This is a genomic window from Methylobacterium trifolii (assembly GCF_022179685.1).
GTDB classification, from domain to species: domain Bacteria; phylum Pseudomonadota; class Alphaproteobacteria; order Rhizobiales; family Beijerinckiaceae; genus Methylobacterium; species Methylobacterium trifolii.
Window position 1 is genome coordinate 1 of sequence record NZ_BPRB01000114.1, and the last position, 46,585, is coordinate 46,585.

44 protein-coding genes and 1 tRNA gene are annotated in these 46,585 nt (G+C 68.7%); 16 read left to right on the plus strand and 29 right to left on the minus strand.

What is annotated here, in order from left to right:
• The 4 genes from COGEMETH_RS10810 to COGEMETH_RS10825 all read right to left on the minus strand — a co-directional run.
• A partial coding sequence (locus COGEMETH_RS10810; RefSeq protein WP_238182570.1) for an SdrD B-like domain-containing protein occupies nt 1-1,906 on the minus strand: 1,906 nt, incomplete at its 3' end.
• Between the two features lie 737 nt (nt 1,907-2,643).
• Nucleotides 2,644-3,180 (minus strand): recombinase family protein, encoded by a 537-nt coding sequence (locus tag COGEMETH_RS10815; protein ID WP_238182571.1) that lies wholly within the window; start codon nt 3,178-3,180, stop codon nt 2,644-2,646.
• A 453-nt stretch (nt 3,181-3,633) separates the two neighbouring features.
• The gene (locus tag COGEMETH_RS10820) at nt 3,634-4,275 is read right to left on the minus strand and encodes a tetratricopeptide repeat protein (protein WP_238182572.1); all 642 of its coding nucleotides are present in this window, start codon (nt 4,273-4,275) and stop codon (nt 3,634-3,636) included.
• Between the two features lie 75 nt (nt 4,276-4,350).
• Nucleotides 4,351-4,905: a hypothetical protein gene (locus COGEMETH_RS10825; protein WP_238182573.1), complete on the minus strand. Its 555-nt coding sequence runs from the start codon at nt 4,903-4,905 to the stop codon at nt 4,351-4,353.
• 593 nt (nt 4,906-5,498) lie between these two features.
• On the opposite strand from COGEMETH_RS10825, the gene COGEMETH_RS10830 reads away from it, so the two are divergent.
• On the plus strand, nt 5,499-6,341 hold the full coding sequence (locus COGEMETH_RS10830) for a class I SAM-dependent methyltransferase (protein ID WP_238182574.1): 843 nt from the start codon (nt 5,499-5,501) through the stop codon (nt 6,339-6,341).
• A gap of 536 nt (nt 6,342-6,877) precedes the next feature.
• Nucleotides 6,878-7,789 carry a ferritin-like domain-containing protein gene (locus COGEMETH_RS10835; protein WP_238182575.1) on the plus strand — a complete coding sequence of 304 codons (912 nt, stop codon included), beginning with the start codon at nt 6,878-6,880 and terminating at the stop codon, nt 7,787-7,789.
• 125 nt (nt 7,790-7,914) lie between these two features.
• On the opposite strand, the gene COGEMETH_RS10840 is transcribed toward COGEMETH_RS10835, so the two are convergent.
• From COGEMETH_RS10840 to COGEMETH_RS10895, 12 genes are all read right to left on the minus strand, one after another.
• Nucleotides 7,915-9,408, minus strand: coding sequence for a TadE/TadG family type IV pilus assembly protein (locus COGEMETH_RS10840; protein WP_238182576.1), 1,494 nt, complete (start codon nt 9,406-9,408; stop codon nt 7,915-7,917).
• Nucleotides 9,405-10,046, minus strand: coding sequence for a TadE/TadG family type IV pilus assembly protein (locus tag COGEMETH_RS10845; RefSeq protein ID WP_238182577.1), 642 nt, complete (start codon nt 10,044-10,046; stop codon nt 9,405-9,407). Before COGEMETH_RS10845 ends, COGEMETH_RS10840 begins: the two co-directional genes overlap by 4 nt.
• Entirely contained in the window at nt 10,036-10,491 is a 456-nt protein-coding gene (locus COGEMETH_RS10850) for a TadE/TadG family type IV pilus assembly protein (protein WP_238182578.1), read from the minus strand. The genes COGEMETH_RS10845 and COGEMETH_RS10850 overlap by 11 nt, the downstream gene beginning before the upstream one ends.
• Entirely contained in the window at nt 10,488-11,402 is a 915-nt protein-coding gene (locus COGEMETH_RS10855; RefSeq protein WP_238182579.1) for a type II secretion system F family protein, read from the minus strand. The genes COGEMETH_RS10850 and COGEMETH_RS10855 overlap by 4 nt, the downstream gene beginning before the upstream one ends.
• Nucleotides 11,403-11,405: 3 nt before the next feature.
• Complete coding sequence (locus COGEMETH_RS10860) at nt 11,406-12,341, minus strand: type II secretion system F family protein (RefSeq protein ID WP_238182580.1); 936 nt, start codon at nt 12,339-12,341, stop codon at nt 11,406-11,408.
• Between the two features lie 39 nt (nt 12,342-12,380).
• Nucleotides 12,381-13,694, minus strand: a complete 1,314-nt coding sequence (locus COGEMETH_RS10865; protein ID WP_238182611.1) for a TadA family conjugal transfer-associated ATPase — start codon at nt 13,692-13,694, stop codon at nt 12,381-12,383.
• Nucleotides 13,695-13,762: 68 nt separating this feature from the next.
• Entirely contained in the window at nt 13,763-14,947 is a 1,185-nt protein-coding gene (locus COGEMETH_RS10870; protein ID WP_238182581.1) for a CpaE/TadZ family protein, read from the minus strand.
• Between the two features lie 115 nt (nt 14,948-15,062).
• On the minus strand, nt 15,063-16,043 hold the full coding sequence (gene cpaB, locus COGEMETH_RS10875) for a Flp pilus assembly protein CpaB (RefSeq protein WP_238182582.1): 981 nt from the start codon (nt 16,041-16,043) through the stop codon (nt 15,063-15,065).
• Nucleotides 16,040-16,225 (minus strand): Flp family type IVb pilin, encoded by a 186-nt coding sequence (locus COGEMETH_RS10880; RefSeq protein WP_238182583.1) that lies wholly within the window; start codon nt 16,223-16,225, stop codon nt 16,040-16,042. The genes cpaB and COGEMETH_RS10880 overlap by 4 nt, the downstream gene beginning before the upstream one ends.
• Nucleotides 16,226-16,429: 204 nt before the next feature.
• Nucleotides 16,430-16,867, minus strand: coding sequence for a prepilin peptidase (locus tag COGEMETH_RS10885; RefSeq protein ID WP_238182584.1), 438 nt, complete (start codon nt 16,865-16,867; stop codon nt 16,430-16,432).
• Between the two features lie 106 nt (nt 16,868-16,973).
• Nucleotides 16,974-17,288, minus strand: coding sequence for a hypothetical protein (locus COGEMETH_RS10890; protein WP_238182585.1), 315 nt, complete (start codon nt 17,286-17,288; stop codon nt 16,974-16,976).
• Nucleotides 17,289-17,296: 8 nt separating this feature from the next.
• A complete protein-coding gene (locus tag COGEMETH_RS10895) occupies nt 17,297-18,820 on the minus strand; it encodes a type II and III secretion system protein family protein (RefSeq protein WP_238182586.1) in 1,524 nt (507 codons plus the stop codon).
• 249 nt (nt 18,821-19,069) lie between these two features.
• On the opposite strand from COGEMETH_RS10895, the gene COGEMETH_RS10900 reads away from it, so the two are divergent.
• Nucleotides 19,070-22,312: a glycosyltransferase gene (locus COGEMETH_RS10900; RefSeq protein ID WP_238182587.1), complete on the plus strand. Its 3,243-nt coding sequence runs from the start codon at nt 19,070-19,072 to the stop codon at nt 22,310-22,312.
• 37 nt (nt 22,313-22,349) lie between these two features.
• Here the strand turns inward: COGEMETH_RS10900 and COGEMETH_RS10905 are convergent, their stop codons facing one another.
• The 11 genes from COGEMETH_RS10905 to pedA1 form a co-directional block, all read right to left on the minus strand.
• Complete coding sequence (locus tag COGEMETH_RS10905) at nt 22,350-23,393, minus strand: glycosyltransferase family 61 protein (protein ID WP_238182588.1); 1,044 nt, start codon at nt 23,391-23,393, stop codon at nt 22,350-22,352.
• Between the two features lie 475 nt (nt 23,394-23,868).
• Nucleotides 23,869-23,944 (minus strand) — tRNA-Lys (locus COGEMETH_RS10910).
• Nucleotides 23,945-24,097: 153 nt separating this feature from the next.
• Nucleotides 24,098-24,799, minus strand: a complete 702-nt coding sequence (locus tag COGEMETH_RS10915) for an orotate phosphoribosyltransferase (RefSeq protein WP_238182589.1) — start codon at nt 24,797-24,799, stop codon at nt 24,098-24,100.
• A gap of 200 nt (nt 24,800-24,999) precedes the next feature.
• On the minus strand, nt 25,000-27,537 hold the full coding sequence (locus tag COGEMETH_RS10920) for a TonB-dependent receptor domain-containing protein (RefSeq protein WP_373875344.1): 2,538 nt from the start codon (nt 27,535-27,537) through the stop codon (nt 25,000-25,002).
• Between the two features lie 352 nt (nt 27,538-27,889).
• Nucleotides 27,890-28,513, minus strand: coding sequence for a hypothetical protein (locus COGEMETH_RS10925; RefSeq protein ID WP_238182591.1), 624 nt, complete (start codon nt 28,511-28,513; stop codon nt 27,890-27,892).
• Nucleotides 28,510-29,400, minus strand: a complete 891-nt coding sequence (gene pedC / locus COGEMETH_RS10930) for a lanthanide ABC transporter permease protein PedC (RefSeq protein ID WP_238182592.1) — start codon at nt 29,398-29,400, stop codon at nt 28,510-28,512. Before pedC ends, COGEMETH_RS10925 begins: the two co-directional genes overlap by 4 nt.
• A gap of 316 nt (nt 29,401-29,716) precedes the next feature.
• Nucleotides 29,717-30,478: a lanthanide ABC transporter ATP-binding protein PedB/LutE gene (gene pedB, locus COGEMETH_RS10935; protein ID WP_238182593.1), complete on the minus strand. Its 762-nt coding sequence runs from the start codon at nt 30,476-30,478 to the stop codon at nt 29,717-29,719.
• Nucleotides 30,475-30,717 (minus strand): hypothetical protein, encoded by a 243-nt coding sequence (locus tag COGEMETH_RS10940; RefSeq protein WP_238182594.1) that lies wholly within the window; start codon nt 30,715-30,717, stop codon nt 30,475-30,477. Before COGEMETH_RS10940 ends, pedB begins: the two co-directional genes overlap by 4 nt.
• Nucleotides 30,718-30,728: 11 nt before the next feature.
• Nucleotides 30,729-31,178 carry a cupredoxin domain-containing protein gene (locus tag COGEMETH_RS10945; protein WP_238182595.1) on the minus strand — a complete coding sequence of 150 codons (450 nt, stop codon included), beginning with the start codon at nt 31,176-31,178 and terminating at the stop codon, nt 30,729-30,731.
• Between the two features lie 56 nt (nt 31,179-31,234).
• Complete coding sequence (locus tag COGEMETH_RS10950; RefSeq protein WP_238182596.1) at nt 31,235-32,218, minus strand: YVTN family beta-propeller repeat protein; 984 nt, start codon at nt 32,216-32,218, stop codon at nt 31,235-31,237.
• Nucleotides 32,219-32,339: 121 nt separating this feature from the next.
• The gene (gene pedA1 / locus COGEMETH_RS10955) at nt 32,340-33,581 is read right to left on the minus strand and encodes a lanthanide ABC transporter ABC transporter substrate-binding protein PedA1 (protein ID WP_238182597.1); all 1,242 of its coding nucleotides are present in this window, start codon (nt 33,579-33,581) and stop codon (nt 32,340-32,342) included.
• A 253-nt stretch (nt 33,582-33,834) separates the two neighbouring features.
• Here pedA1 and COGEMETH_RS10960 point away from each other — a divergent pair, with 253 nt between their 5' ends.
• The 10 genes from COGEMETH_RS10960 to COGEMETH_RS11005 all read left to right on the plus strand — a co-directional run bounded on the left by COGEMETH_RS10960 (nt 33,835) and on the right by COGEMETH_RS11005 (nt 42,492).
• A complete protein-coding gene (locus tag COGEMETH_RS10960; RefSeq protein WP_238182598.1) occupies nt 33,835-34,089 on the plus strand; it encodes a type II toxin-antitoxin system Phd/YefM family antitoxin in 255 nt (84 codons plus the stop codon).
• The gene (locus COGEMETH_RS10965; protein WP_238182612.1) at nt 34,083-34,499 is read left to right on the plus strand and encodes a type II toxin-antitoxin system VapC family toxin; all 417 of its coding nucleotides are present in this window, start codon (nt 34,083-34,085) and stop codon (nt 34,497-34,499) included. Before COGEMETH_RS10960 ends, COGEMETH_RS10965 begins: the two co-directional genes overlap by 7 nt.
• 307 nt (nt 34,500-34,806) lie before the next feature.
• Nucleotides 34,807-35,331 (plus strand): DUF3280 domain-containing protein, encoded by a 525-nt coding sequence (locus tag COGEMETH_RS10970; RefSeq protein ID WP_238182599.1) that lies wholly within the window; start codon nt 34,807-34,809, stop codon nt 35,329-35,331.
• A gap of 90 nt (nt 35,332-35,421) precedes the next feature.
• A complete protein-coding gene (locus COGEMETH_RS10975; protein ID WP_238182600.1) occupies nt 35,422-36,150 on the plus strand; it encodes a (5-formylfuran-3-yl)methyl phosphate synthase in 729 nt (242 codons plus the stop codon).
• Nucleotides 36,147-36,824, plus strand: a complete 678-nt coding sequence (locus COGEMETH_RS10980) for an amino acid kinase family protein (protein ID WP_238182601.1) — start codon at nt 36,147-36,149, stop codon at nt 36,822-36,824. Before COGEMETH_RS10975 ends, COGEMETH_RS10980 begins: the two co-directional genes overlap by 4 nt.
• Complete coding sequence (locus COGEMETH_RS10985) at nt 36,821-38,389, plus strand: DUF6513 domain-containing protein (protein WP_238182602.1); 1,569 nt, start codon at nt 36,821-36,823, stop codon at nt 38,387-38,389. Before COGEMETH_RS10980 ends, COGEMETH_RS10985 begins: the two co-directional genes overlap by 4 nt.
• 4 nt (nt 38,390-38,393) lie before the next feature.
• Nucleotides 38,394-39,002, plus strand: a complete 609-nt coding sequence (locus COGEMETH_RS10990; protein ID WP_238182603.1) for a DUF447 domain-containing protein — start codon at nt 38,394-38,396, stop codon at nt 39,000-39,002.
• Nucleotides 39,003-39,029: 27 nt separating this feature from the next.
• Nucleotides 39,030-39,560, plus strand: a complete 531-nt coding sequence (locus tag COGEMETH_RS10995) for an SRPBCC family protein (RefSeq protein ID WP_238182604.1) — start codon at nt 39,030-39,032, stop codon at nt 39,558-39,560.
• Nucleotides 39,557-40,516 carry a beta-propeller fold lactonase family protein gene (locus tag COGEMETH_RS11000; RefSeq protein WP_373875345.1) on the plus strand — a complete coding sequence of 320 codons (960 nt, stop codon included), beginning with the start codon at nt 39,557-39,559 and terminating at the stop codon, nt 40,514-40,516. The genes COGEMETH_RS10995 and COGEMETH_RS11000 overlap by 4 nt, the downstream gene beginning before the upstream one ends.
• A gap of 326 nt (nt 40,517-40,842) precedes the next feature.
• A complete protein-coding gene (locus COGEMETH_RS11005; protein ID WP_238182605.1) occupies nt 40,843-42,492 on the plus strand; it encodes an EF-hand domain-containing protein in 1,650 nt (549 codons plus the stop codon).
• A gap of 327 nt (nt 42,493-42,819) precedes the next feature.
• On the opposite strand, the gene COGEMETH_RS11010 is transcribed toward COGEMETH_RS11005, so the two are convergent.
• On the minus strand, nt 42,820-43,020 hold the full coding sequence (locus COGEMETH_RS11010) for a hypothetical protein (RefSeq protein ID WP_238182606.1): 201 nt from the start codon (nt 43,018-43,020) through the stop codon (nt 42,820-42,822).
• On the minus strand, nt 43,017-44,057 hold the full coding sequence (locus COGEMETH_RS11015; RefSeq protein WP_238182607.1) for a hydantoinase/oxoprolinase family protein: 1,041 nt from the start codon (nt 44,055-44,057) through the stop codon (nt 43,017-43,019). The genes COGEMETH_RS11010 and COGEMETH_RS11015 overlap by 4 nt, the downstream gene beginning before the upstream one ends.
• Nucleotides 44,058-44,096: 39 nt before the next feature.
• Here COGEMETH_RS11015 and COGEMETH_RS11020 point away from each other — a divergent pair, with 39 nt between their 5' ends.
• The 3 genes from COGEMETH_RS11020 to COGEMETH_RS11030 all read left to right on the plus strand — a co-directional run.
• Complete coding sequence (locus COGEMETH_RS11020; RefSeq protein ID WP_238182608.1) at nt 44,097-44,777, plus strand: HisA/HisF-related TIM barrel protein; 681 nt, start codon at nt 44,097-44,099, stop codon at nt 44,775-44,777.
• Between the two features lie 72 nt (nt 44,778-44,849).
• Complete coding sequence (gene leuD / locus COGEMETH_RS11025; RefSeq protein WP_238182609.1) at nt 44,850-45,452, plus strand: 3-isopropylmalate dehydratase small subunit; 603 nt, start codon at nt 44,850-44,852, stop codon at nt 45,450-45,452.
• Between the two features lie 97 nt (nt 45,453-45,549).
• Nucleotides 45,550-46,585 (plus strand): lytic murein transglycosylase (locus COGEMETH_RS11030; protein ID WP_373875346.1); only part of this gene is annotated, 1,036 nt, incomplete at its 3' end.

Genomic DNA, 46,585 nt, shown 5'->3' on the forward strand with positions numbered 1-46,585 from the left:
TGGTGATCGTGCCGACCCCCTGATCGGCCGCGATCGTGGCGTTGGTGGGATCTGTTAGGTTGACGAAGAAGGTCTCCTCGGGCTCGAAGACGGTTTCGCCGCTGACAATTACGGTTACGGTCTGAGAAGTCTGGTTGGGAAGAAATGTCAGCGTGCCGGAAGCGGCGTTGTAGTCTGACCCGGCAGTAGCAGTGTCATCGTTTGTTTCGTAATTGACTGTAACCGTATCTGGACTGGCACTGGAGAGCTCGACTACGAAGTTGTAGCTAGTCGTGCCGGCGTTGCCTTCGTTCTTTGAGATGTCCCCGATCGAGATCCGAGGCAAGATGTCGGCATCTATGGTCACGCTGCTGCTGTTGTTCGCTGCGTTTGCATCGCCCTGATCAACTGCGATGATCGTGGCCGTGTTTGTCAGAGGAGCGTCGGTGGTGACCGTCGTGGTGAGGGTAAGCCTGAGAGGATTGGCGGTCGTAACGGTGCCGACCGTCCACACGCCTGTCACCGGATCGTAGGTGCCTTGCGACGGCGCTGCGCTCACGAATGTCAGACCTGGCGGAAGGAGGTCCCGGACCACCACCCCCGTCCCCGTGCCCGGCCCGTTGTTGGTGAGCAAGAGGGTGAAAATCACATCGTCACCAAGGGGCGGCGTCTGGTCTGAGACTGATGCGACGATGCTCAGGTCAGTTCCACCCACCGCGTAGCCGAAGTTATTGACTTGGCTGAACCTCCCCTCGCCCAGCGTAACGCTCGCTTGGTTCGCGGTTCCCAAACCGTCGGCATCATAGGTCTGTGTTGTACCAAACAGCGGTCCGCCGGCATCGAAATTTGAGGCGGCCAGGCGAACAGTATAAGTTCCGGCAGCGAGATCATTAAAAAGGTAGATACCGTTTGCGTCTGTGTTGGTCGTTCCCACCACAGCACTATTTAGCACCGCTTCGACTCGGACGCCGGCGAGTCCAGTCTCGGAAGGATCCAGTACGCCATTTCTGTTCTGATCCAGCCAGATGGAGCCTCCAAGTCCTCCACGGCGGATGATGAAGTCGCTGGCCGTCAGAGTCGATGAGGTGACGCCGAACAGCGTGATCGTATCTCCATTGCCAAGGTTGACGACAGCATGTCCGTTCCCGTTGTTCGTGGTTGCGGCGAGCGCCTGTGCAGCCGTCAGTCCGTAGGCACTGGAGATCTGTATGTGGTCGAGCCCGTGCTGGAAAAAGTTCGGGAAGAAACTGCCTGATGAAGGGGCGGCGCCGATCGTATCCTGCCCACTGCCCGGCCCATCGAAGCGGAAGGTGTTGCGCCCACGCGTGCCGGTGAAATCGGAACCAAACGTCTGGCCGTCCCCAAACAGGAGATCGTTGCCCGTTCCTCCGTCGATCGTATCATCACCCAGGACGACGGCTTTGCCGACGCTGCGCCCGTCACCGAAAATTGTATCGTTGCCGCCACCGCCATGAAGGTTGTCGGCGCCGCCTTGTCCTGCGGTAAAAACGTTGTATTCGCCGACGATGATCTCGCCAGAACTACCGCCCCAAATCGTATCGTTGCCGAGGCCGCCCTGTAAATTCGTGGCGCCACTATAGCTCGTGCTACCATTGGGGCCGGAAGTCAGGTTCAGAACATCGTTCCCCCCGCCCATGAAGAATTGCTCCATGGACATAAAATTCTGGGCATTGATATCATTGACCGAACCGTAGACGACTCCGTCTCCTGTTCCGGTCCCTCCAAACGTGTCGGTGCCACCCAGGCCGTTGTAGTTGTCGAAGGACCGGTTTCTTCCGGACAGCGAGACCAACTCGCCGGTATACGCGTTAACTGTGACGGCGCCGGCCCACGTTGAATCAGTCTCCATGATATAGTTGTTGTTGCTGGCCGTCCCCGTAAAAAAATCCTTGGTCCCGATGGTCATTGAAACGGCCTCCCAACGTCAGTGTTCGTGCGCTCCGACCACGGGATCGGGGACTTCAGATCCTGGTTGCGAGCTATCTGCCTCATCAGTCACGATAGCCGCCGAACAGGATTGGTCGTTAGGACCATGTTGGCGTCCCTCGGGTCAAGCCAGTGCTGGTTTTACATTTTACGTTATTAGATAACGTTCAGATGGTCTGCCCCTTGGTCGACGCCCCGCCACTATGTCGAAGACCGCGACACCGGCCGCCGAGATGACGCTGCCCCGCCAGGAACAGAGTAACGGCCAAGGGGGCGGCATCGGGGGCCGTCGTCTCGGGCGCATCGGCATCGCGGTACTGATTGTTCCTAAGCAGCTACCACCCAAAAGAGACAGCCGTCCCATTGACATACGTGTCGGCAATCCGATCGATTTTCCGACGTCGCTGCGACACCGTTTGCGCGCCGACACCGGATGGTTCGCTTTTGTCAAGAAAGCGTGTCGATTTTTGAAGTGTCGACAAAACAGTCGTAAGCCGATATCAGCAGCGCTTATCTCGCATCTTCTGCTTCGGTTGGTGCGAGACTGAGAAGAGAACCGGCTGCTTCGGTCAGACACGGTCGCTCGGGGCCAACTAGACTGCCATGACGATGATCTTCCCAATGCCCCAGAGCGGTCGTCAAGCAGTCCTCGGTGTTGGACCGGCCGGACCGGCTGCTTGTCAGATCGCGGCTGGTTGAAGCCCGCTAGATGTTCTCCTACAAGATTCGGTAGACGTGCATCCGCGAACAGCCGAGGGTGGCGGCGATGACGGAAGGCCCATGACCGGCGGCATGTAGGGCCCGGAGCCGTTCACGATCGAGCCGACGCTGCCCGCCGGTGTAGACGCCGACGCCTTTGGCCCGCGCGATGCCCTCACGCTGCCGCTCCTTGATGAAGCGCCGCTCCATCTGCGCCACCATGCCGAGCACGGTGAGTACCACGTGGCCCATCTCACCACGCGTCGAGACATGCGGGTCGAGCACGGTAACCGAGGCTCCCAACTGTTCAGCCTCGTGCACGACGTTGAGGACGTCGCGGGTTTCGCGACCAAGGCGGTCGAGACGGGTGACGACTAGTTCGTCGCCGGGCCGCAGGAACGGGAGGACGGTCGCCAACTCGGCTCGGCCATCCCGGCTGGCGCCGGAGATCTTCTCCGATCGAACGATGGCGCAACCCTCGGCCTTTAGCCGGACAAGCTGGACGTCTAGGTCTTGGTCGATGGTACTGACGCGGGCGTAACCGATGCGTGGCATGTGTCACCTCAGGCTTTACGCCCGAGGCTACCGTGTCACAAATAGTCGATGTCAACCTCGATGTTACGGTTCTGAGTCCGCTTTAAGTTACGTCACGTCAAGGTATACCCTACTGTGACGACATGCTTGTCTCGAGTGTGCGCCCAAAGAGCTTGGCCGTACACCCGGAGGCGGACATTCGTCTTTCGACCCGGCCCGGTCGCTCCTGTGCAACGTCGCAGCTTCTGTAAGCTGACATAGGCATGGCCAAGCAGGCGGCAGGTCGTACCAAATAGACACCACACCACCGCAGCCTGAGCGCGCGATGTGGCATCGGCGGGCGCGGATCGCGTTATTCTCGGGGCTTTAAACGGTCGCATGCACGGAGCAATGTCACTCGCGGGCGACAGTATACACCTACCCGCTCAACCGTACGATCGTCTCAATACCCCTCATGATCATGCCTACTCCGCATCAGAGCGGGACCGCCTTGTTGCCGCGCTCACCCGTGCGCAGCAGCAGCACGTTGTTGCGGATGACCGGATTGGTCGGGTCCAGGGCCAGGGCCCGATCGAACTGGACCAGGGCCCGCCGCTTGTCTCCTCGTAACAGCAGAGAATAGCCGCGGTTGTTCAGGATCGACAACGTCTCGCCCTGGATGCGAATGGCCTGACCGTAGGCCCTGTCGGCGAGTTCGAAGCGGCCGAGATTGTCGTAGGCCGCAGCAAGACCGATCCACGAGGGACCATCGTCCTGGTTGTGTTCCACCGCATCGCGAAAATGTCGCTCGGCCATGCCGTAGTTCCCGGCCGCGAGTTGTTGCCGGCCGAGCCTGTTGGCCTCGTTCGAGGTGAGGATGCCGGTCTCAAAGGCCGGCGGATCGGCGACCTGCACAGGGTCAGTGTTGCCGCCCGTCTGGCAGCCGGACATCATCAGGGCCGCGAGCCCTGCTGAGACGAGGCCGAGCCAGGAGCGACGGATCGTGTGTTTGGCGTGCAGCGCCGTGACTGCGATTTCGTCCCGGGTCCAACCCGCCCGCGGCTTCCGCGCTGCGCCGGAGCACGGATGGGCATCATGCCTCCCCTCGCTGATCGTCGGCGGCGTTCCGTCTGACACGACTTTACCCTTGCCGCGCCCTGAGCCGGCACGTCTCTTCGTCCGGCCGTCGATTCGCAAAATCCCGCCGTTTCATCATTGTCGAAGCGAAGCGCGCGTGCAGGCAGCCAAGAATGCCTGAAACGCAAGCGTGTCGCGCGGCGTCCAGGATAGGGACACCTGAAGCGGCGTCAATGATCCGAAGGCCACAGGCCGGGGGACATCGCGCGACAGGAGGTCGAGGCGCTGCGGACGGTCGAGCAGGAGGCGCGCGAAGGCCAGCACCGGCTCTTCGCCCTGTCCCACCTCGTTGGCCGCGGAGAAGGTGCCAGCCTGACTCGGCTGGACGTGCGCGATTACAAACGGGTCAGCAGGACTGCGCGGAAAAGCACGGATCAGAAGCGACCCGGATGCGGTACCCGCGGCTTGTGGTCGGGCGAAACGGGGCAACCCGATCGTCAGCCGTCGCCGGCGTCCTGCACAGGACAGCACCACGTTTCCGGCCTCACCGCTCGTCTCGCGCGAGAGGGTAGCGCGCAGGATCGTTACGTCGGGCCCGAAATACTCGAGTGTCCAGCCGGTGGAACCGAGGACGAGCGTCGGGTCCGCCGCAGGCTTGGGTGCGGCGCCGATGGCAATGACGGCAGCCAACGTTGCCGCGGCCAGGGGTCTTGCACGCCCACGGTTGACTTCTGTGCGGCGTCCAAGGCCGCCTCCGTGCTGGTGGTCAGGTCCCGCCATCCCCGTCCCGGCCCGGACGTCGCCAGACGCGCCTCTGATACCGTATCTCATAGGCGAAGACCCATGAGATTCGGCGGACGAACGCCGCTCGCGCTCGCTGGCCGACGCGCGGATCACTTGCTTCGGCGACATCGAGGGCATCCATAACCCACAGCGCCTGCATCCGGCGCTCGCCTACCGTCTACGAGCAGGAGACCCGGTCCGGTCCGTTACCCGCCCCCATAATCACCCAGGTCCTCTGACCGTCCACACAACGGGGCAATCCCACGATCTAGCGCCTGTGCAAGCGGATCACCGTTGGCGGATCTATCATCCCCAAATGCCGGCCCCGAACAGCCCCTCGGTTGACTGCCTCGATCCCTCATCGTCGATCGCATCGCGGCCGGCGAAGCGGTGGAGCGCCCGGCCTCGGCCTTCAAGGACATGGTCGCGTCTGCGCTCGATGCCGGCCTCCGCGCAAATACGTGTCACGGAAAGTCCAATCCAATCAACGCCCGACCACCATGTCGAGCAGCATCGCGCTCGTCGCCGATGTCGCCCGAAACCAGACCAACACTGCGCGGCACAGGCGTGGGCCAACATGCCGGACGGCGCCCGCCTCCAGCCCATTGTCATCGGCGCTTCGCGCGTCACCTCACCACGCAACACACGCATCGGGATCAGGACGCATGCTCAGGTCGGACGTGATCAACCAGTTTCTCAAGCTCTACGACGATCCCGATTATCTGGAAGTCGGCGTGGACGAGGGCACCACCTTCTTCGCCGTCGACGCGCCGCGGAAGGTGGCGGTCGATCCGGAGTTCAAGTTCGCCCTGCCGCCCGATCCGGAACGCGCGAAGGGCTGCACGTTCCATCCCGTGCCCAGCGACAGCTACTTCGCCCAGGACCCGGGTCGCCGCTACGATCTGATCTTTCTGGACGGCCTGCACACCTTCGAGCAGATCCTGAAGGATTTCACCAACGCGCTGGCCTGCATCAAGGACGACGGCATCATCATCGTCGACGACGTCATCCCGTCGAGCTATCACGCCTCCTTGCCCGATCTGGCCTTGAGCTTCGAACTGCGCCGCCGCATCGGCCAGCAGGACGGCGACTGGATGGGGGACGTCTACAAGATCGTCTTCCTCATCGAGTCGTACTTCCAGAGCCACTCGTTCGCGACGGTGGCCGAGAACCACGGACAGCTCATCGTGTGGAAGGAACGGCGTCCGGCCGAGAGCCTGCCCGCACGATCGGTCGAGCAGATCGGCCGGCTCGGCTTCTGCGATGCACGGCTCTCGGATGCGTTCAACCTGATGCCGTGCAGCGACATCCTCGCGCGCTGCCGCCGCGCGTACGGGCTGTAGGGCGTCCCCGATACCGTGTCCGCTCGATCGAGGCCGAAATCCGCATCGCGAAACAATCGACCGGATGTCCCATGCGACGCCCTCGCTCCGCCTCGGGACGTCGCGTCTCGCGCGGGCGGACGGGTCCGAGGGCCGTTGCGGGACAAACGTCCTTGCCGATCAAGGGCTTGTTGCGGGTTCGGGACGACACGCGGGATCGTCCGGCATGCCCATGGCAGCCGGACGATCCGCCGCGAATCGGTTCGTCCCCTGGAGAACGTTGGATCGCAGCCCCGATCACAAATATGTGATCGGGGCTGCCGAAACTTTATGCTTGGCCGCAGCGTAGACGTTTTGCAACAGTGTTTCCAAAGCACAGCCGTCAGTTTTACGAATATATTTTCCTATTTAATGGCCTTAGATCAAGGACTCTATCCCTTTTTATCAAGTCGGGACAGTAGACTCTGCCGATAAAGTTAAAATCACTTGTCAGTATGCTGAAAGGCTGTACGGTGCCGCTCGTATGATCGAGTAAGAAGATCACAGAGAGGAACGCTATGACCATCGATCTCGTGCATTTGCCCGATCCGGAGACCGGTAAGACCGTTACGCGCAAGCTCAATCTCGAAGCCGGGCGTCGCGCCTTCCTGCGCAACGTGGGCCTGGGCGTCGCAGGCGCGGCCATCTTCGGGACGGGCGCGGTCCAGGAGGCCGCTGCACAGACCGTGACCGACACCGACATCCTGAACTTCGCCCTCAACCTCGAATATCTCGAAGCCGAGTTCTACCTGCGCGCTGCCACAGGCGCGGGCCTCTCCAATTCCGAGATCGGTGGCGGAACCGGCACACTGGGTCCGGTCGCGGGCGGCCGCCAGGTGACCTTCGCCACCGACGCGATCCGCAACTACGCCTTCGAGATCGCGGCGGAAGAGCGTGCGCACGTGCAGCTCCTGCGCAGCGCCCTCGGCAGCGCCCGCGTCAACCGCCCGGCGATCGACATCAGCAACGCCTTCAACATCGCCGCCTCCTTCGCCGGTCTCGGCAGCACCTTCGACGCCTACGCGAACGAGACCAACTTCCTGCTCGCGGCCTTCATCTTCGAGGACGTCGGCGTCTCGGCCTATCTCGGCGCCGCACCGCTGATCAGCAGCAAGCAGATCCTGGCCGCCGCCGGCGGCCTGCTCGCGGCCGAGGCCTATCACGCCGGCACGATTCGCACGGTGCTCTACAGCCGCGGTCTCTACTCGCAGGCCCAGGCGATCTCCGACGCCCGCGACCGTCTGGACAACTCGAACGACGACGACCAGGGCATCGGCACCGTGACGACCGCCAACACCTCCCTGACCGACCCGGCGACCGGCCTGCCCTACGCCCGCACCACCACCGAGGTTCTGCGGATCGTCTACCTGAACGGCAACGCCCAGCCGACCGGCTTCTTCCCGAACGGCCTGAACGGCACCATCCGCTAGTCGCGCTGGCGGGGCACCCGGAGACCGGGTGCCCCGCATCAACGCGCGATGCACGAGAAAGCCTCCCTGCGATGACCGTCGCAGGGAGGCTTTTTCGTTGCCGGTTCCGTGGAGGGCCGCCGCCCTCAATAGGTCGAGACGAGTTGCACCACGTGGCGCAGCTTGCCGTCGTCGTCGGTGGGTCGGACGAACTGCACGAACTCGGCGAGCGTCAGGCCGAGGTCCGACGGCTCGGTGAGGAAAAACTTCGCCACGTGCCGCGACAGGGACGCGGCATTGGCCGCCGCCGGGAACGCTCCGCAATCGGCGACCGAGAGGTAGAGGATGCGCCGCCGCGCGTCGGTGGCCGGCCGGTTGCCGCCGTAGCAGATCGGCACCGCGTTCTCGCGCTGCCTGGAATACTGGTTTGGGCCGCCGGTCGGCATGGTCGCCCGCGCGGGGCCGAGGCCGCGGGTGTCGACGGGCACCGTCTCGGTGGCGCGGGTCAGCCCGAGTTCGGCGAGGTACAGGTCCCAGCGCGTCGCCGCGTTGCGGAACCGGTCCAGGACGTTTTGCGGCTTATCGTCGTGATTCCAGGCGATGTACTCCTCGAGCGCGTTCGGCAGGCCGAAGCCGATGCCGCCCCGGGCGGGCGCGCTCCGCCAATCGCCGACGCCCTGGTTCCAGAAGCCCCTGAGCGTGAAGCCGGCATAGGCCGAGTCCCGCGGCAGCGGGAACGGCGGGTTGAAGTCGAAGCCCTGGGGGAGCGAGAGGCAGGTGTCGTAGTGCCGGCCCTGGATCACGTTCGGTGCCGGAGCATGGACGGCGAGGTCCGGCGCGAGCGGCGCCCCCGTCCGGTCCACGACGCGGTCGAAGCGGGTGTTCAGGGCCGCATCGAACTCCTGCGGCGCAATGGTCCGGCGCAGGGCCACGCCGTCGGCATAGCAGAAGGCGGGCGCGCCGCTCGCCAAGTCGCGCAGGCTCTGGCGCGGTTCGCTGCGCGACGAGCGGCCGAGCAGGACGATGGAGCCCGCACCCGTGTTGCCGTCCATGCGCAGCAGGTATTGCCGGCCTGGACGCGCGCTCGCCGCGAAGCCCTCCGGGTCGGGCTGGCACAGCACCGCGGGCGTGACGTCGCAGGCGTAGTACTGTGACTCGGCGATGGCCCGGCGCCGGATCGGTTCGGGGCGCGCACCAACGAGTTGAAGGAAGCTCGTGGTGAGCGAGACGGCCGCCGTCGCCACCTCCACGTAGGCGGCTTGGGCGGAGGCGGCATCCGCAAGGCCCGGGCCGGGGCGGCGCAGGTCCGGCAGTTGCGCCGCGAAGCGGAAGGTCAGGCGTGGGCCGGGGACCTGCCCGTCCGCGAGCGTCGGCCGGTTGGCGAGGGCGTAGGCCGCCGCGCGCGCGGCCGGCATGGCGCCGTCCGAGCGGTCGAGGCGGCTTGCCGCGGCCAGCGCCGCCGCGTCGGCCACGGCAGCGGCCTGGGTGTCGAGCGTCATCAGCCGCCCGCCGTCGATGGCGAGCCCGACGAGTCCGAGCAGCGCGGGCAGGCAGACCGCGAAGAAGACGAGCACGAAGCCGTCCTCGTCGCCGGGCAGGCGCGCGGCGCGGGCTCCCACGTGGCGGATGGCGCGGATCATCGCGACAGCAGGTCCTCGCTCGGCCGCTGCGCCTGCGCCTGCAACGGCAGGCTCGCTCCGAACAGGTCGCCGAGGAACAGGGTGGAGTAGCGCATCCCGACCAGGCTCACGGTGACGTCGACGGGCACGGGAAGCGGGCGCCCGACATAGCCGAACCCGTTCGTCCTGTAGCCGACCCGCACGTTCTCGGGGCGCAGGTCCGGCAGGACGGCACGCATGGTCTGGACGATGCCGTCGAGCCGTGCCCGGTCGAGGCCGAAGCGGCAGCCGCCGTCGCAGCGGCAGCCGGCCTCCAGGTCGCAGGCGACCGCGAAGGCGGGACAGGGGCCGGGCCCGGCGCCGGCCGGATAGCAGCGCAGGCCGAGGGGCAGGCCGTCCCACCACGCCTCGCTCCCGGCCGGGTCGAGGCCCGGCCCGACCGCGACGGGATCGCTGACGACGGCGCGGCGAAGGCCGAGCTGGACCGCCTTCTCGGCCCGGCTCTGGGTCCAGAAGTACAGGCTCAGTTCGGTGAGGGCGAAGACGATCAGGAGCAGGATCGGCAGCACCATGGCCGCCTCGACGAGCGCGGCGCCGTCCCGGCAACGCGGGAGGTCGGCGACGCGCCTTCGCGGACGCGCGCGGGGGCTATTCCCCAACACGCACCTCCTGATGGGAGGCCCGGAGCGTCAGCGCCCGGTCCAGCCCGAACCCCGACAGGATCTGAGGCGTGAGGCCGACCTCGGCGCGCAGGCCGACGGTCCCCGGCGACGGGTCGAGCATCGGGACCACCCTGACGCTGTCGGCCGTGAGGCCGCCGCGCGCCGCGATCGCCCCCCGCGCCCGCTCGACGGCCCCGGTCACGCCGGGTGCGCAGCCGTCGCGGCAGGTCGGATCGGGCAGGCGGGCGAGGGTGCGCGCGCCGCTGCGGACCGCCTCGGTCATCGACTGGTAGATGAGGAGCGCCCGGCCGATCTCGAAGCAGGCCCCGACGAGGAGGAGCAGGATCGGGAGGACGAGGGCGAATTCCAGGATCGCCGCGCCCTCGCGGCAGCGGGCGAGCGCCCTGAGCGTCCCCGCATGGCGGGCTACGCACCGTCTCATGGCCGGACCGCGTTCATGATGCGAAGCACGGCCGGCGCGAGGACCGCGATCAGCACCACGGGGAAGATGAACAGCCCCAACGGCAGCGTCAGCTTCGGCGGGAGGGCTGCCGCCTTCTCCTCCGCCCGCGCCATGCGCTTGTCGCGCATCTCGTCGGAGAAGGTGGTCAGCGCCTGGACGATGTCGGTGCCGAGTTCCAGCGTCTGATGAAGCAGGGCGGCAAACGAGCGCGCCTCGGCAAGGCCGAGCCGGTCGGCCAGCGCCTTGAGGGCGTCGCCCGTGCTCTTGCCCGCCCGCATCTCGCCGGACATCAGGGCGAGGTTGGCGCGCAACTCCCAGTCCGCATCGCCGAGTTCGCGCGCGCCCCGGTCGAGGGCCGCCTCCAGGCTCAGCCCGGCGTTGATGCAGATCACCAGCATGTCGATGAAATCGGGGAAGGTGAGCCGGTACTTGCCCTCCAGGGCCCGTTGGCGCCGCGACAGGCTGGCGCGCGGGATGACGATTGCGATGGCCAGCAGCACGAGGGTGAGCACGCCCCGCTCCAACGGGCCGACGGCAGGGAAGGCGACGAACGACAGGGCGAGGCCGCCGAGCGGCAGAACCGCGAGGAGCGCCAGCCGGATCACCGCGTAGGCGGCCACCGCGGACGGCGCGAAGAAACCCGCCCGGATCAGCGCCGCCTGGAGCGTGCGTTGGGCAGCACGGTCGATCCCGAGGCGGGCCGGGTCGATGTCCAGCCAGCCCGGCGCGTCCGCGCTTCCGGGGGCGGCGAGCGGTCCGGCGAGGCCGGCGAAGCGCCGCCGCAGACGGTTGCGATGGGCGAGCGCCTGCGTGCCCGCGTAGACCGCGAGCACCCCGGAGCCGAACACCAGCAGCGTGACCAGGAGGAGCGGACTGACCTGCGCGGGCACGGATCAGACCTTCAGGTTGACGAGGCGGTAGATGACGAGGTTGCCCAGGGTCAGCAGCCCGATGCTCACGCCGAGCACGCTGGATGCGGCGGCACTGCGCCAGAACTCGGCGTAATAGGCCGGGCTGACGAGGTTGATCAGGGCAAACAGTGCGACCGGCAGCACGCTGAGGGCCAGCCCGCTGAAACGCCCTTCCGCCGACAGCGCCCGGACGCGGCGCATCAGGCGGAAGCGCTCGCGCAGCATCCGCGAGAGCCGCGACAGCACCTCCCCGAGGTTGCCGCCGGTCTGCTGGGCGATCGAGACGGAGGCGACGAGAAACTTCAGTTCGGGGTAGCCGACGCGGGCATGAAGGTTGCCGAGCGCCTCCGTGAGGCTGCGGCCGTAGCTGACCTCGTCGACCACGAGGGCGAATTCCGGGCCGGCCGGCTCCGGCATCTCGCGGGCGACGAGGTTGAGGGAGACCGGCAGCGGATGCCCCGCCCGCAAGGAGCGCACGATCACGTCGATCACCTCGGGCAGTTGCTCCCCGAACCGGGCCATGCGCCGGCCGCGCTTGAGCCGCAGCCACAGGAGCAGGCTCAGGCCCGAGCCGGCGGTCGCGGCGGCGAGCCTGAGGGATGCGTTGCCGAGGACGCCGAGCAGGATGAACCAGACCAGGGCGAGCCCGAGCCAGACGAGGGCCAGGGTCGCGCCGGTGAGCCGCGTGCCCGATTGCACGATCAGCCGGTTGAGGCGCGCCGCCAGGGGATTGTCGGCGAAGCGCCCGGCCCGGCGGCGCAGGATGTCGGGGTCTTCGCTCTCACCGCCCTTGAGCTCCTCGACGCGCCGCTGACGCCGGGCGCGGTCCTGCACCAGGCCACCGAAGCCGGCCTGGAACTGCTGGACGGCGAGGAACACCAGCACGAAGACGAGGAGCAGGATCAGCCATTGCTCCATGGCGTCACCTCCACCGACCGGGCTCTGTCACGCCGGGCCTCATAGCGCGGACTTGGGATCGAACAGGGAGGCCGGCAGGTCCACGCCCTGCGCCTTCAGCTCGGTGAGGAAGCGCGGGCGCACGCCGGTGGCGCGATAGCTGCCGAGGATGCCCTGGCGCTCGTCCAGCCCTTCGCGGACGAACTTGTAGATCTCCTGCATCTGGACGACGTCGCCCTCCATGCCGGTCACCTCGGCGAGACTGGTGAGGCGGCGCTTGCCGTCGCTCATGCGTTGCAGCTGCAGCACGATCTGGATACCCGAGGCGATCTGGCTGCGGATCGAGGTCACCGACATCGAGGCCGCCGCCATGCCGATCATCTGCTCGATGCGGGACAGGGCGTCGCGGGGCGTGTTGGCGTGGATCGTGGTCATCGAGCCCTCGTGCCCGGTGTTCATCGCCTGGAGCATGTCGAAGGCCTCCTCCCCGCGGCACTCGCCGAGCACGATGCGGTCCGGCCGCATCCGTAGGGCGTTCTTGAGGAGTTCGCGCTGGCGGATCTCGCCGCGGCCCTCGACGCTCGGGGGCCGCGTCTCCAGACGGGCGACGTGCGGCTGCTGCAATTGCAGCTCGGCCGCGTCCTCGATCGTGATCAGGCGCTCCTTGGCCGAGATGTAGGAGGACAGAGCGTTCAGCATCGTCGTCTTGCCGGAGCCGGTGCCGCCCGAGACGATCAGCGAGATGCGCCCGCGCACCGCCGCCTTGAGCAGTTCGGCCATGGCCGGCCGCAGGGCGCCGAGTTCGATCAGGCGGTCCATCGAGATCGGGCGCTTGGCGAACTTGCGGATCGAGACCAGCGGCCCGTCGACGGCGACCGGGCGGATCGCCACGTTGACGCGCGAGCCGTCGGGCAGGCGCGCATCCACCATCGGCGAGGATTCGTCGACCCGCCGGCCGACCGCGGCGACCATCTTGTTGATGATGCGCAGGAGGTGCGCCTCGTCCTTGAAGCGCACCGGCGCCGGTTCGAGCTGCCCGGCCCGCTCGACGTAGACCGACATGTGCGCGTTGATCAGGATGTCGGTGACGCTCGGGTCCTTGAGCAGCGGTTCGATCGGCCCGAGCCCGACCATCTCGTCGAGCACGTCGGCGGCGAAGACCTCCAGCTCGCGCTGGTTGAGGGGCAGGCGCTCCTGCGAGGCGTACTCGGCCACGAAGCGCCCGACCTGCCGGGCGAGTTCGTCGGGAGAGAGCTTCTCGATCAGGGCGAGGTTGAACTCGTCGATGATCCGCCCGTGCAGCTTGACCTTGGCGTCGATCAGCGAGGCCTTCGGGGCCGCGACGGGCTCGGGCGGCGGCAGCGGTGCCGGCATCGGGCGCTCCACCGCCACGGGGGCGGGCTGCGCGCCGCCGCCGCGCCAGCGGTCGGAGAAGCCCCGGCTCACGCGGCCGCCCCGGTCGCGGCGGCCTGCGGCTCGGTTCCGGCGAGGCGTCCGGTGGCGGCCTCGATCCAGTCGGCCAGCGCCCGGACGTCCCGGCCGATCCGGCTCGACGGCGCCGTCTCGGAGAGCGGCCGGCCGACGTCGGCCGCCTCGTCCACCGCCGCGCCGTCGCGGCGCACGAACAGGCAGCGCTGGCCGTTCAGCACCCGCTCGATCTCGGCACGGCGCGCGACGCGGCCGAGAAGGTCGACCTCCGCCCCGTTCAGGACCGTGGCGATCCGGTTCTCGGGCACACCCATCTCCTTGAGGTAGGCGAGCTTGCCGGTGAGCTTGCGCAGGGCCGGGACGTTGGTGGAGCCGGTCAGCACCACCGCGTCGGACCCCTTGATCAGGCTGTCGGTCCAGGAGAGCCAGTGCTGGGGCAGGTCGAACAGGATCAGTTCGTAGCGCGTGCTGATGCTGTCGATGAAGGCGAAGACGATCTGCGGATCGATCTCCTCGGGACCGATCCGGCGCGCCGGGCTCGCGAATACGTCGAGCCGGTCCGAGTGGCGGCTGGTGAACACCCCGATCAACTGCTCGTCGAGGCGTTCCGGCCGCCCCATCACCTCGCCGATGTCGAAGCGCGGTTCGAGGTCGAGGATGTCGGCCAGCGTCCCCCCCTGGAGGTTGAGGTCGAGCACGGCGATGCGGCCGCCGCCGCGCTTGAGCCGGCCGGCGAGGCAGGACGCGGCCTCGACCACCAGGGTGGTGTTGCCGACGCCGCCCTTGCTCGGGAGGAAGCTCACGATGCGCGCGGTGCGCTCCACCAGGTCGGCGCCGTGCAGGCGGGCGGCGAGGTCGTGCAGCTCCTGCGCCGCGCTTCCCCACTGTATCCACTCGGCCGCGCCGCTGCGCACGAGCTGCTTGTAATCGTCGGGGGCGATGGTGTCGGCGACGTAGACGGTGAAGGCGTGCCCACGCTGCTCCTGGGCGAAGGCCACGACCTCGGCCGCCGTCACCGGCTCCGCCGGCATGTCGCCGACGAGGACGAGGGGGCGGGCGGCCTGGAGGAAGCGCGGGTCGCCGCCCAGGGCCGACAGGCTCGCGACCGAGACGGTCGCTCGCGAGACCGGTTGGGCGATCCCCGCCAGCAGGCGCCTGCACCCGTCCTCGCGGTCGGCCCCGACGATAAAGCACTGCACCGTCGCCACCCCGACTCGACCGATAGGGACCCGCCGGATCGGGCCGATCGACGGACCGGCTCATCTTGCGCGGGACGCGCGCGAGGGCAAGAACCGGTGCGTCGAGAGACCGGGATCAGCGCTCGGATGCGACCGTGTACTGCTCCGTCTTGGAGCCGTTGCGGATCACGTTGACGACGGAACTTGGCGATGCGGGTCTGGCCGCCGGCGCCACGATGGCGGCCGGTAGGGCAGGCGTGCGCATCATCTCGCCGCGGATGCGGGCCTCGGTCTCGGCCAGACGCTGGGCCGCCTGATGCTCGGACTCGGCGCGGGCGGCATCGGCAGCCTGCTTCATGTCCGCAAGCCGTTTTTCCATCTCGGCGAAGCGGTCACGCTCGGACGGGTCCGCCGCACCGAGATCCTGCGCGGTGACCCGCGCGGTCGCCTTGTCGTCGCCGCCGTTGGATTGCCGCAGCACCAGGGAGATGCGGCCGATACCCTGGGCCAGCACGACCCGTTGCGCCTGCTGGGCCGTGAGTTCCAGGGTGACTGCGCGCGCCACCGTGGGCTTGTCCTGCCCTTCCGTCGCCACCTGGTCGACGGCCAACACCTTGGCGTTCTGGAGCAGCATGTCGGCGAAGGCGTTCTGGTCGGCGCCGCCGTTCTCGCCGCGAGTCAGGACGAGGTCCACCCGGTCGCCGGGAAGCACGAAGCCCGCGACGCCGCGGACCTCGTCGACGCGCACCGAGACGGCGCGCATGCCGTCCTCGAGTTGCGTCGACAGGGTGGCGCGCTGGTTGGGCGCGGTGATGCGGGAGGCGAGCACCGGCTCGTTGCGCTGGAGCGTGGCGAGCGCCAGGCGGCGCCCGTCCCGGGTGAGTTCGGCGATCGTGCCGAAGGACCCGTCGAGGGTTTCGCTGGCGTGCCAGGGCACCTCGCGCAGGTTCTCGCGGCCGAGGGCCATCCCCGGCGCGATCCCGGCCTTGGCCACGACGATGGTCCGCGCGCTCTCTTTGCCCGCGCCCATGTCCTGGATCAGACCCCGGACCAGGAACGCGGCCGTCGCCCCGAAGACGAGGGCGACGAGAAGAGAGATGCGCGAACCGAACCTCACTGATCGCAGGCCGCGGTCGGATTGGCGACCTTGCAGCTGATCTTGGCGAACTGGGCGTTGATGCTGGTGCCCGTGGCCGACACGCCGACGATGGCCACCAATGCGACCAGTGCGACGAGCAGGGCATACTCCACCATCGCCGCGCCGTCTTCGTCCTTGGCAAAGCGCCGCAGCCAACTCATCGCTCACTCTCCCTGTGACCGGGCATCTGATACGCGCCCGGCGTCATGGTTGACCGTTCCTTAACGGACCGGTCGTGTCAACAGAGGCAAGACGGCGCGCGCGCGTGATCCAAAGTCCACCGCCTATACTGCAAGGCGAGGACCGTGACGGAACGGCCATGCGCCGATGCAGGCAGCGGTCTTTATTTGCCGGCGCGCCTGCGATCAGAGCAGATGCGAGGCCCCGATCACGCCGAGCCACGCGCCGGCGATGCTCGGCCCGAACGGGATCTTGGCGGCCCGCCCGGTGCCGCGGGAGGCCACCAGCCCGAGGCGCGCGGCCACGATCGTGAGCAGCGTGAGGACGAGGAGCATCACCGCGAAGACGAAGGCCCCCTCCGGGCCGACCCAGAACAGGGCCGCCGAGAGCAGCTTGGCATCGCCGCCGCCGATCGCCCCGAGCACGAAGGCCGCGATCAGAAGCGCCAATGCGGCGCCCGCGAGGATCGCGTGCGGGACGAGGAGGAACGTCGTGCCGCGCTCGACGCAATGGGCCACGAACCCCGCGCTCAGCAGCAGGACGGACAGGTTGCGGATGCGGAACCGGCGCAGGTCCTCGACCGCGACGGCGACGAGGAGAAGGCAGACCGCGAACTCGACCATTCCGGCCCTCTCCCGGCCCTCGATTCGTGAGGCGACGCGCCGTCTCCGCCGTGCGGAATTCCCGTCCCGCGAACCGCCGACCGCTTCCCGCGAAAACGCTGTGGGCTCAGCGCAGCGACGGCGCGTTGATGGACGGCACGTTCGACGGGCCGACCGGCACCGGCGGCAGGATGGCGATGCCCGAGCCGCTGGACGGGTTGCGGTAACGCTCGATCGCGTGTGCCGCGCGCTCGCCGTCGGTTTCGAAATCGATGCGGTCCGATCGCGGCGGCCAGGGGTCGATGACGTGCCGGGCCATGTTGGCCTGGACCGCCTCGCCCGAGCCGAGGGTCAGCGTGTCGCGCCGGGCAAGGTAATCCTGGCAGGCCGTCAGAAGGAGCGGCAGCGCGGCGGTGAGGCAGAGGAGGAGCGGGCGGCGCATGCCGAGCCTCACCGCATGACCGCAGCGCGACCGAATTCGTCGACCTCGCCCGCGGGTGGCGGCACGATGTGCCCGTGCGGCCCGATCGCGCCGCCGCGCGAGGTCACGAACACGCGCGTGTCGCGGGCGATCTCGGTCTTGCCGTTGACGAACAGGTCCACGTCGTTGGCCGGCAGGGTCGTATCGAGGGGCGTGGCCAGCACCTGACCCGGCTTGGTCGGCTTGACCAGGGCCGGCGTGACGATGACCACGAGTTCTGTCTCGCGCTCCTGGAAGGCCGGGCTGCGGAACAGCGCGCCGAGCACGGGGATCGATCCGAGCCAGGGCAGCTGCTCGATCGTCCGGGTCGACTGGGTCTGGAGCAGTCCGGCGATGGCGAAGCTCTGGCCGTCGCTCAACTCGACGTTGGTGCGGGCCCGGCGCTTGGTCAGACCCGGCACCGAGACGCCGGCCCCGACCGCGACCGAGAGCGTCGGGTCGATGTCGCTGACCTCGGGTTCGAGCTGTAGGTGGATCTTGCCGTTCCTGAGCACGGTCGGCGTGAAGGCGAGCTTCACCCCGAACTCCTTGTAGGAGACCGTGATCTGCGGCGAGCCGTTGAAGGTCTGGTTGGCGATCGGGATCGGGATCTCGCCGCCGGCCAGGAACTCGGCCCGGTCCCCGGATTGCGCGATCAGGTTCGGCTCGGCAAGCCGGCGCAGCAGCCCCTTGGTCTCCAGCGCGTTGATGAACACGTCGAGCTGCCCCGACGATCCGCCGAAGGATTGCACGACGCTGGCGAACGGGACGCCGCCGGTCGCCGCCTTGACCGCGCTGCCCACCACGCCGGAGAGCAGGCCCGACGAGGCGGCCGAACTGGAAATCTGTGCGTCCGCCCCGAAATTGCCGACCGCGGCCAGGGTCCGAGGCCCCCCGAACTCGTAGCGGATGCCGAACTCGCGGCCCGCGTTGCGGTTCACCTCCACGAAGCGCACCTTCAGCATCACCTGCTGCGGCGAGCGCACCCGGGTCAGGTTGACGGTGCCGGGGGGCGCGACCTGCATCGCCCGGTCGACGGTCGGCGCGTCGGCGGCGACCCCGGTCAGCACCACCTTCTCCCCCTGGCTCTCCACGGCCAGGCCGGATTCACCGGTGCTGCGCCGGACCTGGCTCTCGATGTTGCGCACGTCGGGGCGCACCTCGATGTCGATCAGGCCGGCGAGCCGCTTCTCGGAATCGATCAGCGAGACGTTCGTCGTGCCCACCTTCTTGCCGAGCAGGTAGATGGTCCGATCGCTGATCGGCACCACGTCGGCGATCTCGGAGGAGCCGACGAGCAGGTCCGCGAAGGCCTCGGAGACCTTGATGGTCTGGGATTTGTTCACGGTCAGCTTGAGCCGGAGCAGCACGGCGTTGCCGCCGGTGCGCGGCAGGGTGCGGACCTGGGCCAGAGCCGGTGCCGCCAGGGTGAGCAGGGCCAGCGCCACGGCCAGGCAGCGACCGAGCGCGCGCCGTGGGCGACCACCGTCGGGATAGGTCGGCTCGTTGGGCACGCAGGACACTCCGACTCCGTTAACGAAATCTTAACCGTCGCCGGGGCGCCCGGATAGAAGACAGGCGGTGCCATCCGGCTATTGTCCGACGGTGCGGTTATCGAGCCACTGTCGCCTCGGGCCGCCGCAATTCGGTCTCAAAGGTGAGATCGTCGCGCCGGAGACCAGCCGCCTGTCCTAATGCGGCCCCGAGGCGGTCCGACTGGAGTTCCATCTCGCCCGAGACTGCGGAACAGAGTACAGGCCCCCATGCTCTTCTGGAAAAAGCGTCCGCGGTCGACCCGCCCCGACCCGCAGGTCGTCGAAGCGGTGCGGGCCTCGGGACTGTTCGACGCGGCGTGGTACCTTCACGCCTATCCGGAGGTTGCCGCCTTCCAGGCCGGGCCGCTCCTGCACTTCTGCGAGTACGGCCTCGACGAGCACCGGGAGCCGGGCCCGAACTTCTCGACGCAGCGGTATCTCGGGCACCGGCCGGAGGCGCGGCACGGCGCCAAGCCGCCGTTCCTGCTGGCCATCGGCGAGGGCGTCGCCGCGACACGGCCGCTCTGGCTCTCGCAGGATACCGAGACGCTGCGATGGCTGCTGGAGCGCAGCGGGCTGTTCGACCCGGACTGGTACAACGCGCGCAACCACGACGTGCGCCGCTCGAAGACCGTCCCGATCGATCACTTCCTGAAGGACGGTGCGGCCGAGCGGCGCGATCCGGGGCCGGGCTTCGACACGGCCGCCTACGTCCTGCGTCATCCCGACTGGGCAGCCGAGGCCGGGAGCGCGATCGAGCATTACCTGCGCATCGGCCAGTTCGCCGGCGAGCAGGCGATTCCCAGGGCCGATGCCGAGGCGGGACGAAGCATCAGCTACCAGGATTGGATCGCGGCCTTCGACGACCTGACCGAAGCGGATCTCGACCGCATCCGCGCGGACGGCGCGGCGGCGGCGCTGCCGCCCGTGTTCGGGCTCTGCCTGCCGGACGGCGATGGCCGGGCTACGGGAACGCCCGATCAGGTCGGGGTGAGATGGCAGAACGGCCGCCCCGGTGATGCGGACGAGACTCGGGCCGACCTCGCACGGCTGCCCGAAGGCGCGATCGCACTGATCTACGGGGGGCAGGTCCGGCTCCGCCCGCACGCCGCCTACGTGCTGGCCTCGACCCTGTGCGCCCGAGGGGGCGAGCGGGCCCTGCAAGCGGTCTATGCCGACCACGACCTCGTGGATGCGGCCGGGACGCGGCTGCGTCCCGTCTTGAAGCCGGACATGTCGCCTGCCTTCATGGAGCGCCTGCCGTATGCGGGTCCGCTCGCGGCCTTCCGGATCGGCCCGGGCGTCCGGGAGGCGATCGCCGCCGCCCTGGGCTCGGTCGGGCATGCGGACGGTGGCCCGCGCACCGATGCGGCCGGATCGATCGCCCGGGCGCTGCTCGCACTCGACCGGGATCGCGTCTCGCGCGCGCCTTGGGTGCTCTACGGCCTGCCCGGGACGGGCGCCCCGGCGGTCTACGACGGTTTCGAGCCCGTGCCCGATGCTCCCCCGCCTCCCGAGGCGCCCGACATGTCCGACGAAGGTCTGGCACGGGTGCGGATCGTCATCCCGACGCGGGACCGGGCGGGCATCCTCAAGGCCGGCATCGACAGCATCCTGGCGCAGACCGACTATCCGAAGGCGCTCTTCGGGATCACCATCGTCGACAACGATTCCGTCGAAGACGAGACGCTCGCCTATTTCGCGACGCTGCAGGATTCCGACAGCGTCGCGGTGGTGCGCTCCCCCGGAGCCTTCAACTTCGCCAAGATCTGCAACGACGGCGCCGCATCCACGGACGCCGAGGTGCTCGTCTTCCTCAACAACGACATGACCGTCAACCGGCCCGACTGGCTGCGCCGGTTCATGCACCACCTGCGTCTCCCGGACGTCGGCATCGTCGGCGCACAACTGCTCTATCCGGACGAGGCCGTGCAGCACGGCGGGACCGTGCTCGGGGTCCAGTTCGTGGGCGCCCACCGGCTGCACGGGGCGGACGTCGACGAGGCCGCCCGCATCGACGTGACCCGCGAGATGGTATCCGTCACCGGAGCCTGCCTCGCCGTGCGGCGGGCGCTGTTCGAACGCCTGGGCGGCTTCGACCCCGCCCTGCGGGTGGCCTTCAACGACGTGAAGCTGTGCATCGACGTGCACCGGGCGGGCTACCGGAACGTCTACGTCGCCGAGCCGCTGTTCTACCATCACGAGTCGATCTCGCGCGGACACGACGATTCCCGGCTCAAGCGCCAGCGCAACGCGCGGGAGGCGATCTACGTGCGGGAGCGGTACACGGCGATCCTGCACGACGACCCGAGCTACAATCCCAACCTGTCCCTGCAGCGGGTCGGCGAACTCGCCCGCCCGCCGCGCCGGGTGCGGCCGTGGCGGCGGGCCGAAGCCGGCCCGGACGGCGGCTGGCGGATACTGCTCCTGAGCGTGACCCACGATTTCGGCTCGGGCGTCGCCATGGTGGTGGCGCAGCAGGCCGCGTTCCTGCGGCAGCGCGGGTTCAAGGTGTTCGTCGGCGGTCCCGCCGGCCCTGGCGACATAACCTATCGCGGCTGCACCCGCGTGCCGCTCCGGCAGCCCGACGAGCTTGCGGCCTATGCGGTGAGCGAGGCGATGGACTGCGTCGTCGCCCACACCCCGCCCTATTTTTCCCTGGCGCGCTACCTCGGGCAGCGCCCGCTCCTCTACGTCTACGATCACGGCGAGCCGTTCCCGCACCTGTTCGACAGCCGCGAGGAACGGGAGGACGTGGATTGGGAGAAGCGGATGTGCGTGGCGGGCGTGAAGCGCGTCTTCACGATCTCGCAGGCGATCTTCGATCAGCAATACCGGGCCGACGCGCTCGTGGTGCGCAACGGGAATTCGCATCTCGCGACCTGGGACGGGCAACGTCGGGACCGGCGCGCGGCCTTGCGCGAGACACTCGGGTTCGCGGGCCGGTTCGTCGTCCTGAACGTCTGCCGGTTCGGCTACGAGGAGCGCTTCTACAAGGGGATCGACGTCTACATCGATCTCTTCCAGCAGGTCCTGTTCGCCGACCGGGACCTCGTCTCGCGGGTGGTGTTCGTCCTTGCCGGCCGCGGCAAGGAGGCGGACGTCGCCTATGTCGAGGCCGGCGGTCTGCGCGTGTTCGCGAACGTCTCCGATGCGGAGATGACCGACCTGTACGTCGCCGGCGACCTCTATATGAACTTCTCCCGCTGGGAGGGCTACAACCTCGGCATCGGGCAGGCGCGCGCCATGGGCCTGCCGGTGATCGCCTCCGACATCCCGGCCCACCGCGAGTTCGGCATCCCCGTGTCGAACAGCGTGGCCGAACTCGTCCGGCTGGTCGAAGACGCCTTCCGGACCTGGGACGCGGGCGGGCGCGCGGCGATCATCGAGCCCTGGGACGTCCCGCTCGCACGGTTCGCGCAGACGCTGGAGGACGACCTCGCCGAGGATCGGGGGCAAGCCTGGACCTGAGCGGCTCGGATGCAGGGCGCCCGGCGACGACGGTGCTTCAGAACCGGTCGAGGTGCCGCTCCAGGGACGCGAGGTCGACGGAGAAGTTCCTGCGGTAGATCTGCGGCTCCGGGTCGTCGGTCGGGCCGAACAGGGCCGCGTAGCGGTGGCCGCAGGCTGCCGCGAGGTCCCAGTAGAACGGCTCCATCCAGCCGTCCGGCGCCAGGTACGTCAGCGGCGTGCCGACCGGGCAGAGCACGCTGCTGGTCATCGCGGCCCCCATGATGCCGACCACCTGGCGGGCCTGGGCGAAGGTGGCCCATTGCTCGCGCAGGTTCAGCGCATCGACGTTGACCGGCGCGTAGCCGCGACGGGCCAAGAGATCGCCGACCGCGTCGCCGTTGAGCAGCTTGCGCCAGAGCCCGCCGCTGCGGTTGACGAAGATCCTGTCGGAGTCGGCGAAGCTCGGCGCATCGAAGGCGGCGCGGCCGAACAGGTCGCGGATGAAGCTGAGCGCTTCCGGGTTCTTGCCGACCGGGTGGTAGCTCGCGGGCGTGACGTAGTGGAGGTTCTCCACAGTGTAGGCCGTGGCGCGGTCGAGCATCCGGATCGCGAAATCGCGCCGCTCCCCCAGGGCCAGCGCGGCGCCTTCCTTGCGTGTCCGGTCGATCTCCGGGGAGAACCGCGCCATCAGGACGGCGATCTCGCGACCGCCCGCGCGCAGGATGTCCGTCGCGGCGAAGGCGGGAAAGTCGTCGACGACCCAGTGCCCGTAGTTGAATGAGCCGGCCGAGCCGACGAACAGGGCGTTGGCGGCCCCGAGGTCGAGGCGCTCCCGGCTCTCGCAGGCGGCGAACCGCGACAGCGGGTCCGGGCCTTTCTCGGCGCGGTCGATCTGCCGGTAGCACTCGTAGACGAGCTTCACCCCGTCGTCGGTGAGGGCGAAGATCATGTTGTCCCAGATGACGGCCCGGGGAATCCGGACGAGGAGCGAGGGGGCGAGCCTCGTGAAGTGGCCGTCGATCTCACGGTAGAAGCGCTCGACCGCCGGGGCGAATGCGGGGTCCTGGCTGATCGTGATCTGGTGCGCGCCACGCGCCACCGCGGTTCCGGGAAAAATCTCGGCCCGGATTTCGATTCCGGCCGGATTTCGCTCTGAGGACTCGATTAACTGTTCAAGGCTAACGTCCGGATCGTAGTAGCCGCCTTGGCCGTAGAGTTCGGTCGGCGAACAAGAGAGAAAGTCGGAATGGTCCATCTACGGACCTTCCAGAAGGCTCGACGGCTGGTCAAGCGTCCTGATAGGATAGCGAAGCAGCGACTTTCGCAAGGGCATAGCAACGGCTGTGAAGCCCCAAAGCCTAATGACGATGGCTCGAACGCCGCGAAAGGAAGGGGTGGGCAAGCAAGCCTGACGGTCGGCCCTGCACAACCCTAGGTCCTTCCGATCGGCGAGGCGACCGTCCGTGCAATCAGGCGCCCAAGCGTGAAGCTAAGGCTCACGATGGCGTGGTAGCTATATGGTTGCTAGGCGCTGCCAACGATGCGCCGCTAATATGCCAAGTGATTGATATGTATGGTGAGCGCGCTGGGGCTCGAACCCAGGACCTACAGATTAAAAGTCCGTTGCTCTACCAACTGAGCTACGCGCTCGCGTCCACCGGTGTCCCGGTGGAAGGCCGGCCCCGCAATAGGGGAGCGGGGCGGTGGGGTCAACACGAGGAAGCGGGCCTGAAAGGGTGCCGTCCCGGAGCCCGTCGAGGTCCCTTTGAGGCCCCTTCGTAGCCCCTTGCGCGGCGCCCTGCCTCAGCCCTGTCCGAAGGCCGAGATGCCGCCATGGGCGGCCGACCATTGCGCCGGCTCGTTCAGGAAGCTCTCGACCTCGGCGAGCACGCCCGCGTCGAAATGGCCGCTCTCCTTGGCCACCGCCAGCACGTCCCACCAGGTCGTGAGCGAGTGCAGGCGGATGCCGATCTCGTCCATCAGGTCGCGGCTCTTGGGGAAGATGTCGTAGTAGAACAGGACGAAGCAATGGTCGACCGTCGCGCCCGCATCGCGCAGGGCCTGGCAGAAGCCGACCTTGCTGCGGCCGTCCGTGGCGAGGTCCTCCACCAGGAGCGTCCGGGCGCCGGCCAGGACCTCGCCCTCGATCTGGGCGTTGCGCCCGAAACCCTTTGGCCTCTTGCGCACGTACTGCATCGGCAGCATCAGCCGGTCGGCGATCCAGGCGGCGAACGGGATGCCCGCGGTCTCGCCCCCGGCGATGCAGGTGATCGACTCGTAGCCGATGTCGCGCACGATGGTGGCGGTGGCGAAATCGATCAGTGTCGAGCGCAGCCGCGGATACGAGATGATCTTGCGGCAATCGATGTAGACGGGGCTGGCCCAACCCGAGGTGAAGGTGAAGGGCTCGTCCTGGTAGAAGTGAACGGCCTTGATCTCGAGCAGCATCTTGGCCGCCTCGCGGGCGATCACGCTCCTGTCGATCGGAAGGAAGGACGTGGTCATGCGTTCGGCTCCCGGACGACGGGCGGACCTGCGGCCTGCCACGCGGATGGATCTGCGCTCGGATCTTCTGAGGCGATCCTCCTTCCAACTGCCGCCCCCGAGCGTCAACCCCCACCGGTCCCGGCGACGGAGCCCGAACGGAAACGGGGGCCGCCGCTGTCGCGCGACGACCCCCGTCCGGCTGGAGCGTATCAGGGCCTTCAGTACTTGCGGATGATCGGCTCGGCCATCGGCGCCGGGGCCTGGCCGAAGCTGTAGCGCAGGCCCGCGTAGATCGAGAGCGGCTGGGCTAGCGTCGTCGTGCGCGGGTCGTTGATGGTGAGGTTGCCCACGACGTTGCCCCGCTCGGCGAAGGTGCCGAAATTGGCGTACTTGTTGTTGGTCAGGTTGGTGATCAGGCCGAAGACCTGGAGGTTCGGCGTGACCTGGTAGCTCGTGTTGAGGCCGAGCACGAGGTAGGCGGGCAGCTTCGGGTTCAGGTTGGACTCGTCGCCGCGATAGTAGGCCGAGGAGAAGGCCTGGAGGTTCATGCCGAAGCGCCAGCCCGGCAGGACCAGGTAGTCGAAGCCGACCTTGAACTGGTGGTCGGGGATCAGCGGCACCTTGTTGCCGCGGGTGACGTTGATCGCCCCGTCGACGGCCAGGGGATTGTTCGGCGAGGACAGCGTCCCGTTGAACTGGAAGGTCGCGTCGATGAGCGCGTAGTTGGCGTAGACCGAGAGGTCGCCGCGCGTGTACTCGCCCCCCACTTCGATGCCCTGGCGTTGCGTGGCCGGCACGTTGACGAAGTAGCCGCGGGCCGCATTGCCGGGGGTGGCGAGCTGGATGATGTCGTTGGCCAGATCCGTGCGGAAGGCGCCGACCTTGTAGGTCACGAGGCCGCCCTCGTAGAAGTTCGGGATCTGGCCGCGGATGCCGACCTCGTAGGTCTGGCCGGTGACCTGCTTGAGGGGCGGGTCGGCGACCAGCGAGTTCGGCAGCAGGCAGGGCCGGTCCGGGTTGGCGCAGGCCAGTTCCAGCGGGGTCGGGGCGCGGTTCGATTCCGAGTAGCCGCCGTAGAGCGAGAGGCCCGGGGTGAAGCGGTAGGTCAGGCCCGCCACCGGGTTGATCTTGGTGAAGTAGTGCGTGCCCGTCACGTCCGGCGAGAACCCGGTCTGGTCCTGAGAGGTGACGCGGGCGAAGTTCAGCCGGCCGCCGGCGGTGAGCGACAGGGCGTCGGTCAGGTCGATCGTGTCGGTGGCGAAGACGCCCATGTACAGGTTCGAGCCGATCACCTGGCTCGGGGCGATGCCGAGCGCGGCGGCGGTGCGGAGCTGCGAGGTGCCGAGCCCCGGGATGGTGCCGTAATAGGGGTTGTTGGGATCGGTGGTGACGGACAGGTCGGGGTTGATCACGCCCAGCGTGCTCGACGACTTGAAGCTGTAGGTGGCCGCATCGATGCTGCCGCCGACGACGAAGCTGTTGTTGAACCCGAACACCTTGTCGCGGTTGGCGGCCTGGAGTGAGCCGCCGTAGCCGGTGGCCTCGGTCTTGGTCACGTCGATCGTGCCGTAGGGGACGTTCGCGGTGAACGGGATGCGCTGGTTGTTGCCGCCCAGGATCGTGAACTGGTTGCGGAAGGCGAGGTCCGACTGCCCGGCCGCCCGCGTGAAGCCGTCGTCCTCGAAGCAGAGGAAGCCGCGGTTGCTCGACCGGGCGCTGCACTGCTCGAAGTTGCCGTCGTTGCCGTCGATGTAGGTGTTGCTGAAGCGGCGGAAGTAGGCGTTGCCGGCCAGATCCCAGGTCGGTGAGATGTCGACCCGGCCGGTCACCTGCATGGTGCCCATCTCGGTGGTCGTGGTCTGGGGGTAGGTGAAGATCGCCCGCGGGTCGACATGGGTGAAGTCGACGGGCGTCGCGGCGGCCGCGCCGAAGAAGGTGCGGGCGAAGTTGCCGATCAGGTGGAACTCGGAATTGGGGCTGCGGTAGCCGAGGTCGGCGTAGAGGCGGCCGATCGTCGACGGGCTCTCGTAGCGCCAGCCGCGGTCGTTGAGGCCGTCGCCGTTGAAGTAGAAGCTCCACGGCCCGATCATCTTGCCGTATTCGAGGGAGCCGGCGATGCGCCCGTCCGAGCCGCCGAGCGCGGTGACCTCCGCCCCCTGCCAGGTGAAGCCGTTCTTCATCTGGATGTTGACCGCGCCGCCGAGCGCGTTGAGGCCGAAGACCGGGTTGCCGGTGACCACGTCGATGCGCTGGATCGCCGACGGGGGGATCAGGTCGAACTGGACGGTGTCGCCGAAGGCCTCGTTGATGCGCACGCCGTTCTGGTAGACGGCCAGGCCCTGCGGCACGCCCTGCACCGGGGAGGCGGTGAAGCCGCGGTAGTTCACGTCGGTGCGGTTGTTGTTGCCCTGGGAGTCCGAGAGGTTGAGCCCCGGCGTCTTGCGGGCGAGGGTGGCCACCGCGTTGAAGGTGCCGCGATCCGCCTCGAGGTCGGCCGCCGTGACCGTCTCGACGGTGCTCGGGATCTTGTAGAGGGGCTGGGCGCCGCCGCGCAGGCGCGGCTCGACCACGGCCGGCACCGCGCCGATGGGCGCCTGCACCAGGGGCACGCTGGAGCGGTAGTCGCCCGCCCCGCCCACGGGCGTCGTCGCGACGACGCTGATCTCGTCCAAGGTCACCGACCGGGTTCCCTGTGCCTGCGCCGCGAAGGGCAGCAGGGACACGGACGCGATCAGGCAGCTCCGAAGCGGCCGCATGGACATTCCCCAACCTTCCAAGAATCGAAGACCCGCGCCCCTTTGACCGGGGCTTATGGCTCACTCATGCCGCCACGGCCGCGCTTGGACAATCGGGGCCCGGCCTCACCGGCCGCGATTTCGGGGTCGATCACGTTTTCGCGCGCAGAATCGGAAACCGCGTGCTGTCGCTGCAACAGATTTTCCTTAGAGTTTCAAGGATTTAGGGATTTATCGGCAACTCCATCCGGGATCATTCGGCAATGCCGGAACGCGGCGGAATCGAAGCCCCGGCCCTGCGCCAGACAGGCCGCCCACAACAAAAAAGCCCCGCGACGGGGTGCGTCGCGGGGCTTCGCGCGGGTCGCGTCGCCTACAGGCGCGCCTGGATCTTGCGGGCGATCTCGCCGAGGCGCTGCTCCAGGAGTTGGGGCACCTCGCAGACGTAGGTGAGCGACTGGCTGCGCTCCTGGAAGATGCGCCGGTCCCAGGCGAACTTCGTCTCCAGGTCGGACTGTTCCTTGGGCATCTCCCGCGCGTCGCTGGCGCTCGGCGCGTCCTTGGTCTGGCTGACCTGGTCCGCCTCCTCGCGGATGCGCTCGGCCATGCGGCGCTGGCCTTGCGCGTAGCGACTGATGCCGTTCATCACCTTGTCGCGCTCGCCGTTGAGCACCTCGAACACGCCGGCATAGACGCGGGTCAGCGCGTTGGCCTTGTCGGCCGGGGCGAGCTTGGCGGCGTACTCGTCGAGCAGGGGGTCGACCTGCGCCAGGTCGGTGCGGCGCGAGGCGACCTTCTGGGCGAGCACGGCCGCGTCGGTGTCGTCGCCCCAGGCGCCGGCGGCGGCGATGTCGGGGCCGGTCCAGAACTGGCCGGGGCTGAGCGAGGTGACCTTGCGCTGGACGCAGGGCCAGTCCGGATCGGCCCTGGGCTGGGCGGTGGCGGGGCCGGCGAGGAGGCACAGGGCCGCGAGCGCCGGGATAAGGAACTGGGTCATGGATTGTCTCCGGCCGGGCCTCCGCGCCGGGCCATGATGCCGCGGCCGGGATCGTAGGCGATGACCGCGAGGCTGAAGAAGGTGAGCGTGGTGCCCACCACCACCGCGCAGGCCAGGGGCTCGAACTGCCCGTAGAGGGCGAAGCGCACGAGCTGCACCGCGTGGGTGAAGGGGTTGCACTCGCAGATCCAGTAGAGGGTCTCGCTCGATTCCCGAATCCGCCAGAGGGGATATAGGGCGGACGAGGCGAAGAACATCGGGAAGATCACGAAGTTCATCACGCTGGCGAAGTTCTCCAGCTGCCGCACCAGGGAGGACAGGAACAGGCCGATCGCACCGAGCATCAGGCCCGCGGCGAGGAAGGCGGGCAGGGCCGCGAGGTAGCCGACGGGCGGGATGTCGGTCTCCCAGAACCAGGCGACGGCCAGGAACGCGTAGGCCTGCACCACGGAGACGGAGACGCCGGCCACCAGCTTGGCCAGCAACAGCAGCCAGCGCGGATAGGGGCTCGTCAGCAGCACCTTCATCGAGCCCACCTCCCGGTCGTAGACCATCGAGAGGGAGCTCTGCATGCCGTTGAAGAGCTGGATCATCACCGCGAGCCCCGGCACCACGTAGACCTCGTAGAGCACGTAGGTCTGGTAGGGCGGCTCGATCGAGACGCCGAGCGTGTTGCGGAAGCCGGCGGCGAAGATGAACAGCCAGACCAGGGGCCGCACCAGGGCGGAGAAGAACCGCTCCTTCTGGTTGAAGAAGCGCAGCAGCTCGCGGCGCACGATGCCGCCGAGGCAGATCAGGTAGCCGACCGCATCGAGGCGCCCGAGATGGGCGGGGGATCTTCTGGCGTCGGCCGGGACGACGGGCGTGGCGATGGTGGGCGTGGTCATAGGGGCGTGCCCGTATCGAGACTGCGCGCGGAATCCCTCCCCCCTCTGCGGGCGGATTCGTACATTTCCTGCGGCCGGATAAGCTCCTGTTCCGGAACGCGTTTCCCCTCCCCCTTGTGGGGAGGGGTCAGGGGTGGGAGTGGTTCAGGATCGAGCGATCCGGTGCCACCTGCACCACCCCCACCTCCGGCTCCTCCCCACAAGGGGGAGGAGAGGCCCGCGGTCGGGCCGGGGCACGTTCTGAAAGCGATATGTGAGTCCGCCAACCCGCAGAGGGGGGAGGGAGAGGCCGCGCGGTTCTGATCGGGTCGGGGGTTCACGCGGCCACCTTGGGCGGTTCGGCCACCAGCCGGCGGAAGGCGTCGGCCAGCGTCTCGTCCGCCCCGCCGATGCCGCCGGCGGTGCCGCGGGCGATGATGCGGCCCTTGTGCAGCACCACGGCGTCGTCCTCGGGTGCGATCTCCTCGAAGATGTGGGTGGCCCAGAGCACCGAGAGCCCCTCCTCCCGCACCAGGGCGCGCACGATGGCGACGATGTCGGCCCGCGATTCGAGGTCGAGGCCGACGGTCGGCTCGTCGAGCAGCAGCAGGCTCGGATGGTGCACCAGGGAGCGGGCGATCTCGATCCGGCGCGACTGGCCGCCGGAGAGGGTGCGGACCTTGTCGCCGCGCCGGTCGGAGAGGCCGACCCGGTCGAGCAGCACGCCGATCCGGGCCTTGGCGGCCTTGCGCGCGATGCCGTGCAGGCTCGCGTGGTACATCAGGTTCTGCTCGACGGTGAGGTCGGTATCCAGGGTGCGCGCCTGGAACACCACGCCGAGGCGGGCCAGCGCCCGCGACGGCTCCCGGTCGAGGCCGTGGCCGAAGATCGCGACCCGGCCCTCCTGGCTGGCGTAGAGGCGGGTGACCACCGAGAACAGGGTGGTCTTGCCGGCCCCGTTCGGTCCGAGCAGCGCCACGAAGCGCCCGCGCTCCACCGTGATCGACACGTCGGACAAAGCCGCCCGCGCGCCGAAGCGGTGGCCGAGCCCGCTCACCGCGAGCGCTGGGGCCGCAGCGGGCGAGGACCCTTGGCTCATTGGCCGATGGCCCGCTTGGCGTCGCCGACCGCGTCGAGGCACTCGTCGAACTCGCCCTCGCCCTGCTCCCGCTCGGCCACCCGCAGGGCCTTCTTTAGCTTCGGCAGGGTCGCGTCCGGCGGGTTCTTAGCGAGCACGTCCCGGATCATGGCGATGCCCTCGGCGCAGGCCGCCTTGTCGTCGGCAGCCGCGGGGCCGGCCGCCAGCAGGACGGCGAGGGTGAGGATGGGCAGACGCATCGCGAAAAATCCTACTTCACCGAGATCGTGCCGGTCATGCCCTTGGATTCCAGTCCGCGGGCCTCCCACTTGTAGTCGCCCGGCTTGATCGCGACGAACTCGATGGCGATCTCGCCCGGATCGTCGAACTCGAAGTGGTCGGGCGGGCCGCCGCCGTGGATCTCCAGGTGGTTGATCACGATCTGGTTGAGCCAGATGTAGCGGAAGAACTCGGGGGCGTAGAACTTGTACTCCTGCCGGCCCTTGGCGACGATGCGCAGGCGATAGGCCTTGCCGGATTCCAGCTCGATATCCTTGTTCTCGACCACGAAGTCGTTGCCCTCCTCGTTGCCGAGCACGAGGTCGGGCAGGGTCTGGCGCTTCTTGGTGAGGTCGAGGCCGAGGGCCGGCCCGTTCGCCAGCAGGGCGGCCAGGCCCAGGGCGGCAAGGCCTCTTGCCCCGAGCCGAAGGGTGCGCGTCATCGTCGGGTCTCCTCCCCCTGTGCCGCCGCGTCGGGCGGGCGATCGCGGTGCGGTTCTCAGTTGGGCGAGATGGCGACGCCCCAGGGCAGCAGCCCCACGGGGATGCTCTTGAGCACCTTCTCCGCCGTCACGTCGATCACCGAGACGTCGTTGGAGCTGCCGTTGGTCGTGAACAGCATCTTCTGGTCGGGGGTGAAGGCGAGCTGCCAGACCCGCTGGCCCACGGGCAGGTATTTCTGCACCTCGTAGGTCCTGGCATCGATCACGGCCACGCGGTTGGCCGGCCCGAGGGCGACGAAGGCCTTGGCGCCGTCCTCGGTGATGCGCACGCCCACCGGCTGGATCGCCTCGTCGTTCACGCTCGGGATCTTGAAGGTGATCTTCTTGACCACCCGGCGCTGGGCCACGTCGATCACGCTCACCGTGCCGCCGACCTCGGCCGAGACCCAGAGGAACTTGCCGTCCGCCGTGAACTCGGCGAAGCGCGGGCGGGCGTCGACCAGCACGTTGTCGATCACCTGGAAGGTCTTGGTGTCGATGAAGTGGGCCATGTTCGTGGTCTCGGAGGTGTTGACCAGGATCTTGCCGTCCGGCGACAGGCCCATGCCCTCCGGCTCGACGCCCACCGGCACCTCGGCCAGGACCTTGTTCTTCTCGATGTCGATGACCGTGACCTGGCTGTCGTCCTCGTTGGCGACGTAGAGGGGGTTGCCGGTGCGGTCGAGGATGAACTGCTCGGGATCGGGCCCGGAGCGGAGCGAGCGCACCACCTTGCCGGTGGCGGCCTCGAGCACGTCGATGCGGTCGTCGTCGCTGGCGCAGACGAAGACCTCCTTGCCGTCCCGGCTCACGGTGATGCCGCGCGGGCGCCGCCCGACCTTCCAGGTCCCGGTCACGGTGAGCGTGCCCCCGTCGATGACGCTGACCGAGTTGCCCTTCTCGTTCGAGACGTAGATCGTGTAGGCGGAGGCCGGCCCCGACAGGCCGAGCAGGCCCCCGAGCGCGATCACGCCAAACCCTGCCTTGACGCAGCGGCTCATTCATTACCTCCCGTGGCGCTCTTGCGGCGCTCGTTTCCCGCATGCCCGAGTCTAGGGCGTTTTGCACGCGTTGCGAGGCCGATGCGCCGGCCCCGCCCCATCGCGATTGCCGCAGGCCGGGCTACTTCAGCTTGCAGGCGGTCTCCGGCAGGTCGATGCCCAGGGTGTCCAGCGGCGTGCGCTGGTGCAGGAAGCCCTGCTCGGGGGCAACCGAGACCAGGGCCTTCGGCTGCACCACGATCAGCGGCTGGCGCAACTGGTGGTCCCAGGGCCGGAAGCTGAGGGACACGCCCTTGTAGGCCGGCAGGTTGAAGGCGGGGTCCGTCAGGTAGGGCACGATCACGGCCGGGTCGGCGGTCTTCTTCGCGGTCGCCGCCTCGCCCACCGCGCGGATCGAGGCCCAGACCTGGTAGTCGAGGGGGCGCATCAGCCGGCCGGACAGGCGGCGGAACCGGTTCTGCGCCTGGGCCGCCCCCCAGGTCTCCAGCACCGGCGCCCAGCTCGTGGCGACGAGCCCCTGCGTGCCGCCCACGGGCCGCGGGTCGACGGTGCGGAAGGGGACGTAATCGCCCCAGTCGGCCGCCTCGTCGGCCACCACGGCCATGTCGTAGTCGAGGCCGCGGGTGAAGACCATCGCCTCCGCCCGCGTCGGCGTATCGCCCCGCGCCTTGGCGAGCGGCCCGAAGGTCCAGGGCTTCTCCGCCGTGATCTTCAGGGCGAACTTGCGGGCGGAGTTGCGCAGCGCGTCGGCGTAGAGCTTGTCGGCCTCGTTCGGCCCGACGATCAGGAACAGCTTCCGCCAGCGCATCACGGTGAGGTATTGCGCGAGCGCGTCGGTCAGCATCGCCCGCGAGGGTGCGACGTGGAACAGGTTCGCCCGGCAATCGGCGCCGCGCAGGCGATCGTCCGGGGCGGCGGCGTTGAACAGGGCCGCACCCGATCCCTTGAGGGCGTCGGAGACCGCCAGCACCTCGTCGGCGGGAAGCGCCAGCACGACGTAGCGCACGCCCTTGGCCGCCAGCCCCCTGGCGGCGTCGACCGCGCTCACGCCGCCTTCGGTGAGGGCGACCTCGTCCAGGGCGTAGCTCTGCTTGGTGAACCGGCCGGTGGTGTTGGTGTCGGCGATGCCCATGCGCGCGCCGGCCACGCCCTCGTCCTCCGGCGGCGCCTCCGCGTCGTAGGAGGAGGGGGCGGGCTGGGGCCGGTAGATCAGGCCGATATGCGTCTCGGCGGCCTGGGCCGGCGCGGGCGGCGGGGCCGCCGGCTCCTGCGCCGCCGCCGGGACGGCGCCGAAAGGGGCGCCGAGGGCGAAGATCAGGGCCGCGGCGAGGGCGTGCGCCCGGATGGTTGCAGAATCGTGCATGCGGCCGGCACGTAACAGCATATCGCGGCGGCACTCAACGGCGGAGTTTTTGGGGTGGTGGCGACGTCGTGGCAGGTGGTGGTCGGCGAACCATTGACGCGCCAGCGCTCGCAGGAGCGTGCAAGAATCCCGATTTCTGCACGACAGCTTCGCGTGGTTACGGACGACCAGCGCCTGGTGGCCGCGACGCTCGTGCAGGAGCCTTTCTCTCGATCCCAAATTTGTAGTAACGTAGCTACAAAATGGAGGCGTCATGACCATCACGACCCTTTCGAGTCGGGAGTTCAATCAGGATTCCAGCCGCGCCAAGAAGGCTGCCGAACAAGGCCCCGTTTTCATCACCGATCGCGGCAAGCCCGCGCATGTCCTGTTGAGCATCGGCGACTATCGCAAGCTGGCCGGCCGGGAGGTGACCTTGGCAGAGGCTTTGGCGCAGCCGGACGTTGCCGATTTCGAATTCACGCCGCCGCGTGCGGGCGGGATGACACGCACGCCGGATTTATCGTAACGTTCCTACTCGACACCAACGTTCTTTCGGAACTGCGCCGGTCGGACAAGGCGAACGCGAAGGTTCTGGCGTGGGCTTCGTCCGTGCCGATCACGGATATTGTCCTGTCGGTCATCACCATTCTCGAAATCGAAATCGGGGCCTTGTCGGTCGGGCGCAGGGATGAAGCGCAGGGGAGGATTTTGCGCGCCTGGATCGACCAGCAGGTGTTTCCGAGGTTCGAGGGCCGCATCCTTCCGATCGATACCGCCGTGACGCTGCGTTGCGCGCGCCTGCATGTGCCGGACCCGCGCGCCGAGCGTGACGCGCTCATCGCGGCGACGGCACTCGTGCATGGGTTGACCGTCGTTACGCGCAATCGCGCGGACTTCGATCCAACCGGTGCGCGGACGCTGAACCCTTGGGATTAGCGTCTCTCGCGACGCTCCCGCTGCGCCGTCGCGGCACGAGGATGGGCTCCCCGGGCTCTGGGGTTTCGTGAGGTGCACCGCGTCCTGGTTTTCGCACGAACCTCGAAGGGCTCTCGCCGCGCCACAGGCGATCGTCCGCCGGCATGTTCGAGAATCGCTATGGCGGATCGACGGCGCCCGGTCGCGCCGGCTCGTACCTCGGCCCGAGACACGCGACTTCCGGCCGGGATTGCCAAAGCGTCCCGCAGCCCGACCTATAGCCCCACCCGGCCGTGCGTCCTCCGCCCGGCCGCCAGGGAGACACGCCATGTCCATCCGCGCCCTGTCCGCCGCCGGCCTGTTCGCGATGGCCGTGTCGCTGCATCCGGCGGCCGTCGCGGCCGGCCCGGAGACGGCGGCGGTGTTTCCCGTGGAACTGCTCGATCCGGGCGTGGTCGGCGGCCGCAAGGCCCGGCCCGACGAGGTCCGCAAGCTCGCCCTCGTCACCGACGCGTTGCGCGACGCCCTCAAGGACCGCGGCGGCCTGGAGCCGGTGGACACCACGCCACAGGCGGCCGAGGTCGCCAAGCAGGGGCCCCTCTACAGGTGCGACGGCTGCGCCGTGGGCATCGCCAAGGCGCTGGGTGCGGACCTCGCCGTGAACGGCTATGTGGAGAAGGGCTCGAACCAGATCTTCAACCTCAACGTCCTCATCACCGACGTCGCCAGCGGCAAGGTGGTGCGCGGCGGGCAGGTGGTGATCCGGGCCGACACCGACGACACCTGGATGCATGCGATGCGCTGGGTGGTGAAGAACCGCCTGCTGGCCGAGCCCCTGCCCGGCAAGTCCTGATTTGTCTCCGCGTGGGCGCACGACCGATCGTGCGAGCCATGACCGTCTTGCCATGACCATCTTGCCATGACCGCCAGTCCCGAGTCCTCCGTGTCCGAGTCCGTCCGCATCCCGTCGGCCCTCCCCCTGCCCCGCCTCCTCGTCAGCGTGCGCGACGTGGCCGAGGCGCGGGCCGCCCACGCCGCCGGCGCGGACCTGATCGACGCCAAGGACCCGGAGGCCGGGGCACTCGGCGCCCTCCCGCAATCGACCGTGCGGGCCATCCGCGAGGCGTTAAGTCCGCGGGCGGTCACGAGCGCGGTGGCGGGCGAGCCGGAGGTTTCCAGCCGCCTGCCCGAGGCCGTCGCCGCGATGGCGGCCACCGGCGTCGGCTTCGTCAAGGTCGGCCTGCGCCCGGCCCCGGTGTCGGATCGCGCGATGCTCGCCGCCGCCGCGGGCGCCGCCCCCGGCCGGCTCATCGCCGTGCTCTTCGCCGAGGACGGCTTCGCGGCGGACGCCGTGCCGGTACTGGCCGAGGCGGGCTTCTGCGGGGCGATGGTCGACACGATGGGCAAGGACGGGCGGCGCCTGGGCGACTGGATCGACCCCGCGGGCCTCTCCGCCTTCACCGCTGCCTGCCGGACGCACGGCCTGCTCTGCGGGCTCGCCGGCTCCCTGCGGATCGCCGATATCGGGCCGCTCTCCGCACACAGGCCGGACTATCTCGGCTTCCGCGGTGGCCTCTGCCACGGCCTCGACCGCCGCCACGCCCTCGACCCCGCCCGCGTCACCGAGGCCGTCCGCGCCTTGAGCCGGCTCGGCTGCCGGGACGCGGCATGAGGGCCGGAGGTCTCACCGTGATCAAGCTCGGCGGCAGCCTCCTGGCCGAGCCCGGCCGGCTGCGCGGCTGGCTCGCGGCCATCGCGGACGGCGCGCACGGCCCCTGCCTCGTCGTGCCCGGCGGCGGCCCCTTCGCCGACGCGGTGCGCGAGGCCCAGGCCGCCCTCGGCTTTGCCGACAGCCTCGCCCACCGCCTCGCCCTCGACGCCATGGGGCACATGGCGGAGGCGTTCTGCGGGATCGAGCCGCGGCTTTACCGGAGTGCGGGCCTCTCCTCCCCCTTGCGGGGAAGAGCCGAAGGTGGGTGTGGTGCCGGAGGTGTCTTAGCGGTCCCTTCTGAGCCACCCCCACCCCTGACCCCTCCCCGCAAGGGGGAGGGGAAGGCTATCCCCGTCTGGGACCCCGCCGCCCTGCGCGAAGGCCGCCCCGACATCCCCGAGACCTGGGACGTGACCTCCGACAGCCTCGCCCTCTGGCTCGCACGGGAGACCGGGGCCGCCCGCTGCGTCCTGGTGAAGTCCGCCGACGCGCCGCCCGGCCGCAGCCCGGCGGAACTGGCCCGCCTCGGCCTGGTGGACGCCGCCTTCCCGGCCTTCGCCGCCCGCTTTGCCGGCGCCATCGCCCTGTGGGGGCCGAGCGGTGTCGTGCCCCTCGGTGAGCGGGCCGCCGCGTGAGCGAACCGGACAAGACGCCCGAGCACCTCGTGTTCGTCACGGGCAAGCTCGCCCGCGCCCGCCTGGAGAAGGTGGCAGGCGGCCTGCCGCCAGAGCGCTTCGCCTGGAGCATCGCGGATGCCGGGGTGAAGGTCGCCGCCCTGATGACGGAGGAGATCATCAAGCGGCGGGTGACGATGCCGGAAGGCGCCACCCGCATCGTCCTGCCCGGCCGCTGCCGGGCCAACCCCGAGGCGCTGTCCGCCCATTTCGGCCTGCCGGTGGAGCGCGGGCCCGACGAGATCGTGGACCTGCCGGCCTGGCTCGGGCTCGCCGGCCGCAAGGTGGACCTCTCGCGCCACGACCTGCGCATCTTCTCCGAGATCGTGGACGCCTCGAAGATGAGCCCCGACCAGATCCTGGCCAAGGGCCTCGATCTGGTCCGCCGGGGGGCCGACGTGATCGACCTCGGCGGCCTGCCGGACACGCCCTTCCCGCATCTGGAGGACAGCGTGCGGCTGATGAAGCAGGCCGGCCTCACGGTCAGCGTCGATTCCTTCTCCCTGGACGAGCTGGCGCGCGGGGCGCGGGCCGGGGCCGACTACCTGCTCAGCCTCAACGAGGAGACCCTGGACCTCGCCTTCGAGACCGACGCCGTCCCCGTCCTGGTGCCGATGCGGCCGGACGACCTGCCCTCGCTCGACCGCGCCATCGCGCGGATGGAGAAGGCCGGGCGCCCCTACATGGCCGACCCGATCCTCGAGCCGATCCATTTCGGCTTCGTCGAGTCGATCGTGCGCTACCACGAGACGCGGCGGCGCTGGCCGGGCATCGAGATGATGATGGGCACCGGCAACCTCACGGAGCTGACCGAGGCCGACAGCCTCGGCGTCACGGCGACGCTGCTGGGGATGTGCTCGGAACTCTCCGTGCGCAACGTGCTGATCGTGCAGGTCTCCAACCACACCCGCCGCACGGTGGAGGAGCACGACGCGGCCCGCCGGGTGATGTACGCGGCCAAGGCGGATGCGGCCCTGCCGAAGGGCTACGGCCGGGACTTACTGGCACTTCACGACAAGCGCCCGTTCGTGCAGACACCCGACGAGATCGCGCTGGCGGCCGGCGAGGTCCGCGACCCGAACTACCGGATCGCGGTGGCCGAGGACGGCATCCACCTCTACAACCGCGACGTCCACAGGGTCGGCACCGACGCGATGGCCTTCTTCCCCGACCTGCAGGCGACGAGCGACCTGGCGAGCGACGGCGCCCACGCCTTCTACCTTGGGGCTGAGTTGACCAAGGCCGAGACCGCCTGGCGCCTGGGCAAGCGCTACGTGCAGGACGAGCCCCTGGACTGGGGCTGCGCCGCCGACCGGGAGGCGCAGGACACAACCGCCTTCAAGAAGGCCGGCCACACCAGGCATTCCGGCCCCGGCGCGCCGCCGCCCGGCACCCGCGACGCGCGCAGCGTCGCCCCCGAGGCGGACGCGGACGCGCCGGAGACCATCGGCGCGGACGCGGTGCGGGCCGGGGCGAAGGAGCAAAAGCTCGTGTGCGGCCGGCTCGTGCCGGCGGACGAGGGCTGAGCCGGTGCCTCTGATCCTGGAGACCATCGTCACCACGCTCTCGCCCGCGGGCGACCTGCACCTCGTGCCCTTCGGCCTGATCCGCGAGGGCGAGGCCTACGTGCTGGCGCCGTTCCGGCCCTCGCCGACCATCGTGAACCTCGAGGCCAACCCGGTCTTCGCCGCGTCGAGCCCCCGCGACGTGCGGGTGATCGCCGGCGCCGTCTCCGGGCGGCGCGACTGGCCGGTGGCCGACTGCGCGCGGATTCCGGGCAAGCGCCTGGCCGACAGCTTCGGGCACGCCGAGTTCGAGGTGGCCCGCATCGAGGACGACGGCACCCGCCCGCGCTACCACGGCCGGATGGTGCATGCGGAGAGCCACCACCCCTTCATCGGCTACAACCGGGCGCAGGCCGCGGTGCTGGAGGCGGCGATCCTCTCGACGCGGCTGCACATGCTGGAGCCGGACAAGATCCTGACGGAGATGGCCTACCACGCCATCGCGATATCCAAGACCGCCGGGCCCCACGAGCGCGAGGCCTGGGACTGGATCGAGGACAAGGTCGCCGCCGCCCTCGGGCGGAGCGAGCGCGTCCTCGCGAACCCGACGCCGCATCCCGACGCGGCGCGCTGAGGAGACGAACCCGTGAGATTCCTGCCCATGAGATTCAAGACGCTGGCCGCCGTGGCCGCGCTCGCCACGGTGTCCTTGTCCGCCCAGGCCCACGGCCCGACCCGGCAGAAGGTCCAGGAGAGCATCGAGATCAACGCGCCCGCCGACAAGGTCTGGGCCGTGGTCGGCAACTTCCAGGACATGAGCTGGCTGCCCCCCGTCGAGAAGACCGAGGGCAAGGGCGGCAACGACGTGAAGGCCACCCGCACGCTGACCCTCAAGGGCGGTGCGACGGTGGTCGAGGAACTCGCCAAGTACGACGCGGCCAAGAAGACCTACATGTACCGGATCGACAAGGTCGACGTGAAGACCCTGCCGGTGAACGACTATTCCTCCACGATCGAGGTCGAAGGCGAGGGCGACAAGACCAAGCTGACCTGGCGGGGCGCGTTCTACCGCGGCTACATGAACAACGATCCGCCGCCGGACCTCAACGACGAGGCCTCCAAGAAGGCGGTGAGCGGCCTCTACCGCGCCGGCCTCGAGGCGGTGAAGGCCAAGGTCGAGAAGGGCTCGTGAAGGGCCGGCGGCTCGTCCGCGCCGGCCTCGGCCTCGCGGCGGGCTGCCTGATCCTGTGCGGAGGGGCTGCCGCACAGGAGGCCTTCGTGACGACGCAGCTCGGCAACGCCGTCGACGTGATCGACCTCGCCTCGGCCAAGGTCGTGGCCAGCATCCCCGTCGACGGGGCGCCGGCCGGCATCGCCATCGCGCCGGACCGCCGCCGGGCCTACGTCACCCGGCCCGAGGGGCACGGGGTGGCGGTGATCGACCTCGACGCCCGCCGGGTGGTGTCCACGTTGCCCCTGCCAGGCGGGCCGCTCGGCATCGGCGTCAACCCGAAGACGGGGGCCGTCTACGTCGCGGACTGGTACGGCGCCCGCGTCTTCGTGCTGGAGCCCTCGGCGGAAGGCCTGATTCCGGCCGGCGAGATCGCGGTCGGCCGCTCCCCCTCGGGCCTGGCGGTGACGCCGGACGGGCGCACCCTGCTGGTGGCCAACCGGGAATCGGACACGGTCTCGGTGGTCGACCTGGAGACGCGAAAAGAACTTCAGGCGATCCCGGTCGGCCAGCATCCCTTCGGCCTGACGCTGTCGTCGGACGGGACCCGCGCCTACACCGCCAACGTGGTCTCGAACGACGTCTCGGCCATCGACGTGGCCGGCCGCCGCGAGACCGGCCGGGTGAAGACGGGCGAGCGCCCCTACGTGATCGCGCTGGCGACTGGGCGCGGCTTCGTCACCGACCAGTATTCCGGCACCGTGACGGTGTTCGACGCCGCCACCCTGGCGACAATCGCCACGATCGACGTGGGCGACCATCCCGAGGGCATCGCCGCGGGCAAGGACGGGAAGACCGTCTACGTAGCGAACTGGGGCGACAACACCCTCACGCTCATCGACACCACGACCCTCAAGCCCACCGGCACGATCCCGACGGGGGACGGGCCGCGGGCGTTCGGGGATTTCTTGCGGTGATCCGGTTGCGGCCGCTCTTTCGGGAGCCGCCGCTCATGACTGGTCCTATCGCGGTATGACATTCGACCCGGCTCGGTCGTCCGTTGCCGACCCAACACAATCGCACAGGCTAATGCAAGTGCCGCCCAAGTGCGGACTTCAGCTTGGTTTTCGCCTTGTTGTTCTACTGCCGTCGCGCTGATGCAGATCATCTGGAGCTTGCAATCGCACCTGCCTGTTTATCGTATCGCTACCCTAAATACGGCAGATTGCCATATAGACGAAATTCTTTCTCTCATCGTACCTGTTATGCCTGCTCCCAGGAGCTAATTGTACGGACTTCTGCGATGCGAAACATTTTTCATACCATAGTTTTTGTGGCCGGCCTGACTCTTTGTCCCAGCATAGGCCAAGCGGATTTAGCGAGAGGTCGTAGCATTCCACAATTAATCAGCTCGATTTTGACACCCGGCGCTACGCTCGAAAGGGTCACGATTCATGTTGCTCGAAACTTTCAGACCCTCGACGCGAACCGCGACGGCCGCTTGAACCTTGCAGATGCGCAACTCCTAGAGGCGTTTGATTTGGCCTCATCTCGCGCCGCCATGGTCATGGTGTTCATGAGCGCTGACATCAACGCAGATGGTGTCGTGACTGAAGAGGAGTTGCGAACGAAACGCCGATACGATCACAGGTTCGGAGAGCCTGTCACAAAAACCGCACCGAGTGGAAAAAGCGAAGAGCAAGCCTTGGCTGAGGAATTGCAGAGATTGATGGCCGCCGACGCTGACAAGGACGGCCGCATCACCTGGATCGAGGCGTCGAATTCAGTACCAAAAACCTTGACGGATCGCGCCTCGGAAGGATCGTCGAAAAGCGTACGCGAGATTCTGGCCTTCGCAGGGCGGGAACAGGAAGGTCTCAGCCCCATCGAGTTCGAAGAGCTGTTTGTCCAAGCCTTCCGTTCTGCGGATGCCGATCACAACGGCACGATCTCGCAGGAGGAGGTGATCACCCTGCGGCGTCGCTACGAGGAGCGCCGTCTGGCTGCCTTCGAGGAGCGGCGACGCCGTCAGAAGGAGGAGGCGCGTGCGGGCTGCGAGCTTCCCAAGGCGTCCGAGCGCGCCAAGGTCATGGTCCTGTCGGCTTATCGGAGCGACAGCTTGTCCACGACGACTCTCGGCTCGCAGGATGTGGAGGTCGGAAGCGGATTCATAACGATCGAGGACGGTTCCGAGCCGCTTTACGTCGTCGTCACGTCGGCTCAGCCCGTAATCTGGCGTTTCTCGGGCGCTCTCGACCGCTTGGAGCGCGTGGTCCTCGCCTCCGCGCGCAACGCGCCAAACTCATCGGACCGAAATGCGAAACCGCTCGTCGGCGCGACAGGGCTGCCGGCCGACAAGGTCACGTTCCTGCCCCGTCCCGACTGCCTCGCCTACTTCTACGAAGAACCGTCGGTCGATGCGTCCGAGACGCTTGCCATCGTGAGGCGCGAGACAGGCAAGGACGCGATCTCGGCGGCGCGTTACGAAGTCTCGGGGTTCACGGTGTTTTCTGCCGGGATTCGTATGTCGGAGCCGGCAGATCGGAAGACGATGATCGTGAAATCGGCGGGCTCACTCGAGGTCGTGGGCGACGCCCTCGTCGTGGTTCCAGGAAGCTCGGACGGTCTCGCGAGCATGGTTGCGCACTACTTTCCAGGTGGAGTGATCGAGATCGATCCGGCGAGCGTCGTCGCAAGTGTGACACCTACCCGCTACGACGTGCTGCCAAGCGAAGCGGGCCTGCTTCAACTGGTCCAGAGCGGTGCTCTGGCTTGGAACCGGAATGGCGAGTTCCTCATCAAGCGGAAGATACGCTTTCCGGCAGAGCTTGGCGGCGCGCATTCCGCACGCTTCCTCCTGCTGCGCGGCGTGCCGGAGCCCGATGGCGGCGCCTGGCAATCCTGCGTGATCAGCGAAGATACGGGCCAGCCGTTGCGTGGATCGCGGTGTTGACGCCGGGAGCCGGCTGGAGGTCTTGGCCCCGCCGCTCGATCTGCTCACGGGCTGGCGGGGCGTGCCGTGCCTGCACGACCGAGCCTGATACGCAATGCGGCGCGGCTCAAAGATGAGGATGAGGCGGCCGGATTAGCCGGCGTTCAACGCCGGCAAGAGCTATACGGCCCGAATTGAGAAAGCCCTTGCTGGGCGCCCCAGCACTCTGAGGTTGTGTCCGCTTTCGGAGTTTGCCTTCGTGAAAGCACACCGGCAAACATACACCCTTCGCGGACCGGCCAACCAAATCTCAACCCGAGACACAACCTCACGTCTCGGCCCGAGGCCCTACGCCGCCTGCGGCGGCTCGTCCGGCCCCGGTTCGGTCGGCGAGTTCAAGATGTCCTCCAGCTCGTCCACAAGCATGTCGATCTGGTCGGGCGTGGCCAGCACCTTCAGCACCTCGCCGCTCTCGGTGGCCACCGCCAGCTCGATATGCGGGCCCACCCGCGTCGCCAGGATGCGGGCGAGGATCTTGAGGGCGCTCATGCGTCTCTCCCGGAGGCGAGCAGGCCGACGGCGACCGCCGGGCCGCAGGTGGAGGCCCAGGCGGGATCGCCCGCGATCCGGCCGGCCAGGATGTCGGTGAAGGCGAGCACCGGCCGGCCGAGGCGCGCGGCCAGGCGCACGGCCACGAAGCTTCCCGCGCCGCAGGCGATCAGGGGGGCCTCATTCGGCAGGTCGGGGCGCGAGAGCAGGATTGCTGCGGCATCGTGCAGGAGGCGCAGCTGCGCCTCGGCGAAATGCCGGGCCAGCGCCGCCCAGTCCTGCGCGGAGCCCTCGTCCCGGTCGCGGCCGATCATCCGCGCCAGGCGGATCTCGGTTTCCAGCGTGGACTTGCCCTTGAGGTCCGCGCTGTGCTGCTGGTCGGCCCCCTCGGGCAGGTCCCCGGTGAGGCGGTAGGCGTCGGCCGCGTGCGCGAAGGTCTCCGCCATCAGCCGCGTGCGCCGGCCCCGGAAGGGGGCGTGGTCGGAGAGCGCCAGCAGCGGCGTGCGCACCACCCCGGTATAGACGAGCTCATTCGTCTCCAGGCGCTCGGCATCGCTGTAGCCGGCGGCCGCGGGACGGCCGGCGACGATCGGGATCAGGTCGGCCGTGGTCGAGCCGATGTCGACGAGGAGGCCGTCCGTCCGGTGCCGGGCGAGCAGCGCCGCGGTGGCGTGCCAGTTCGCCGAGGCGATGTCGGCCGCCCGGCCTCGCGCCTCGGACGGGGCGAGGAAGCCCGAGCGCCCGGCATAGATCGCCACGTGCCCCGGCAGGCGCTCGGCCGCCCAGGCCGCCAGCTGGCCCACGCCGTCGGTGCGGTCGGAAAAGCAGTCGGTCAATTCGCCGGTCATGGTGACGGCGTGCTCGGCCTCGCCCCGCGCCCAGTCGGGCAGTTCGGAGAGGGTCTTGTCGAGGGCCGGCAGGCCGCGCCAGAGGGGGCACGGGGCCTGGACGACGGCGCGGACGCAGCCGTCCTCGATCAGGGCCGCCTTGACGTGCACCCCTCCGAGATCCCACCCGATCTGTCTGGTCGATGTCATGTGCGGGCGGTCGGCCTGTGGCTGTCGGGGGAGAGCGGGATGGAAGCGTTCGCGGTGATCCCGGTGCTCGACCTGCGTCACGGACGCGTGGTGCGGGCACGCGCCGGGCAGCGCCAATCCTATGCCCCGATCGAGACGCCCTTGGCAAAGGGTTCGGAGCCGGCCACGATCGCGCGGGCGCTGCTGGCGGCCTGCCCCGGCCCCACCCTGTACGTGGCCGACCTCGACGCGATCATGGACGGGCGCGCGCCCGACCTCCCGGCCCTGGAGCGGATCGCGCGGGCCTGCCCCGGGGTCGGCCTCTGGGTCGATGCCGGTTTTTCCGACGCGGCCGGGCTCGAAGCGTTCCTGGACAGCGGCCTCGGCCGGCCGGTGATCGGCAGCGAGAGCCAGAGGGATGCGCGCCTCGTCGCCCGGCTCGGGCAGCAAATGGTGCTGTCGCTGGACAGCCGCGGGAGCGAGCGCCTGGGGCCCGCGGCGCTGCACGCGGATGCGCGCCACTGGCCCGACGACGTGATCGCCATGACGCTCGCCCGCGTGGGCGTCGGCACCGGACCGGACCTTGCCGGCATCGCCGCTTTGCGAGCGCTGGCGCCTGCCGCCCGGATCTACGCGGCCGGCGGCGTGCGGGGGCCCGGCGACCTCGCCGCGCTGCGGCAGGCGGGAGCGGCCGGGGCGCTGGTGGCCTCGGCCATCCACGACGGGCACCTCCCCGCCTGAAACTTCCGGCCGCACGCGCGGGCTGCTAGAAGGCTGCGACACGCGGACAACCGGCAACGAATCGTCAGGCCCATGGACAAGTTCACCACCCTGGAGGGCGTCGCGGCGCCCATGCGGATCATCAACGTCGACACCGACCGGATCATCCCCAAGCAGTACCTCAAGACGATCAAGCGCACCGGCCTCGGCAAGGGCCTGTTCGCGGAGATGCGCTATCACGACGACGGCTCCGAGAACCCGGACTTCGTGCTGAACAAGCCGGCCTACCGGCAGTCCAGGATCCTGGTCGCGGGCGACAATTTCGGCTGCGGCTCGTCCCGCGAGCACGCCCCCTGGGCGCTCGCCGATTTCGGCATCCGCTGCGTCGTCTCCACGAGCTTTGCCGACATCTTCTTCAACAACTGCGCCAAGAACGGCATCCTGGCGATCGTGGTCTCGCCGGAGGACCTGGAGAAGCTGTTCGAGGACGCCGAGCGCGGCTCCAACGCCACCCTGTCGATCGACCTCGAAGCCCAGACCATCAAGGGGCCGGACGGCGGCACCCTGCATTTCGAGATCGAGGAGAGCCGCAAGCACAGCCTGCTCAACGGCCTCGACGAGATCGGCCTGACCCTGCAGCGGGCGCCTGCCATCGACGCCTACGAGGCCAGGCTCGCCGAGCGGGGGTGGGCGTGAGCCGGACGGCCTCAACCGTTCGTTAACCCTCGTATCGCCTGAATCACCCGAGATTCCGATTGCGAGACCGAGGAGCGCGCCCATGCCGATGCAGCCGATGAGACGGGGGACCGCGCTCGGCCTCGTCCTGCTCGCGGGGCTCTCCGGCACCGCGGCGCGGGCCGACTTCCAGTCCTGCCTCTCCGGCATCCAGGCGCAGGCGGCCTCGGCCGGCGTCTCCGCCCAGGCGTTCCGGGCCGCGACCGACGGGATCGCCTACGACGACAAGGTCATCGAGCTGTCCCAGGCGCAGCCGGAGTTCAAGACCCCGATCTGGGACTACATGGCGGCGCTGGTCGACGACGAGCGGGTCGAGGACGGGCGGGCGGCGATGAAGCAGCACGCCCCGGCGCTCGCCCAGGCGGAGGCCCGCTACGGGGTCGACCGCTACACCATCGCCGCCGTGTGGGGGGTGGAGTCGAACTTCGGCAAGAACCTCGGCAAGATGCCCCTGGTGCAGTCGCTGGCCACGCTCGCCTGCTCGAACAACCGCCGCCGCGACTTCTTCCGGGGCGAGCTGATCGCCACCCTCAAGATCATCGAGCGCGGCGACATCGCCCCCGAACGTCTGACCGGCTCCTGGGCCGGGGCCTTCGGCCAGACCCAGTTCATGCCGACCACCTACCAGCGCCTCGCCGTGGACCTCGACGGCGACGGGCGCCGGGACGTGGTCGATTCGGTGGCCGACGCGGTAGGCTCCACGGCCAACTTCCTGCACGTCGCCAAGTGGTCGAACGGGCCGGGCTGGGGCTACGAGGTGAAGCTGCCGCGCAGCTTCAGCGTCGCCTCCGCCGGCCGCAAGAACAAGAAGCCGGTGGCCCACTGGGCCGCCCTCGGCGTCACCCGCATCGACGGCCGGCCGCTCTCCGGGGACGGGCCCGCCGGCATCATCGCACCCGCCGGCATCGACGGCCCGGCCTTCCTGGTGACGCGGAACTTCGACGCGATCTACTCCTACAACGCGGCCGAATCCTACGGGCTTGCCATCGCCGTGCTCTCGGACCGCCTGCGCGGCCGGGCCGGCGTCCAGGCCGAGTGGCCGACCGACGACCCGCCCCTGTCGCGCGCCGATCGCCGCGACAGGGGCGGGTCGT

Bases quoted from the DNA above. Each gene is read 5' to 3' on its own strand.
- COGEMETH_RS10815 (WP_238182571.1), bottom strand. From the start codon at position 3,180: ATGCCACGCATCGGTTACGCCCGCGTCAGTACCATCGACCAAGACCTA.
- COGEMETH_RS10830 (WP_238182574.1), top strand. From the start codon at position 5,499: ATGTCGAGCAGCATCGCGCTCGTCGCCGATGTCGCCCGAAACCAGACC.
- COGEMETH_RS10835 (WP_238182575.1), top strand. From the start codon at position 6,878: ATGACCATCGATCTCGTGCATTTGCCCGATCCGGAGACCGGTAAGACC.
- COGEMETH_RS10840 (WP_238182576.1), bottom strand. From the start codon at position 9,408: ATGATCCGCGCCATCCGCCACGTGGGAGCCCGCGCCGCGCGCCTGCCC.
- COGEMETH_RS10850 (WP_238182578.1), bottom strand. From the start codon at position 10,491: ATGAGACGGTGCGTAGCCCGCCATGCGGGGACGCTCAGGGCGCTCGCC.
- COGEMETH_RS10860 (WP_238182580.1), bottom strand. From the start codon at position 12,341: ATGGAGCAATGGCTGATCCTGCTCCTCGTCTTCGTGCTGGTGTTCCTC.
- COGEMETH_RS10865 (WP_238182611.1), bottom strand. From the start codon at position 13,694: ATGCCGGCACCGCTGCCGCCGCCCGAGCCCGTCGCGGCCCCGAAGGCC.
- COGEMETH_RS10880 (WP_238182583.1), bottom strand. From the start codon at position 16,225: ATGAGTTGGCTGCGGCGCTTTGCCAAGGACGAAGACGGCGCGGCGATG.
- COGEMETH_RS10885 (WP_238182584.1), bottom strand. From the start codon at position 16,867: ATGGTCGAGTTCGCGGTCTGCCTTCTCCTCGTCGCCGTCGCGGTCGAG.
- COGEMETH_RS10890 (WP_238182585.1), bottom strand. From the start codon at position 17,288: ATGCGCCGCCCGCTCCTCCTCTGCCTCACCGCCGCGCTGCCGCTCCTT.
- COGEMETH_RS10900 (WP_238182587.1), top strand. From the start codon at position 19,070: ATGCTCTTCTGGAAAAAGCGTCCGCGGTCGACCCGCCCCGACCCGCAG.
- COGEMETH_RS10915 (WP_238182589.1), bottom strand. From the start codon at position 24,799: ATGACCACGTCCTTCCTTCCGATCGACAGGAGCGTGATCGCCCGCGAG.
- COGEMETH_RS10920 (WP_373875344.1), bottom strand. From the start codon at position 27,537: ATGCGGCCGCTTCGGAGCTGCCTGATCGCGTCCGTGTCCCTGCTGCCC.
- COGEMETH_RS10925 (WP_238182591.1), bottom strand. From the start codon at position 28,513: ATGACCCAGTTCCTTATCCCGGCGCTCGCGGCCCTGTGCCTCCTCGCC.
- pedC (WP_238182592.1), bottom strand. From the start codon at position 29,400: ATGACCACGCCCACCATCGCCACGCCCGTCGTCCCGGCCGACGCCAGA.
- pedB (WP_238182593.1), bottom strand. From the start codon at position 30,478: ATGAGCCAAGGGTCCTCGCCCGCTGCGGCCCCAGCGCTCGCGGTGAGC.
- COGEMETH_RS10940 (WP_238182594.1), bottom strand. From the start codon at position 30,717: ATGCGTCTGCCCATCCTCACCCTCGCCGTCCTGCTGGCGGCCGGCCCC.
- COGEMETH_RS10945 (WP_238182595.1), bottom strand. From the start codon at position 31,178: ATGACGCGCACCCTTCGGCTCGGGGCAAGAGGCCTTGCCGCCCTGGGC.
- COGEMETH_RS10950 (WP_238182596.1), bottom strand. From the start codon at position 32,218: ATGAGCCGCTGCGTCAAGGCAGGGTTTGGCGTGATCGCGCTCGGGGGC.
- pedA1 (WP_238182597.1), bottom strand. From the start codon at position 33,581: ATGCACGATTCTGCAACCATCCGGGCGCACGCCCTCGCCGCGGCCCTG.
- COGEMETH_RS10960 (WP_238182598.1), top strand. From the start codon at position 33,835: ATGACCATCACGACCCTTTCGAGTCGGGAGTTCAATCAGGATTCCAGC.
- COGEMETH_RS10970 (WP_238182599.1), top strand. From the start codon at position 34,807: ATGTCCATCCGCGCCCTGTCCGCCGCCGGCCTGTTCGCGATGGCCGTG.
- COGEMETH_RS10980 (WP_238182601.1), top strand. From the start codon at position 36,147: ATGAGGGCCGGAGGTCTCACCGTGATCAAGCTCGGCGGCAGCCTCCTG.
- COGEMETH_RS10995 (WP_238182604.1), top strand. From the start codon at position 39,030: ATGAGATTCAAGACGCTGGCCGCCGTGGCCGCGCTCGCCACGGTGTCC.
- COGEMETH_RS11005 (WP_238182605.1), top strand. From the start codon at position 40,843: ATGCGAAACATTTTTCATACCATAGTTTTTGTGGCCGGCCTGACTCTT.
- COGEMETH_RS11010 (WP_238182606.1), bottom strand. From the start codon at position 43,020: ATGAGCGCCCTCAAGATCCTCGCCCGCATCCTGGCGACGCGGGTGGGC.
- COGEMETH_RS11015 (WP_238182607.1), bottom strand. From the start codon at position 44,057: ATGACATCGACCAGACAGATCGGGTGGGATCTCGGAGGGGTGCACGTC.
- COGEMETH_RS11020 (WP_238182608.1), top strand. From the start codon at position 44,097: ATGGAAGCGTTCGCGGTGATCCCGGTGCTCGACCTGCGTCACGGACGC.
- leuD (WP_238182609.1), top strand. From the start codon at position 44,850: ATGGACAAGTTCACCACCCTGGAGGGCGTCGCGGCGCCCATGCGGATC.